Annotated in this window: 51 protein-coding genes and 2 pseudogenes (2 of these 53 running past the window's edge); 1 reads left to right on the top strand and 52 read right to left on the bottom strand. The window is 59.8% G+C overall.

Going from position 1 to position 57,671, the window contains the following annotated elements:
- Together flhF and flhA are read right to left on the bottom strand one after the other, a co-directional pair.
- Positions 1-1,263 carry the 5' portion of a flagellar biosynthesis protein FlhF gene (flhF, locus tag AB4N91_RS05185; RefSeq protein WP_460112156.1) on the bottom strand. 78 nt of this gene lie to the left of the window's left edge, so the window shows 1,263 of its 1,341 coding nt (coding positions 1-1,263); its start codon is at positions 1,261-1,263; its stop codon lies off the left edge, out of view.
- An 11-nt stretch (positions 1,264-1,274) separates the two neighbouring features.
- A complete protein-coding gene (gene flhA / locus AB4N91_RS05180; RefSeq protein WP_010456941.1) occupies positions 1,275-3,404 on the bottom strand; it encodes a flagellar biosynthesis protein FlhA in 2,130 nt (709 codons plus the stop codon).
- A 231-nt stretch (positions 3,405-3,635) separates the two neighbouring features.
- On the opposite strand from flhA, the gene AB4N91_RS05175 reads away from it, so the two are divergent.
- A complete protein-coding gene (locus tag AB4N91_RS05175; protein WP_145305770.1) occupies positions 3,636-4,982 on the top strand; it encodes a YncE family protein in 1,347 nt (448 codons plus the stop codon).
- 139 nt (positions 4,983-5,121) lie between these two features.
- Here the strand turns inward: AB4N91_RS05175 and AB4N91_RS05170 are convergent, their stop codons facing one another.
- From AB4N91_RS05170 to flgG, 50 genes and pseudogenes are all read right to left on the bottom strand, one after another.
- Positions 5,122-5,784, bottom strand: coding sequence for a hypothetical protein (locus AB4N91_RS05170; protein WP_460112155.1), 663 nt, complete (start codon positions 5,782-5,784; stop codon positions 5,122-5,124).
- A gap of 175 nt (positions 5,785-5,959) precedes the next feature.
- Positions 5,960-7,099, bottom strand: coding sequence for a flagellar biosynthesis protein FlhB (gene flhB, locus AB4N91_RS05165; protein WP_083375988.1), 1,140 nt, complete (start codon positions 7,097-7,099; stop codon positions 5,960-5,962).
- A 3-nt stretch (positions 7,100-7,102) separates the two neighbouring features.
- Positions 7,103-7,888 carry a flagellar biosynthetic protein FliR gene (fliR, locus tag AB4N91_RS05160; RefSeq protein ID WP_077748632.1) on the bottom strand — a complete coding sequence of 262 codons (786 nt, stop codon included), beginning with the start codon at positions 7,886-7,888 and terminating at the stop codon, positions 7,103-7,105.
- Positions 7,889-7,891: 3 nt separating this feature from the next.
- Positions 7,892-8,161: a flagellar biosynthesis protein FliQ gene (gene fliQ, locus AB4N91_RS05155; protein ID WP_010456946.1), complete on the bottom strand. Its 270-nt coding sequence runs from the start codon at positions 8,159-8,161 to the stop codon at positions 7,892-7,894.
- Positions 8,158-8,916, bottom strand: coding sequence for a flagellar type III secretion system pore protein FliP (gene fliP / locus AB4N91_RS05150; protein ID WP_010456947.1), 759 nt, complete (start codon positions 8,914-8,916; stop codon positions 8,158-8,160). Before fliP ends, fliQ begins: the two co-directional genes overlap by 4 nt.
- The gene (fliO, locus tag AB4N91_RS05145; RefSeq protein ID WP_010456948.1) at positions 8,916-9,356 is read right to left on the bottom strand and encodes a flagellar biosynthetic protein FliO; all 441 of its coding nucleotides are present in this window, start codon (positions 9,354-9,356) and stop codon (positions 8,916-8,918) included. The genes fliP and fliO overlap by 1 nt, the downstream gene beginning before the upstream one ends.
- Complete coding sequence (gene fliN / locus AB4N91_RS05140; RefSeq protein ID WP_042933032.1) at positions 9,357-9,815, bottom strand: flagellar motor switch protein FliN; 459 nt, start codon at positions 9,813-9,815, stop codon at positions 9,357-9,359.
- 65 nt (positions 9,816-9,880) lie between these two features.
- Entirely contained in the window at positions 9,881-10,849 is a 969-nt protein-coding gene (gene fliM / locus AB4N91_RS05135; RefSeq protein ID WP_010456950.1) for a flagellar motor switch protein FliM, read from the bottom strand.
- A gap of 9 nt (positions 10,850-10,858) precedes the next feature.
- On the bottom strand, positions 10,859-11,356 hold the full coding sequence (fliL, locus tag AB4N91_RS05130) for a flagellar basal body-associated protein FliL (protein ID WP_010456951.1): 498 nt from the start codon (positions 11,354-11,356) through the stop codon (positions 10,859-10,861).
- Between the two features lie 209 nt (positions 11,357-11,565).
- On the bottom strand, positions 11,566-12,942 hold the full coding sequence (locus tag AB4N91_RS05125; RefSeq protein ID WP_460112154.1) for a flagellar hook-length control protein FliK: 1,377 nt from the start codon (positions 12,940-12,942) through the stop codon (positions 11,566-11,568).
- Positions 12,943-13,047: 105 nt separating this feature from the next.
- The gene (locus AB4N91_RS05120) at positions 13,048-13,395 is read right to left on the bottom strand and encodes an Hpt domain-containing protein (RefSeq protein ID WP_010456953.1); all 348 of its coding nucleotides are present in this window, start codon (positions 13,393-13,395) and stop codon (positions 13,048-13,050) included.
- Positions 13,396-13,425: 30 nt separating this feature from the next.
- Complete coding sequence (locus AB4N91_RS05115; RefSeq protein WP_010456954.1) at positions 13,426-15,132, bottom strand: ATP-binding SpoIIE family protein phosphatase; 1,707 nt, start codon at positions 15,130-15,132, stop codon at positions 13,426-13,428.
- Between the two features lie 5 nt (positions 15,133-15,137).
- Positions 15,138-15,443, bottom strand: coding sequence for an STAS domain-containing protein (locus AB4N91_RS05110; RefSeq protein ID WP_010456955.1), 306 nt, complete (start codon positions 15,441-15,443; stop codon positions 15,138-15,140).
- 211 nt (positions 15,444-15,654) lie between these two features.
- Positions 15,655-16,104: a flagellar export protein FliJ gene (gene fliJ, locus AB4N91_RS05105; RefSeq protein WP_010456956.1), complete on the bottom strand. Its 450-nt coding sequence runs from the start codon at positions 16,102-16,104 to the stop codon at positions 15,655-15,657.
- Positions 16,105-16,110: 6 nt separating this feature from the next.
- Entirely contained in the window at positions 16,111-17,469 is a 1,359-nt protein-coding gene (gene fliI / locus AB4N91_RS05100) for a flagellar protein export ATPase FliI (protein WP_077748627.1), read from the bottom strand.
- Positions 17,459-18,259 carry a flagellar assembly protein FliH gene (fliH, locus tag AB4N91_RS05095; RefSeq protein WP_010456958.1) on the bottom strand — a complete coding sequence of 267 codons (801 nt, stop codon included), beginning with the start codon at positions 18,257-18,259 and terminating at the stop codon, positions 17,459-17,461. The genes fliI and fliH overlap by 11 nt, the downstream gene beginning before the upstream one ends.
- 7 nt (positions 18,260-18,266) lie before the next feature.
- Positions 18,267-19,286, bottom strand: a complete 1,020-nt coding sequence (gene fliG / locus AB4N91_RS05090) for a flagellar motor switch protein FliG (protein ID WP_007894195.1) — start codon at positions 19,284-19,286, stop codon at positions 18,267-18,269.
- Entirely contained in the window at positions 19,279-21,066 is a 1,788-nt protein-coding gene (gene fliF, locus AB4N91_RS05085) for a flagellar basal-body MS-ring/collar protein FliF (RefSeq protein ID WP_010456960.1), read from the bottom strand. The genes fliG and fliF overlap by 8 nt, the downstream gene beginning before the upstream one ends.
- Positions 21,067-21,080: 14 nt before the next feature.
- Positions 21,081-21,410 (bottom strand): flagellar hook-basal body complex protein FliE, encoded by a 330-nt coding sequence (gene fliE / locus AB4N91_RS05080; protein ID WP_010456962.1) that lies wholly within the window; start codon positions 21,408-21,410, stop codon positions 21,081-21,083.
- Between the two features lie 130 nt (positions 21,411-21,540).
- Positions 21,541-22,921 (bottom strand): annotated as a pseudogene (locus AB4N91_RS05075) (sigma-54-dependent transcriptional regulator).
- A 5-nt stretch (positions 22,922-22,926) separates the two neighbouring features.
- A complete protein-coding gene (locus AB4N91_RS05070; protein ID WP_172962161.1) occupies positions 22,927-24,132 on the bottom strand; it encodes a sensor histidine kinase in 1,206 nt (401 codons plus the stop codon).
- Between the two features lie 128 nt (positions 24,133-24,260).
- Positions 24,261-25,736, bottom strand: a complete 1,476-nt coding sequence (locus tag AB4N91_RS05065; RefSeq protein WP_010456968.1) for a sigma-54 dependent transcriptional regulator — start codon at positions 25,734-25,736, stop codon at positions 24,261-24,263.
- A gap of 173 nt (positions 25,737-25,909) precedes the next feature.
- Complete coding sequence (locus AB4N91_RS05060) at positions 25,910-26,206, bottom strand: flagellar protein FliT (protein ID WP_077748624.1); 297 nt, start codon at positions 26,204-26,206, stop codon at positions 25,910-25,912.
- A gap of 10 nt (positions 26,207-26,216) precedes the next feature.
- A complete protein-coding gene (gene fliS, locus AB4N91_RS05055) occupies positions 26,217-26,612 on the bottom strand; it encodes a flagellar export chaperone FliS (RefSeq protein ID WP_010456972.1) in 396 nt (131 codons plus the stop codon).
- Between the two features lie 128 nt (positions 26,613-26,740).
- A complete protein-coding gene (gene fliD, locus AB4N91_RS05050; protein ID WP_145309650.1) occupies positions 26,741-28,168 on the bottom strand; it encodes a flagellar filament capping protein FliD in 1,428 nt (475 codons plus the stop codon).
- Positions 28,169-28,250: 82 nt separating this feature from the next.
- A complete protein-coding gene (locus AB4N91_RS05045; protein ID WP_010456977.1) occupies positions 28,251-28,616 on the bottom strand; it encodes a flagellar protein FlaG in 366 nt (121 codons plus the stop codon).
- 73 nt (positions 28,617-28,689) lie between these two features.
- Positions 28,690-29,541 carry a flagellin domain-containing protein gene (locus AB4N91_RS05040; RefSeq protein ID WP_008072599.1) on the bottom strand — a complete coding sequence of 284 codons (852 nt, stop codon included), beginning with the start codon at positions 29,539-29,541 and terminating at the stop codon, positions 28,690-28,692.
- Between the two features lie 253 nt (positions 29,542-29,794).
- Positions 29,795-30,085: pseudogene (locus AB4N91_RS05035) on the bottom strand (hypothetical protein).
- A gap of 18 nt (positions 30,086-30,103) precedes the next feature.
- A complete protein-coding gene (locus AB4N91_RS05030; RefSeq protein WP_083375983.1) occupies positions 30,104-30,373 on the bottom strand; it encodes a hypothetical protein in 270 nt (89 codons plus the stop codon).
- The gene (locus AB4N91_RS05025; protein ID WP_083375982.1) at positions 30,370-31,662 is read right to left on the bottom strand and encodes a motility associated factor glycosyltransferase family protein; all 1,293 of its coding nucleotides are present in this window, start codon (positions 31,660-31,662) and stop codon (positions 30,370-30,372) included. Before AB4N91_RS05025 ends, AB4N91_RS05030 begins: the two co-directional genes overlap by 4 nt.
- A 96-nt stretch (positions 31,663-31,758) precedes the next feature.
- Entirely contained in the window at positions 31,759-32,685 is a 927-nt protein-coding gene (locus AB4N91_RS05020; RefSeq protein ID WP_010456985.1) for a ketoacyl-ACP synthase III, read from the bottom strand.
- 228 nt (positions 32,686-32,913) lie between these two features.
- Positions 32,914-33,966 carry a pseudaminic acid synthase gene (gene pseI, locus AB4N91_RS05015; RefSeq protein ID WP_083375981.1) on the bottom strand — a complete coding sequence of 351 codons (1,053 nt, stop codon included), beginning with the start codon at positions 33,964-33,966 and terminating at the stop codon, positions 32,914-32,916.
- Positions 33,959-35,464, bottom strand: a complete 1,506-nt coding sequence (pseG, locus tag AB4N91_RS05010) for a UDP-2,4-diacetamido-2,4,6-trideoxy-beta-L-altropyranose hydrolase (RefSeq protein ID WP_102593843.1) — start codon at positions 35,462-35,464, stop codon at positions 33,959-33,961. Before pseG ends, pseI begins: the two co-directional genes overlap by 8 nt.
- Positions 35,461-36,156, bottom strand: a complete 696-nt coding sequence (pseF, locus tag AB4N91_RS05005; protein WP_010456991.1) for a pseudaminic acid cytidylyltransferase — start codon at positions 36,154-36,156, stop codon at positions 35,461-35,463. Before pseF ends, pseG begins: the two co-directional genes overlap by 4 nt.
- A 37-nt stretch (positions 36,157-36,193) precedes the next feature.
- Positions 36,194-37,363 carry a UDP-4-amino-4,6-dideoxy-N-acetyl-beta-L-altrosamine transaminase gene (gene pseC, locus AB4N91_RS05000; RefSeq protein ID WP_154501395.1) on the bottom strand — a complete coding sequence of 390 codons (1,170 nt, stop codon included), beginning with the start codon at positions 37,361-37,363 and terminating at the stop codon, positions 36,194-36,196.
- A 103-nt stretch (positions 37,364-37,466) separates the two neighbouring features.
- Positions 37,467-40,400: a TIGR00180 family glycosyltransferase gene (locus AB4N91_RS04995; protein ID WP_102593845.1), complete on the bottom strand. Its 2,934-nt coding sequence runs from the start codon at positions 40,398-40,400 to the stop codon at positions 37,467-37,469.
- Positions 40,401-40,451: 51 nt separating this feature from the next.
- Complete coding sequence (locus AB4N91_RS04990) at positions 40,452-41,189, bottom strand: cephalosporin hydroxylase family protein (protein WP_010456998.1); 738 nt, start codon at positions 41,187-41,189, stop codon at positions 40,452-40,454.
- A gap of 17 nt (positions 41,190-41,206) precedes the next feature.
- Entirely contained in the window at positions 41,207-42,277 is a 1,071-nt protein-coding gene (locus tag AB4N91_RS04985) for a class I SAM-dependent methyltransferase (protein ID WP_102593846.1), read from the bottom strand.
- Positions 42,267-43,124, bottom strand: a complete 858-nt coding sequence (locus tag AB4N91_RS04980; protein WP_010457003.1) for an NAD-dependent epimerase/dehydratase family protein — start codon at positions 43,122-43,124, stop codon at positions 42,267-42,269. Before AB4N91_RS04980 ends, AB4N91_RS04985 begins: the two co-directional genes overlap by 11 nt.
- On the bottom strand, positions 43,121-44,347 hold the full coding sequence (locus AB4N91_RS04975) for a methyltransferase domain-containing protein (RefSeq protein WP_460112153.1): 1,227 nt from the start codon (positions 44,345-44,347) through the stop codon (positions 43,121-43,123). Before AB4N91_RS04975 ends, AB4N91_RS04980 begins: the two co-directional genes overlap by 4 nt.
- Complete coding sequence (locus AB4N91_RS04970; RefSeq protein ID WP_010457005.1) at positions 44,344-44,904, bottom strand: dTDP-4-dehydrorhamnose 3,5-epimerase family protein; 561 nt, start codon at positions 44,902-44,904, stop codon at positions 44,344-44,346. Before AB4N91_RS04970 ends, AB4N91_RS04975 begins: the two co-directional genes overlap by 4 nt.
- A complete protein-coding gene (rfbG, locus tag AB4N91_RS04965) occupies positions 44,901-45,983 on the bottom strand; it encodes a CDP-glucose 4,6-dehydratase (protein ID WP_077748613.1) in 1,083 nt (360 codons plus the stop codon). Before rfbG ends, AB4N91_RS04970 begins: the two co-directional genes overlap by 4 nt.
- Positions 45,965-46,738 carry a glucose-1-phosphate cytidylyltransferase gene (rfbF, locus tag AB4N91_RS04960; RefSeq protein WP_008072576.1) on the bottom strand — a complete coding sequence of 258 codons (774 nt, stop codon included), beginning with the start codon at positions 46,736-46,738 and terminating at the stop codon, positions 45,965-45,967. The genes rfbG and rfbF overlap by 19 nt, the downstream gene beginning before the upstream one ends.
- A 263-nt stretch (positions 46,739-47,001) precedes the next feature.
- A complete protein-coding gene (locus tag AB4N91_RS04955) occupies positions 47,002-50,574 on the bottom strand; it encodes a glycosyltransferase (RefSeq protein ID WP_460112152.1) in 3,573 nt (1,190 codons plus the stop codon).
- 95 nt (positions 50,575-50,669) lie between these two features.
- Positions 50,670-52,235, bottom strand: coding sequence for a flagellar hook-associated protein 3 (locus AB4N91_RS04950; RefSeq protein ID WP_010457009.1), 1,566 nt, complete (start codon positions 52,233-52,235; stop codon positions 50,670-50,672).
- 13 nt (positions 52,236-52,248) lie between these two features.
- Positions 52,249-54,309 (bottom strand): flagellar hook-associated protein FlgK, encoded by a 2,061-nt coding sequence (flgK, locus tag AB4N91_RS04945; protein WP_010457010.1) that lies wholly within the window; start codon positions 54,307-54,309, stop codon positions 52,249-52,251.
- Positions 54,310-54,332: 23 nt separating this feature from the next.
- Positions 54,333-55,628, bottom strand: a complete 1,296-nt coding sequence (gene flgJ / locus AB4N91_RS04940; protein ID WP_077748611.1) for a flagellar assembly peptidoglycan hydrolase FlgJ — start codon at positions 55,626-55,628, stop codon at positions 54,333-54,335.
- An 11-nt stretch (positions 55,629-55,639) separates the two neighbouring features.
- Positions 55,640-56,728, bottom strand: a complete 1,089-nt coding sequence (locus AB4N91_RS04935) for a flagellar basal body P-ring protein FlgI (protein ID WP_010457013.1) — start codon at positions 56,726-56,728, stop codon at positions 55,640-55,642.
- A gap of 27 nt (positions 56,729-56,755) precedes the next feature.
- Positions 56,756-57,451, bottom strand: a complete 696-nt coding sequence (gene flgH / locus AB4N91_RS04930) for a flagellar basal body L-ring protein FlgH (RefSeq protein ID WP_010457015.1) — start codon at positions 57,449-57,451, stop codon at positions 56,756-56,758.
- A gap of 51 nt (positions 57,452-57,502) precedes the next feature.
- Positions 57,503-57,671, bottom strand: partial view of a flagellar basal-body rod protein FlgG gene (flgG, locus tag AB4N91_RS04925; protein WP_010457017.1) — the 3' end only. 617 nt of this gene lie beyond the right edge of the window; only the last 169 of its 786 coding nucleotides appear in the window; its start codon lies beyond the right edge, outside the window — the gene reads right to left on this strand; its stop codon occupies positions 57,503-57,505.

Here is a 57,671-nt window from a genome sequence, read left to right as displayed (position 1 = left end):
CATTTGCACGCTGACGGCACGACTGACCAACTGATGACGACGCGGCAGATGCAAATCATCCGGAATACGCGGGCCATCGGTCAGGTAAGCCACCGGCAATTCATGACTGATCGCCAGGCTCAACACCTCGCCCAGACTTGCCGTTTCATCCAGTTTAGTCAGGATGCAGCCAGCGAGCCCGCAGCGCTTGTAACTATGATAAGCGGCCGTTAGAACCTGTTTCTGGCTGGTGGTTGCCAGAACCAGATAATTTTTTGACTTGATGCCCCGTCCGGCCAGGCTTTCGAGCTGCATACGCAGGGCTGGATCGCTGGCCTGGAGGCCGGCGGTATCGATCAACACCACGCGCTTGCGCAGCAAGGGGTCCAGCGCCTGCACCAGAGATTGGCCCGGATCGACGTGGGTTACCGACACGTTGAGAATCCGGCCCAGGGTCTTCAATTGTTCCTGAGCACCGATACGGTAGCTGTCCATGCTCACCAGCGCGATGTTTTGCGCGCCGTATTTGAGCACGTAGCGGGCCGCGAGCTTGGCCAGGGTGGTGGTCTTGCCCATGCCGGCAGGGCCGACCATGGCAATCACGCCGCCCTCTTCCAGTGGTTCGACTTCCGGTGTGGCAATCATCCGTGCCAGGTGCGCCAGTAACATGCGCCAGGCCTGACGGGGTTCGTCAATGTCGGTAATCATCGCCAGCAAGTCGCGGGACAACGGGCCGGACAGGCCGATGCGTTGCAAGCGACGCCAAAGATTGGCCTGGGCTGGACGGCTGCCTTGCAGCTGATTCCAGGCCAGGGAGCCGAGTTGTACTTCCATCAATTCGCGCAGGCTGTTGAGTTCGAAACGCATCGAATCGAACGCCCGCGGATCGACGCCGCCAGCGGCAGGTGCCGGGGCTGGTGCCGAGCGACGAGGTTCGGCATACGTCGGCTCGATCAGCGGCTCGGCGGCGGTCAACGGCAGGCCGGCGAACAATTGGCGATTGGTGGTCTTGTCGCCTTCGCCTTCGGTTTCGCCTTCGCCACGCAGGCTCAATTCGGCCTGAGCGGTAACGATCCGCGACTGGGTCTTGCGCAGCTCATCCTCGAGTTCCATGTTCGGAACACGCGGGGCCAGCGCCGACAATTTGTAATCCAGGGCAGCCGTCAGCTCGACACCACCGGCGATCCGGCGATTACCAATAATGGCGGCATCAGCGCCCAGCTCATCACGAACCAGTTTCATGGCCTGACGCATATCGGCGGCGAAAAAACGCTTAACTTGCATAAACCACTACCTCAGCCGTTGGGCCCTACTGTCGCAACGATGGTCACTTGCTTGTTGTCAGGAATTTCCTGGTAAGCCAACACATGCAAACCCGGCACTGCCAGTCGGCCGAATCGCGACAGCATCGCGCGAACCGGACCGGCTACCAGCAGAATCACCGGTTGACCTTGCATTTCCTGACGCTGCGCCGCATCGATCAACGAACGTTGCAGTTTCTCAGCCATGCTTGGCTCCAGCAGAACACCCTCTTCCGAGCCTTGTCCTGCCTTCTGAAGACTATTGAGCAATATCTGTTCCAACCTTGGCTCCAGCGTGATAACTGGTAGCTCGGAGTCAGTCCCTACAATGCTTTGGACGATTGCGCGGGATACGCCGACGCGCACCGCGGCCACCAAAGCGGCAGTATCTTGACTCTTGGCAGCATTGTTGGCGATGGCCTCGGCGATGCTGCGAATGTCCCGCACCGGCACCTGTTCGGCCAACAACGCTTGAAGCACCTTGAGCAACTGCGACAGCGAGACCACACCCGGCACCAGCTCTTCGGCCAGCTTCGGCGAGCTTTTGGCCAGCAATTGCATGAGTTGCTGGACTTCTTCGTGACCGATCAGTTCGCTGGAGTGCTTGTACAGAATCTGGTTCAAGTGCGTCGCCACGACCGTACTGGCGTCCACCACGGTGTAACCCAGCGATTGCGCCTGGGCACGCTGGCTGATTTCGATCCAGACCGCTTCCAGGCCAAAAGCCGGATCTTTGGCGGTTATGCCGTTGAGCGTGCCGTAGACCTGCCCCGGGTTGATCGCCAGTTCGCGATCCGGGTAAATCTCGGCTTCTGCCAGGATCACGCCCATCAGGGTCAGGCGGTAAGCACTCGGGGCCAGGTCGAGGTTGTCACGAATGTGCACAGTCGGCATCAGGAAGCCCAGGTCCTGGGACAGCTTCTTGCGCACGCCCTTGATCCGCGCCAACAACTGACCACCCTGATTGCGATCCACCAGCGGAATCAGGCGATAGCCGACTTCCAGCCCGATCATGTCGATCGGTGTCACGTCGTCCCAACCCAGCTCCTTGGTTTCCATCGCGCGAGCTGGCGATGGCAGCAGCTCCTGTTGACGCTTGACCTCTTGCAGGGCCTGAACCTTGACCACGTTCTGCTTCTTCCAGAACAGGTACGCGCCGCCCGCAGCCAGGGCCGCCATGCTGAGAAAGGAGAAGTGCGGCATGCCGGGCACCAGGCCCATCACTGCCATCAAACCCGCCGCCACGGCCAACGCTTTCGGCGAGGCGAACATCTGGCGATTGATCTGTTTGCCCATGTCTTCCGAACCGGAAGCACGGGTCACCATGATTGCCGCCGCTGTCGACAACAGCAGTGATGGCAATTGCGCCACCAAACCGTCACCGATGGTCAACAAGGCGTAAACCCGGCCGGCATCACCAAAGGTCATGCCGTGCTGGAAGATACCGACCGCCATGCCGCCGATCAGGTTGATGAACAGAATCAGCAGGCCGGCGATGGCGTCACCGCGCACGAATTTGCTGGCACCGTCCATCGAACCGTAGAACTCGGCTTCCTGGGCGACTTCCATCCGGCGCAGTTTGGCCTGGTTCTGGTCGATCAGGCCGGCGTTCAAGTCGGCGTCGATTGCCATTTGTTTGCCGGGCATCGCATCGAGGGTGAAACGTGCGCTCACCTCGGAAATCCGCCCGGCGCCCTTGGTCACCACGACGAAGTTGATGATCATCAAGATCGCGAAAACTACGATACCAACCACGTAGTTACCGCCGATCACCACCTCGCCGAAGGCCTGGATCACCTTACCGGCGGAAGCATGACCGTCCTGTCCGTGGAGCATCACCACTCGGGTGGAGGCCACGTTCAGCGCCAGTCGCAACAACGTTGCCACCAGCAGAATGGTTGGGAACACTGCAAAATCCAGCGGCCGCAACGCGTAGACGCAAACCAGCAAGACGACAATCGACAACGCGATGTTGAACGTGAAAAACACGTCCAGCAGGAACGGCGGGATCGGCAACATCATCATTGCCAACATGACCAGCAGCAACAACGGCACACCCAGGTTGCCCCGACTTAAGTCGGCAACGTTTGTGCGTGCGGTGCTGAGTAACTGAGAGCGATCCACCGGTTTTCCCCGTTCCTTTAAAGCAAACTTTTGACGCCTGAAGCAGGCGCAGAGCGGCTACTGCAAGAAGCCTTCCAACTTTTGCCGGAGCGGGGAATACGTAGTGGATTGCAGGCGCAACCTTTGTGACCACTGATCCAAAAAGCATTCGTACCTGTTAGTTCTGACAGTAGCCGTGTGCCGCGCATTGACCTTCAATGAAAGACCAATCGCAGCGACAGGAATTGCCCCATGAACAGCACACGCACGCCACTGACTGCACCGTCGGTGAAAGTTAATCTCGACACTCTCGACTGGAAAGACACCGGAATCAGGCTTGCCTCCCGCGAAGACTTCTTTCCCTACAATGGGGTGAACGTAACCATTGCCGACCCGTGTTTAGCCTCAGACAACGAACTGGAGCTACTGCTCGACGACAAAGTCATTGCTCGACACATCATCACAACTGCGGATGCGGGGTCGCCTTTGACGATCCATGTGAAGCCCGAGGACCTCACCGAAGGCCGACATGAACTGAGCTATCGAGTAAAAATCAACAACCAGCCATTTCAAACATGCGAGCAACGCGCAGAGATTCACGTTGCACTCAGGTCTCTGACAGACCTGCGCCTGGAAAAGGTGACCTCCCGTCACCACGGCCCATTTGCGCAGATCCAGATAAGCTACCCGCACGCTGCCCCCCTGGCGACGCGGGCGAACGACAATATACAGATGGTCCAGGGCATCCACGGCCTCACCCTCAACCGGGATGCTTCACGGCTGTATTTCGTTCAATCCCCGGATGGCAGCGTCAGTTATGTCCGCGCAATGGATACCCGTACTCAGACAATCGTTCATAGCTACTCACCTGAAACGGGAGGCGAAACGTTAGGTGGCCTAAGCCCGAACGGTGACCATGCTTACGTCAACAGTCGTTACTCGAATTACATTTGGGAGATCGACACTAAAACTCACGACATCAAGAAAGGCGCCGACCTCGAATCCGGCTCACCTTATATGGTGGTGAGTTCAAGCGGCGAACGTCTCTATGCCTGTAACACACTGGGAATCAATGGGTACTTGAAAGCAATCGATACAAGCACTCAGTCCGTTGTCCTGTCGCTGCCGATCAATCCGTGGCCTTTTGGCCTCGCTATCAATTCCAGCGGTTCGCGTGTGTACCTTGCCCACGGGGGCGACGCGGAGTCGGACTCCGATCCAACCGCTATTGACGTCATTGACACTGAAAAATTAAAAACTGTCGCAAGAATACCGATCACTGGATCTGCCTACTCGATGGCCCTGAACCAGGACAGTACTCGCCTTTATGTGGCCGATATCAGTGCTAGCGAAATTGCGGTAATTGATACGGCTACCAACAAAATCATCAATGTTGCCTGGAGCGAAAAATCGCCGAGACATGTGTCGGTGAGCGCCGACGGTAAGCACCTCTATGTCGTTACGTTTACCTCCGCGTTCATCTGGGTTCTGGATGCTGTAAGCCTGGAGGTTATCCAGAAAATCGATACAGGAAAGAACAACCTGAGAGAGGTGCTTGCGCGGCCTGACAACGGCATCTTTGTGCTTTATTTCTATTAGAACGCCAGGATAAAAGCCTACTCACCTGCAGTTTTCCAACTGCAGGTCTCCCTTCGCAACTTTTGCGCAGGGAGGTTCGAAACAGAAGGGCTCACGTCAGCGGTCGTCAGGCACAAAAACATCACACACCAGCGCTCAATCATCCCGCCGTCAGAATCTGCGCCTCACGGATGGCACCGAAATCAAGCGTTCTGCCAACCATGTACCGTGTACCTTTATTCATCTGCAATCCCTCCGCCTCCACCAACTCCTCCAAGGCATAGCCAAGTATGACGACTGTCCCCGGCGCAAGGGAATCACCCGCCATGTTGTGCCCCAGCAACAGGTCTAATGCCCATTGAAATTTAATGACCGGCAAATCACTCACCAGAATCGGGCGTTTTTTCGAATGGCGATAATCTACTGTGGCGACCACTTGCAGTTGCCCATCGACAAATGAGAATTCAGGTTTGTGAGGGCGTCGCTGCAAGACCCCGGCGGACCACTGATCGTTGTAGTTTTCTGGGTCAGTAAAAAGGCGGCACAACTCCTCTGTACTACCGATTTTTCCGGCCGAATCTTCTAAATATTTGAAGCTGTCATGGCTGGCGAACCCTTCCAACGAGGGCCTGATGGCATTTTTTGGAAAGTTTAAATATCCAGGTATATGAGCATTGGCCATCTGCACAAAACACGCGAAATCCAGCGACATTCTGAATGTGACCGAATAACCGATAGCGCTTTCTGTCGGCTTATCCTTCAGAACACCCGAAACAAACTTCAACTCCATACCCTGCAGTTTTCGATAGAGACGCTCGGTCATGATTATTCCCTCTAGAACAGACGCAAACACCAATCCTTGGCGCTCCAGTCGAATGATCAGAACACCACTGCAAGGACGTTGATCGGGAGAATTCCCACGGGTATGACAGCGCAAGCGGGTGCTGACCGTCTACTGTCAGAACTAACAGGGTTGCAGAGTTTTCAGATGAACGGGATCAGGAATCACGCCGCAGATCCGGTGGGATCGGCAAGTTGTCCTTGAGCGGATCCGGGCGCTTGCCCTTGCCCGCGCGGTACTGGCGGATCTGGTAGACGTAGGCCAGCACCTGAGCGACCGCCAGGTACAACCCACCGGGAATTTCCTGCTCCAGTTCCGTGGAGTAGTAGATCGAACGCGCCAGGGCCGGCGATTCGAGCAGCAGCACATTATTGGCTACAGCGATCTCACGAATTTTCAAGGCCAGAAAGTCACTGCCCTTGGCCAGCAGCACCGGCGCGCTGCCCTTGTCGGGATCGTACTTGAGGGCGACGGCGTAGTGAGTCGGGTTGGTAATCACCACGTCGGCCTCAGGGATGGCCGCCATCATCCGCCGCTGCGACATCTCGCGCTGCAACTGGCGAATGCGCTGTTTGACCTCCGGCCGCCCTTCCTGATCCTTGTGTTCGTCACGCACTTCCTGCTTGGTCATCAGCAGTTTCTTGTGGCTTTCCCACAGCTGCACCGGCACGTCGACGGCAGCGATGATGATCAGCCCGCAAGCCATCCACAAAGTGCTCCAGCCGACCACTTGCAGGCTGTGAATGATCGCCATGTCCAACGGCTCATGAGCAATGCGCATCAGGTCGTCGATGTCGGCAGACAACACCGCCAGCGCCACGAACAGCACGATGAAAAACTTCGCCAGGGCCTTGAGCAGTTCGACCAGCGCCTTGGCCGAGAACATTCGCTTGAGCCCCGCACCGGGGTTCATGCGACTGAATTTCGGTGCCAGGGAGCCTGCCGCGAACAGCCAACCACCGAGGGAAATCGGGCCGATCAACGCGGCCAGCAACAAGGTGATCATCACCGGCTGAATCGCCAGCAGGGCGATCTGCCCCGAGTGCAGCAGGAAGGCGCCCATGTTGCGCTGATCCAGAATCACCTCCCGCGACAGCGTGAAGTTCATGCGCATCAGCTCCATCATGTCCTGCGCCAGGGCTCCACCGAAAATCAGCAGCCCGCCAGCGCCGGCGAGCATGACAGCCAGGGTGTTGAGCTCCTTGGAGCGCGCAATCTCGCCCTTTTCCCGGGAGTCCTTTTTACGTTTCTCCGTGGGGTCTTCTGTTTTGTCCTGACCGCTTTCGCTCTCAGCCATGACTCAGCGCGCCCGTGCCAGTTCGCGTAACAACTGCAAGGCCTCGGAGGCCAGCGGTTGATACTGATTGATGATGTCCGCCAACCCGACCCAGACGATGAACAGCCCGAGCACCAGGGTCAGCGGGAAACCGATGGAAAAAATGTTCAGTTGCGGCGCGGCCCGGGTCATTACGCCGAACGCAATGTTGACCACCAGCAACGCGGTGATCGCCGGCAGTACCAGCAACAGTGCAGCACCCAGAACCCAGCCCAGCTTACCGGCCAGCTCCCAGAAATGATTGACCATCAAGCCACTGCCCACCGGCATCGTGGTGAAGCTTTCGGTCAGGACTTCGAAGACCACCAGATGGCCATTCATGGACAGGAACAACAGCGTCACCAGCATGGTGAAGAACTGCCCGATCACCGCCACCGAGACGCCGTTGGTGGGGTCGATCATCGACGCGAAGCCCATGCCCATCTGAATGGAGACGATCTGCCCCGCCACCACGAACGCCTGGAAGAACAGCTGCAAGGAGAAACCCAGCAACGCACCGATGAGGATCTGCTCGGCGATTAGCAGCAGCGCACTCAGATCCAGCGCATTGATCGGCGGCATCGGCGGAAGGCCCGGCGCAATCACCACTGTGATCGCCAGGGCGAAATACAGGCGCACGCGAGTGGGCACCAGGGTTGTGCCGAACACCGGCATGACCATCAGCAAGGCGCCGATGCGAAACAGCGGCAACATGAACGTCGCCACCCAGGTACTGATCTGGGTATCGGTCAGCTGCAGCAGCGACGGCATGGTTTAGCCGATGACCTGAGGAATATTGCCGTACAGCTGCAGGATGTATTCCATGAACGTCTGCACCAGCCACGGGCCGGCGACGATCAGCGTGACCAGCATGACCAGCAAGCGCGGCAGGAAGCTCAGGGTTTGTTCGTTGATCTGCGTGGCGGCCTGGAACATTGCCACCAGCAGGCCCACCAGCAGACTCGGAATCACCAGCACAGCCACCATCATGGTGGTCAGCCACAGCGCTTCGCGAAAAATGTCTACCGCCACTTCCGGCGTCATGGCGACACACCGCCGAAGCTGCTTGCCAGGGTGCCGATGATCAACGCCCAGCCATCCACCAGCACGAACAGCATGATCTTGAACGGCAGGGAAATGATCAGCGGCGAGAGCATCATCATCCCCATGGCCATCAGCACACTGGCCACGACCAGGTCGATGATCAGGAACGGAATGAAGATCATGAAGCCGATCTGGAACGCGGTTTTAAGCTCGGAGGTGACGAAGGCCGGCACCAGAATGGTCAGCGGTGCCTGATCCGGCGAAGCGATGTCGGTGCGCTTGGACAGGCGCATGAACAGCTCGAGATCGCTGCTGCGCGTCTGCGCCAGCATGAAGTCCTTGATCGGCACCTGGGCCTTGGCCACGGCATCCTGAGCGGTGAGTTTCTCCGCCAGGTACGGTTGCAAGGCGTCCTGATTCACCCGGTCAAACACCGGTGCCATGATAAACAGGGTCAGGAACAGCGCCATGCCGGTGAGGATCTGGTTCGACGGCGTCTGCTGCAGGCCCAGGGCCTGACGCAGGATCGAGAACACAATGATGATCCGGGTGAAACTGGTCATCAGCATGACGAACGCCGGGATGAAACTCAGCGCGGTCATGATCAGCAATATTTGCAGGCTGACCGAGTATTCCTGAGCGCCATTGGCGTTGGTACCCAGGGTGATCGCCGGGATCGACAACGGATCGGCGGCGAACGCCAGCGGCGCGACCAGCATCAGGGCCAGCGTCAAGACGATGCGTAACGCACCCATTACTTCTTATCCTTCTGATCCTTGCCGAGTATCTTCAACAGATGCTGGGCAAACTCCGGGGTCGCTTTCTCGGTGGTGGTCGGCACTTCAATCGGCTCTTTAAGCACATGCAGTGCAGTGATCGTGCCGGGGCTCAGGCCAAGCAAGATCTGCTCATTGCCGACTTGCACCAGCATCAAACGGTCGCGGGGGCCCAAGGCACGGGAACCGACAATCTCGATCACCTGCCCCTTACCGGCCGGCCCGGCCTGCTGGACCCGGCGCAGCAGCCAGGCGAGGAAGAAGATCAACCCCAGCACCAACAGCAAGCCGAACACCAACTGCGTCAGTTGCCCGGCCACACCGCTACTGACTGCCGGCGCGGCCGCCGCCGTCGCAACCGGCTCGGCGGCCAGAACGCTGAACGGCAACGCCAATAAAAACCCCAGTACCCTCTTCACTTAGCGCAGCTTCTTGATACGTTCGCTTGGGCTGATCACGTCGGTCAGGCGGATGCCAAACTTCTCGTTGACCACAACCACTTCGCCGTGGGCGATCAGGGTGCCGTTGACCAGCACGTCCAGCGGCTCACCGGCCAGTCGGTCCAGCTCGATCACCGAACCCTGGTTGAGTTGCAGCAGGTTGCGGATGTTGATGTCGGTGCTGCCCACTTCCATGGAAATCGACACCGGAATGTCGAGGATCACGTCGAGGTTCGGACCGTCCAGGGTGACCGGGTCGTGGTTCTTCGGCACGCTGCCGAACTCTTCCATCGGCAGACGGTTAGACGACGAGCTGCCGACGTCGGCGGCCAGCAACGCGTCGATATCGGCCTGGCCGGCATCACCGGTTTCTTCCAGGGCGGCAGCCCATTCGTCAGCCAGTGCCTGGTCGTCCTGGGCGTTCATATCGTCGTTCATCATTTGTCCTCGGCGGGCAACTGCTCAATCAAGAGCAGCCAATTAATAGGGGGTTGGAGCGCCAATCAGCGGCGCTCGATCGGCTCGATCACCTGCAACGCGAGGTTGCCTTTATGTGAGCCCATCTTGACCTTGAAGGCCGGCACGCCGTTGGCGCGCATGATCATCTCTTCCGGCATCTCGACCGGGATCACGTCACCCGGCTGCATGTGCAGGATGTCGCGCAAACGCAACTGGCGACGGGCAACCGTGGCACCGATCGGCACGTCGACGTCCAGCACGTCCTGGCGCAGGGCGTTGACCCAGCGCTCGTCCTGATCGTCCAGATCCGACTGGAAGCCGGCGTCGAGCATTTCGCGCACAGGCTCGATCATCGAGTACGGCATGGTCACGTGCAGGTCGCCGCCGCCCCCATCGAGTTCGATGTGGAAAGTGGACACCACCACCGCTTCGCTCGGGCCGACGATATTGGCCATGGCCGGGTTCACTTCCGAGTTGATGTACTCGAAGTTCACTTCCATGATCGCCTGCCAGGCTTCCTTCAAATCGACGAAGGCCTGCTCCAGCACCATGCGCACCACACGCAGCTCGGTGGGGGTGAATTCACGCCCTTCGATCTTCGCGTGACGGCCGTCGCCGCCGAAGAAGTTGTCCACCAGCTTGAACACCAGTTTGGCGTCGAGGATGAACAGCGCGGTGCCGCGCAACGGCTTGATCTTGACCAGGTTGAGGCTGGTCGGCACGTACAGCGAGTGCACGTATTCGCCGAACTTCATCACCTGCACACCACCGACGGCAACGTCCGCCGAGCGGCGCAGCATGTTGAACATGCTGATGCGGGTGTAGCGGGCGAAACGCTCGTTGATCATTTCCAGGGTCGGCATGCGTCCACGGACGATGCGATCCTGGCTGGTCAGGTCGTAGCTTTTGACGCTGCCGGGTTCGGCAGCGTTATCGGTCTGTACCAGACCATCGTCGACGCCATGCAACAGCGCATCGATCTCATCCTGGGACAGCAGGTCCTGCACGGCCATGTCGTGTTCCTACTGCAGTACGAAATTAGTAAAAAGCAGCTGTTCGATAACCACTTTGCCGAGTTCTTTCTGCGCCACTTCCTGGACGCTGGCCGTGGCCTTCTGACGCAACATCTCCTGGCCAACCGGGGTCGCCAGCGTGGCGAAGTCCTGGCCGGAGAACAGCATGACCAGGTTGTTGCGGATCACCGGCATGTGCACTTTGAGCGCTTCCAGATCAACCTGATTGCGGCCTTGCAGGGTGATGCTCACCTGCATGTAGCGCTGGCGACCGTTCACGTTGTAGTTGGCCACGAAAGCCGGGGCCATGGGCTCGAAAATCGCTGGCTGCTTGCCGACCACAGCGGGTTCGGCGGCGACAGGCTTGCTCTGGGCACTGTGCATGAAGAACCAGGTCGCCCCCACGGACATGCCGACCGCCAGCAACAGGGCCACCACGATCGCAATGATCAGCTTGACCTTGCCTTTGGTTGCGGGTTCTTTTACTACTGCGTCGCTCTTCGCCATGCCAATAATCCGTCACTATTCGGGTTTTCACAGTCGCACGGCAAGGCAAGAGCAAGTGTTATGCCAGAAGTGTCGAGGAGGTATGGGAGACAGCGAAAGGCAATCAATTGTAGGAGCGAGGCTGCCCGCGAAACAGGCGCCGCGGTTTATCAGCCATACCGCGTCATCATTCTTCGCGGGCAAGCCTCGCTCCTACAGGAGAGATGTGATCAGGCGTAGTAGTCGACGGCGCTGGAGCCGATCACGCTGGTAGCGGTTGCCGCCACTTCGGCGACGGCGGTTGCGACCTCGTCATCCATGGAGTCAAGACGACCTCCATTGGCGCTGGTCCGACCGCCCTGCCCCTGCTGAGCCTGATCCTGGCCCTGGCCTTGCCAGCCACGAGACTGGTCGGACACATTGACGTCGACCTGGCCCATGCCCTGTTGCGCGAACATGTCACGCAGGCGTTGCATCTGACTGTCCAGCGCTTCACGAACGCTTGGATGGGCGCTCATGAAGGTAACCTGGGTCTGCTGGTCGGGAACCATGTTCACCCGGATATCGAGACGCCCCAGTTCAGCCGGTTGCAACTGGATGTCGGCCGCCTTGAGGTTGGCGCTGGAAAGGTACATGACGCGGTTGACCACTTCCTCGGTCCAGCCGCTCTGATGCATGGCGATCGGTTGGTTGACCGGCAAGGCATTGGCGGTTTTCGAGGTGGCCGCCTGGGTCAGTGCCGCCAGACGGTTGGCGAAGTCATCGACACGGGTATCGCTGCTGGCGGACGTCAAATCCTTGAGCCCGCTATCAATCAGACCGCTGAAGGCTTTCTCGCCGCCCTGACTGGTGCTGTCCTTGTCGCCTTGCACATCGAGCATGCTGGCCATGCCGGCGGCAAAGTTCTGCGCCGCCGTCAGCTCACCGTCAGCCTGGGTCTGGGCAGCCGTGGCTTTGGACTGGGCCTGGCTGCTGGCGGATACGTGGCCGCTCTGCTCCATGGCCATGCGCACGGCGGGCAATGCGTCGAGCGGATCAGCTTCGGGATCAAAATCGCCGTCAGTGGCCGTCTCCACTGGCACAGACGCGGCAACAACGGCGGCGGCAACCGGCGCTTCAGCCTGCGGCTGTGCGGTCGTGACAACTGGCGCAGCTGTTTGCGCGGCCGGTACGGTTACCGACGGCTGTACTGCCTGCATCAACGCAGGATCAAGGGCCGGGTCGAGGCTCGGATCGACAGGCGCCGTATCGGCGACCGGCGTTTCAGCCGTCTCGGGTTGGTTGTCGCTGGCAGCTGTGTCATCGGTCGGCGCCGGTTTATCGGCGGGCAAGGAATTGCCGCTATCGGCAACCGCCCGTTCCGGGGCGGCAGGCTTGTCAGTGCTGACATCCGGTTTGCCGTGGGTTTTCGAGGCATTTTCGGTAGCCGGTTTAGCCGATTTATCGGCGACCACAGAAGGCTTGTTCCGGGCTTGATCGGCGTAAACATCAGCGAAGCTGGACGCCTTGCCCCCTGGCTCAGCGGCCAGCGCCGGGGTATTGGCGGAGGCGACTTGAGTCTTGGCCGTCGCGGCGGCCTGAAGAAGCGAATGGGGGGTAACGGGCATAAAACGGTCTCCGCTGCACTGGGATCGTAGGTACAGTTGAGTGAGTTGATTGCAAAGGTCGAGCCAGTTCGGCTCGACAAAGGTTAAAAGCGCCGGACGGTTGCGTCAGTCCGCTAGAGAGCGCTGTCGCTCCGCCTCATACAGCGGTCGGACAATGGCGAATTCGCCGTCGATTTCCCCGACCAGTTTTTCAATACCGGCGAGGCTTTTTTGCTTGGCGCGTTGCTCAAGCTCATTGCACAGCTCAGCGAGACGAACGGCCCCCATATTGCTGCTGCTGCCCTTGAAACTATGGGCGGTGCTCATGAGTTGCGCGGCATCTTCAGCCTCTCGCAACACGCACAAGCGCTTTTCGGAATCGGCAATGAAGGTATCCAGCAACATCGGATAATCACCCTCCATGACTTCTTGCAGCGCGCTCAGCACGGCACGGTCCAGATGTGTGTCAGCCACTTGCTCACTCCTTGATCAAGAATGGGTGAATTATGCCAGAGCCTCCCAGAAAAACTCCACGCGAGCACTACGACCATCGTCGGACCAGCTCGCGCTACGGCTCAATTGGCGGATCAGACTGACGCCGCGCCCCGACAGACGGCCACCGTCGACGGGACGCTCCATTACCCGCGCCACATCGAAACCTTTGCCACTGTCTTCGACCCGCACAATCAGGCTGCCGCCCTTGCCCGTCGGCACGATCTGCAAATGCACCCGCACAAAGCCGTCCTGCAACGCCTCCAGCCGCTCATTGCGCGTTTGATAATAGCGCGCAAAACCCGAAGCATCGCGCTTGAGGCTTGAATCCAGCCCCAGCACGCCGTGCTCAAGGGCGTTGGAATACAGTTCTGCCAACACGCTGTGGAGCGCCCCACTCTGAGCCCGCAGACCATGGACCTCAAGCAACAATTGCAACAGGTACGGCAGCGGATTGAAACGTTTGAGTGTCGCGGCGCGAAACTCGAAACTCACCGACCAGTCCAGCGGACACGACTGGCCGCTGTCGGAATACACCGGCGCCGGAGGGCTCAATTGCTCGGCCTCCAGCAGACTGATCTCGACCATGCTCACATCATCGCGGGCCTCGCCACGAAAATCCCGCAGTGCTTGCTCGATGTCCTCGAACAGCGCGTCTGGCTGACGATTGGCCGCAAACACCTGATGCAAGCGCTCTACACCGAACAACTGATCGTTGGCATCGCAGGTATCGATGACCCCGTCGGAGAGTAGAAACACCCGATCACCAACGGCCATCGGAAACACTTCGGTGCGGTCATTGAAGGTTTGCGGGCTCAGTATGCCCAACGGCAAATGCCGCGCCGTCAACGGCGTGCGCTCACCGCTGACGATGTTGTGCAGATAACCGTCCGGCATCCCGCCGTTCCAGACTTCCACCGAGCGCCGCTGAAAGCTCAGGCACAGCAAGGTGGCGCAGCAGAACATGTCCACCGGCAGAATGCGCTTGAGCTTGGCGTTCATCTCACGCAGGGTTTCAGCCAGGCCATACCCTTTGGCAGTCATGCCATAGAAGACTTCAGCCAAGGGCATGGCGCCCACCGCGGCCGGCAGCCCGTGACCGGTGAAATCACCCAGTAGCACATGCATGTCGCCGGCCGGGGTGAACGCCGCCAGCAGCAGATCGCCGTTGAACAGCGCATAAGGCGATTGCAAGTAGCGGATGTTTGGCGCACTCAGGCAGCCCGAATGCGCCACCTTGTCGAATACGGCCTTGGCCACCCGCTGCTCGTTGAGCAAGTAGTCATGATGTTTGGCGATCAGGTCACGCTGCTGTAGCACCGTGGCCTGCAACCGGCGCAAGCGATCCATGGCCTTGATCTTGGCGGCAAGGATCACCTGGTTGTAGGGCTTTGCCAGAAAGTCGTCACCACCGGCCTCCAGACACCGGGCCAGGGCCTCGCTTTCGGTCAGCGAGGTCAGGAAGATGATCGGCACCAGGGTTTCCCCGGCCAACGCCTTGATCTGTCTGGCCGCTTCGAAACCGTCCATGACCGGCATCATCGCGTCCATCAGAACCAGGTGCGGCCGCTGCTGGCGAAACGCTTCGACGGCTTCGGCACCGTTGGCGGCCGTCAATACCTGGTGGCCCTGACGACGGACAATGCTCGACAGCAGCATGCGATCGGCCGCGCTGTCTTCGGCGATGAGGATGGTCAGCGGTTCAAGCGACGGCTGCATGGCGGTCAAGTGATGTCGAACAGCTTGTCGAAATTGGAGATGGCGAGGATCTTGCGCACATCTGAATTGCTGTTAACGACGCGAATATCGGAACTGTCGCCACCGGCGTGATCACGGAGCAGAAGCAGCATCCCCAGCGCCGAGCTATCGAGATACGTGGCCTTCCTTAAGTCCACCACAACAGATTCCGGTTTTTTTTCGAGTTTCTCGTAAGACTCGCGAAACTCCTGATGCCGACCAAAATCGAATCGTCCCTCGATCGAAATCGTCAGCTTTTTCCCATCCGGAGATACATCTGTAACAACTGACATTTATCGGCTTCCTTGTCATGGGTAAACGTACGTGTACAAGGTTTAGCACTTGGCGGAGATGGGAGCAAGGCGGGAAGTTGTCACGCCTGTCAGACCGCCTTCGCGGGCAAGCCTCGCTCCTACGGGTTATGCGTCCACATTTCTCGCAAACGACACATAACCTGTAGGAGCGAGGCTTGCCCGCGAAGAACGGTCACGCGATCCCACTGATTCAATACGGATCATGCCGCGGCAACCGCTGGGACAATTCGTCCAGCAGCTTCTGCTCGCGCTTGTCTTCGAGCTTGCGCGCCTCGTCCATGTAGCGTTGTACAAGTTTGCGCAAACCTTCGACCCGGGCAAACGCCTGCTGCCAGGACTCGCGCGCCTTGTTCAGGTTGTTCTGGTGCCAGTTCAGGCTTTGGCGCTGCTGATCGATGGCGGTGCCCAATTGCGCAAGAAATCCCTGATAGCCAAGCAACCACTGGCCGGAAACGCCAGTGCTACCGCGCACAATCCATTGCTCCTGGTATTCGAGGCGGAAGTTTTCGAGGTCGGCGAGCTTGCTTTCCGCCACACGAACCTGGCCCTGGAAGTGCCCGAGGCGCATGACCGCGGTTTTTTCGGCCTTTTCGGCCATTTCCACCACGGGTGCCAGGCGTGCCGCGCGGCTCAGGGCCATGGCCGGTTAGCCGCCCGCTGCCGGAGCGAAGATCGAGGCGAGGTGGTTTTCGCTGGCGCCCATGCCGATGTTGTCGTTCAAGCCCTGACGCAGATAAGTGGTCATGGCGGGCTGCAGGGAAATCGCGACGTCGGTTTCACGATCACCGCCCGGCACGTAGGCACCGACGCTGATCAAGTCGCGGCTCTGCTGATAGCGCGACCAGTATTGTTTGAACATCTGCGCCCGCGCCATGTGCTCGGGGCTGACCACCGACGGCATGACCCGGCTGATGGAGGCTTCGATATCGATGGCCGGGTAATGACCTTCTTCGGCCAGGCGCCGGGACAGCACGATGTGCCCGTCGAGCACGCCTCGCGCCGAGTCGGCAATCGGGTCCTGCTGGTCATCGCCTTCGGACAACACGGTGTAGAACGCGGTGATCGAACCGCCGCCCTTCTCGGCGTTACCGGCCCGCTCCACCAGTTTCGGCAACTTGGCGAACACCGACGGCGGATAGCCTTTGGTTGCGGGCGGCTCGCCAATGGCCAGGGCGATTTCCCGCTGGGCCTGGGCGAAACGGGTCAGCGAGTCCATGAGCAACAGGACGTTCTTGCCCTTGTCGCGGAAATACTCGGCGATGCGCGTGCAGTACATCGCGGCGCGCAGACGCATCAGCGGTGCATCGTCCGCCGGCGAGGCGACGACCACCGAACGCTTGAGCCCTTCTTCACCGAGGATGTGCTCGATGAATTCTTTAACTTCACGACCACGCTCACCGATCAGCCCGACCACGATAATGTCGGCCTCGGTAAAGCGGGTCATCATGCCCAGCAGCACGGATTTACCGACGCCGGTACCGGCGAACAGACCGAGACGCTGACCGCGACCGACCGTCAACAAACCGTTGATGGTGCGAATGCCCACATCGAGCGGTTCACTGATCGGTTCACGCTTGAGCGGGTTAATGGTCGGGCCGTCCATCGGCACCCAGTCTTCGGCTTTCATGCCGCCCTTGCCATCCAGCGCACGGCCGGCGCCGTCCAGCACCCGCCCGAGCATGCTCATGCCCATCGGCAAGCGGCCAGTGTCTGCCATAGGCACCACACGGGCACCGGGCGCAATGCCGGCGACGCTGCCGACCGGCATCAGGAACACCTTGCTGCCGGAGAAACCCATGACTTCGGCTTCGACCTGCACCGGTTGATAACTGTCGTCGTTGATGACCATGCAGCGGCTGCCCATTGCTGCGCGCAAACCTTCGGCTTCGAGGGTCAGGCCCACCATGCGCAGCAGACGGCCTTCGAGGATCGGCGCCCCCGCCAGCGTAGTGACCTCGGCGTAACTGCCCAGGCGCTTGGCGAAGCTGGTGCGATCAAGGCGCATCAGGTTCGTCCAGCGTCGGCTCGACCGCAGGTTTTTCGTCGACCGGCAGTTCCAGGCTCAGATCCGGAGCGGCCGGGTGCAAGGCCTGGTCATGCAACTGATCGAACAGCTTGGCCATGACTTGGGCGACGCGGGTTTCAACGGTGGCGTCAATGCGACTGTGTTCGGTCTCGACCCGGCAACCGCCGGGCAGCAGGGATTCGTCTTCGACGATGCGCCAGGTTTCTTCATGGCGCTCGCGCAGGGCTTTGACCTGTTCGAAGTCCTGCGGATTGATGTGCAGCCGCACGTTACCCACGCCCAGCGGCAAGAGCTTGAGGGCTTCGCGCATGACGTGTTCGATTTGCGTCGAGTCGATGGCCAGTTCGCGCTGAATCACCTGTTTGGTGATGTGCTGCACGAGGTCGACCAGGGATTTCTCGATCTGGGTGTCCTGCTCGGCAATGGGCTCGAACAGGTTGGCCATCAGCTGTTCCAGGCCGGCAACCTTCGGCGCCAGGACGGCTTCAGCTTCCTGACGGACCTTGAGTGTGGTGCTGTGGAAGCCTTCTTTCTCGCCGATGGCGAAGCCTTCGTTGTAAGCCTCCTGACGGATGCTTTCGAGTTCTTCGAGGGTCAGTGGCTGGACTTCATCCAGCGGCACCTCTTCCATTTCCGGCGGTTCGGGCTCGGGTTCCGGCTCGGGCTCCGGCACAAACGGATCGAAACTGGGCAACGCCCAGACATCGAAACCGGCGACGGCCTTGCCTCGGATCAGGTCGGTCTGGGACTCATCATGTTTGGACGACATAGTGACCTTAGATCATCTCTTCGCCGCCCTTCCCGCCGAGAACGATTTCTCCGGCTTCGGCCATACGGCGGGCAATGGTGAGGATTTCTTTCTGCGCGGTTTCCACGTCGCTGACGCGCACCGGGCCCTTGGCCTCGAGGTCGTCGCGCAACAGTTCGGCCGCTCGTTTGGACATGTTCTTGAAGATCTTTTCCTTGACGCCTTCGTCCGAACCCTTGAGGGCCAGCACCAGCACGTCGGAGGACACTTCGCGCAGCAACGCCTGAATCCCGCGGTCGTCGACATCGGACAGGTTGTTGAACACGAACATGAGGTCTTCGATCTGACCGGACAGGTCTTCGTCGACTTCGCGGATCGAGTCCATCAGCTGGCCTTCGATCGAGCTGTCGAGGAAGTTCATGATGTCGGCCGCACGCTTGATGCCACCCAGGGTGGTGCGCGAGGCATTCGAGTTGCCGGAGAACTGCTTCTCGAGAATCTGGTTGAGTTCTTTCAGGGCCGCTGGCTGCACGGTGTTCAGCGAGGAAACCCGCAGAATGATGTCCAGACGCACCTTGTGGTCGAAGTTGCCAAGCACTTCACCAGCCTGATCCGGGTCGAGGTAGGCCACGACGATCGCCTGGATCTGCGGGTGCTCGTAACGGATCACATCGGCGACGGCGCGCGGTTCCATCCACTTCAAGCTGTCGAGGCCGCTGGTGTTGCCGCCCAGCAGGATGCGGTCGATCAGGCCGTTGGCCTTGTCTTCGCCCAGTGCCTGGGTGAGCATTTTGCGCACGTAGTCGTCGGAGCCGACGCCCAGGCTGGTCTGGTCGCCGACGATGTCGACGAACTCGCTCATGACCTGTTCGACCTGCTCGCGATGGACGTTGCCCATCTGCGCCATGGCCACGCCGACGCGCTGGACCTCTTTGGGCCCCATGTGGCGCAACACTTGGGCAGCATCGGTCGAACCCAGGGACAGCAGCAGAATCGCGGCTTTGTCGACCTTGGTCAGTTTGGCGGCAACGGCTCGGTTATCACTCATCTGCGTTAATCCACTCTTTCACGACCTGGGCCACGCGACCCGGATCTTCTGCCACCAGACTCTTGATTGCATTCAACTGTGCGTCATAGCCTTCGCTCGGGCTCGGCAGCAGGATGCTTTGCGGACCACCGAGGCTGACGCGGTCGTTGCCCAGTTCGCCGTCCAGGCCGCCCATGCCACCGAGTTCCACGTCGCTGCCAATTCCGGCCAGTTGCTTGCCTTTGCCGCCACCGGTGATGTTGTTGAGCACCGGACGCAGCACACCGAACACCAGCACCAGGATGAACAAGACACCCAGCACTTGCTTGACGATGTCCCAGAACCAAGGCTGGGAGTAGAACGGAATATCGGCAATCACTTCACCGCGCTCGGCGGAGAATGGCATGTTGATCACGCTGACGCTGTCACCACGGCTCGCGTCGAAACCGACGGCGTCCTGCACCAGGCGAGTGAAGCGCGCCAATTCATCGGCACTCCACGGCGCACGGGTGGTCTCGCCATTGGCGGCGTTGATCTTGACCTGATCATCCACCACCACCGACACCGACAGGCGATTCAAACGGCCCTGCTGTTGTTTGGTGTGGCTGATCGAACGGTCGAGTTCGAAGTTCTTGGTGGATTGTTGACGCTTGTCCGCCGGATACGGTGCCAGCATCGGCTGACCGGTGGCCGGGTCCATGATTTGCTGACCGTTGGCATCGATCAACGGCTGGCCTGGCTGAACCATGCCGGCTGCCGCGGTGCTGCCACCGGTGGTCTGCGGCGCGGAAGCTGGCGATGGCGGCTGGTTGCTCAGGGCACCCGGCACACCTTGCGGGCCATTGCTGGCAGTGCGTTGTTCGTTGACCGACTGCTCGCTGCGCAACGCCGGCTGATCCGGGTTGAACTGCTCGGAGGTCGACTCGACAGCGCTGAAGTCCACGTCGGCCGAGACTTCGGCTTTGTAGCGGTCGTTGCCCAGCACCGGTTGCAGGATATTGTGCACGCGCTGGGTCAGCATGCTTTCCATGCGACGGCTGTAGTCAAATTGCTTACCGGCCATGGTCAGTTCGGAATTTTCCGCCTGATCCGACAGCAGGTTGCCCTTCTGGTCGACCACGGTGATCTGGGATTTGCTGAGTTCGGGAACGCTGGTCGCGACCAGATTGATGATCGCCACCACCTGACCCGGCTCCAGCGAGCGGCCGGAATACAGTTCAACCAGCACCGAAGCGCTTGGCTTGCGTTCGTCACGCACGAACACCGAGCTTTTCGGAATCGCCAGGTGCACGCGAGCGCCCTTGACGTTGTTCAGGCTGGAAATGGTCCGCGCCAGTTCGCCTTCGAGGCCGCGACGATAACGGGTCGCTTCCATGAACTGGCTGGTCCCCAGGCCCTGGTCCTTGTCGAGGATTTCAAAACCGATGTTGCCATCGCTGGGAGTGACACCAGCGCCCGCGAGCTTGAGCCGTGCACGGGACAGGTCATCGGCCTTGACCAGCAAGGCACCGGAGTTGGGTTCAACGGTGTAGGGAATATCGGCGGCGGCCAGGGTATCCATGACCTGCTTGGCGTCCATACCGGCGAGGCTGCCGTACAGAGGCCGGTAGTCCGGCTGCTGCGACCACAGCACCACGGCAAAACCAATCGCCACGCTCGCAGCCAGGCCGACCAACAGGCCCACCTGACGCAACATGGTCATCTCGGAGAGGTTTTCCAGGAAGGACAACCCGAACAGCGGCGGTTTGCCGTCTACTGGGGTGGCCTTGGCCGGAACGTTATCGGCGACTGCTTCTGCCATGACTCAATTCGTCCTTAAACCGGCATCTGCATGATGTCTTGGTATGCCTGAACCAGCTTGTTTCGCACTTGGGTCAACGCTTGAAAAGACACGCTGGCCTTCTGCGAGGAAATCATGACATCCGTCAGGTCGACGCCACTTTTGCCGATCTCGAAGGCACTGGCCAACTGACTGGACGCTTGCTGGGTGTCGTTCACTTTATTGACAGCCTGACCGAGCATGTCGGAAAAGCTGCTGCCACCCAGTTCAGGGACTGCGGCAGTCGATTTAGGCGCAGACATGGCATCCATTTGCATGGAGCGCATGTCCAGCATCAACCGATTAAATTCAATACCTTGGCTCATGGTCTACTCTCGTTGGCGACCCGCAATTTTTTGACACTCACTCGGCGGGTAGTGAGGTGTTAGCAACAAGGGTGCCAGCTCCGTGGCTGCTCTGAACAAAAGCGTTTCCCGGGCTTTGTTGGCGAACGAATCAAGTCGCGAACAAATAAGCTTCCCACATCCATCCCGGCATCGCGCATCTGCGCCAGCTTGTAGCGCAAGGTGCGTGGGCTGATGCCCAATCGCTCAGCCGCTTCTTTGCGACGGCCGCGCTCGGAACGCAAGGTGTCGATGATCATCTGGAATTCACGGCGACGCAGGTCATCACCCAACGCCCCGGCCGATTCAGCCTCGACCTCCACGACCCGCACCGGCGCCAACGCCGGCAACGGCGCACAAGCCACCGGTCCGGACAGGCAGAAATCCTGGGGCTGGATCAAACCACCCTGCTGCAGAATCAAGGCGCGCTGGATCGCGTTATCCAGTTCACGCACGTTGCCCGGCCACGGATAACCGATCAGGCACGCCTGTGCCTCGGGCGACAGTTTCGCAGCGGCATGCTTCATTTTATTGACGTGTTTGGCCAGCAGACGCTCGGCCAGCGGCAGGATGTCGGCAGTACGCTCGCGCAGCGGACGCCAGGCCAGCGGAAATACCGACAATCGATAGAAGAGGTCTTCACGGAACCGCCCCGCCGACACCTCACCGGACAGGTCACGGTTGGTGGTCGCCACGACCCGTATATCCAGGGAGATCGGCTTGCGTGCGCCGACCCGTTCGACTTCACGCTCCTGCAACACCCGCAGCAATTTGGCCTGGAGCCCGAGGGGCATTTCAGAAATTTCGTCGAGCAGGATCGTTCCGCCATCGGCCTGCTCGAACTTGCCGGCCTGCGCCGCGATGGCGCCGGTGAATGAACCTTTTTCGTGACCGAACAAAGTGGCTTCGAGCATGTTGTCGGGGATCGCCGCGCAGTTGATCGCAATGAACGGCTGACTGGCGCGATGGGAATGCTGATGGATATAACGCGCCAACACTTCTTTACCGGTCCCGGACTCGCCGGAGATCAATACCGTCGAATCGCTGCGCGCGACCCGCGCGGCCAGTTCCAGCAATTGCACACTGGCCGGCTCGAAGGCGATCGGCCCTTCGCCCTCGGTCGCACCGAGCGTGCCCAGTGCGTGCCGTGCCACGAGGTCGAGCAAGGCTTTGGGCTCGAACGGTTTGACCAGATAATCCGCCGCGCCCTGGCGCATCGCATCGACGGCCCGCTCGACCGCACCATGAGCGGTCATCAGCAACACCGGCAATTGCGGCTGACGCGCTCGCAGCAAACCGAGCAATTGATGGCCGTCCATGCCCGGCATATTGACGTCGCTGATCACCAGGCTGAAGGCCTCATTGCCGACCGTCGCGAGCGCCTCTTCCGCCGAACCGACGGCCGTGTAATCGTGCCCCGCGAGCAGCAGCGTATCGGCCAGTGCTTCGCGTAGCGCGCGGTCGTCCTCGACCAGTAAAACCTTGATTGCCATGTCCTTCACTCCGCTCCCTGAGCGTTAGGCTGTTCACCGGAAAAAAGCGGCAGGATGACCTGCGCGCAGGTGCCGCGACCCGGCCGCGAGCGCAACTGCAATTCTCCCTGATGAGCACGGGCCACAGCCTTGACCACGGTCAGGCCCAGGCCAGTCCCGGTGGTTTTAGTGGTGAAAAACGGCTCACCCAAGCGCGCCAGTACTTTGCCGTCGATGCCGCTGCCGCTGTCACTGATGCACACCCGCAGGTTGTTTCCCCTGGCATAGAAATGCACTTTCAAGCGGACATTACCGGCACTGGCCTGAACGGCGTTCTCGATCAGATTAAGGATTGCGCCGACCAAGGTGTCGCGGTTGCACAGCAGTTCACCGGCATGACTGTCGCACTGCCAGCGAATCGGCAAATCCTGAACATGAGTCAGTGCCGCCGATTGCAGCGACTGCATCAATTGCTTGGGCGTGACGCGGTCGGTCAACGGCAGCTCGCCCCGCGCGAACACCAACATGTCGCGAACCTGATGTTCCAGCTCATGCAACCGCTCTTTCAGGCGCCCGGCAAAACGTTGCTGCGTGGCGACCGGCAATTCCTGCTCAGTCAAATGACTGGCGTAGAGCAACGCGGCGGACAACGGCGTCCGAATCTGATGGGCCAGCGAGGCGACCATTCGGCCGAGAGACGACAGGCGCTCGTGGCGAGCCAGCTGATCTTGCAGATGACGGGTTTCGGTCAGGTCGTTGAGCAACACCAACTGCCCGGGCTCGGCATCCAGCGAACGAGTGGCGATCGACAGACGTCGACCGTCCTTCAGAGAGATTTCGTGACCGTCGTCTTCGCGAGGAGCAAAGCAACGGGCAATGACATGGCGCCAGAGCTCGCCTTCGAGGGGCAGGCCGAGCAACTCGCAGGCCGCCGGGTTGGCTTCACGCACAATGCCCTGGGCATCGATGACGATGACGCCGCCAGGCAACAGATCGAGGAGGTTTTGCAGACGGTTGGCCAGGCGTTCCTTTTCCGCCAGCTCTTGCATGCGCTGAGCGCTGACCACCGCCAGCTCACCCTTGAGCTCGGTGACCCGGGCTTCCAGCATGCTGTAGGAATCAGTCAGCTGGCTCGACATCTGGTTGAACAGCGAGAACGCCTGCTCAAGGCCAAGCCGGCTTGCCTGCTCTACGGACGACGGTTGCCCCGAAGCATCAGGGACAGGAGACATCTGGGCGGCTTGGGGCATCGTGCTCTCTCGCTAGGCTGACCGTCAGTTAAACGGAACGTTGCGAGGGATGTAGCAATACCCGTGCCTAAAAAAAACCGCCTACAAATGAACGACTTGAAAAACAGGCGTCAATCATCCGCCTGTTCATCACCGTCGCGACGGCTCATGCCGTACTTGCGCATCTTCTCCACCAGCGTGGTACGACGAATACGCAGGCGTTCTGCGGCACGCGCCACGATCCCATTGGCATCATCCAGCGCCTGCTGAATCAAGCCCTGTTCCAGACCACCGAGGTAGTCTTTGAGGTCCAGGCCTTCCGGCGGCAGCATGGCGTTGGCGGTGAAGTCCGGGGTATGACCGTTGATGGCCACCCGCTCTTCAAGATCGCTGCGCAGGCTGTCGACCAGTTGCTCGTCTTCATCATCGACGTAGCGGAATTTCTTCGGCAGTTCGACCACGCCGATCACCCCGTAGGGGTGCATGATCGCCATGCGTTCCACCAGGTTGGCGAGTTCGCGAACGTTGCCCGGCCAACCGTGACGGCACAGCGACATGATCGCCGCCGAGTTGAAGCGGATCGAACCACGCTTCTCGTGCTCCATGCGCGAGATCAACTCGTTCATCAGCAACGGGATGTCTTCGACACGTTCGCGCAGCGGCGCCATCTCGATCGGGAACACGTTCAGGCGGTAGTACAAGTCTTCGCGGAACGTGCCGATCTCGATCATGCTTTCGAGATTCTTGTGAGTCGCCGCAATGATGCGCACGTCGACACTCTGGGTCTTGTTGCTGCCCACGCGCTCGAAGGTGCGTTCCTGCAACACGCGCAGTAACTTGACCTGCATCGGCAACGGCATGTCGCCAATTTCGTCGAGGAACAGGGTGCCGCCATTGGCCAACTCAAAACGCCCGGCGCGGCTGGTGATCGCCCCGGTGAAAGCGCCTTTCTCGTGGCCGAACAATTCGCTTTCCAGCAACTCGGCCGGGATCGCCCCGCAGTTGACCGGAACGAACGGCGCGTCACGACGCTTGGAGTGGTAGTGCAGGTTGCGCGCGACCACTTCCTTGCCGGTGCCGGACTCGCCAAGGATCAGCACACTGGCGTCGGTATCGGCCACTTGCTGCATCATCTGACGGACGTGCTGAATCGCCCGGCTGGTGCCGACAAGGCTACGGAAAAGGTTGGGTTCGCGATGACGACCGCGCTCGCGGGCCTGGTCGTACATCTCGCGATAGACCTGCGCACGGTGCAGCGAGTCGAGCAATTTGCTGTAGCTGGGTGGCATTTCGAGGGTCGAAAGCACTCGGCGACGCTGGTCTTCAGGCAAGTCAATGGAAGAATTATCGCCCATTAACAAAACCGGAAGGAACTCATCCCAGGTTGCGAGTGTCTTTAACAGGCCCGGAAGTGCGCCAGGAGCATTGACCGTCCCGATGAGGACACAGATCACTTCACGACTTGAGGACAAAGAGCCGACAGCCTGCTGCCAGTCATGGCTACCGCAGGGTAAATTTTCTTCGCCAAGAAAATTTAAAATCACCGCCAAATCGCGGCGGCGGACGCTATCGTCGTCAATCAGCAGAATTTTGGTTTCACGCCACATGCAATAGCAACTTCCCTAGTCAACTCAATGCCCAAAATGAGGGGGCAAGCTAGACGCTTGCAGACACGTTATGCCTGTAGACGACTGAAATCTGGTACCAGCCACTAGTTAAGTCAAAAAACCGTGCACAGTCAAATTTATGGCGCACTATGTTTGGATTAACTGAGGGTTAATTAACCAAACAGATGGTAAACCTTTGCCGCGCTCTGTGCTTGATGGATCTGCGACATCTCGTCGACTATCGCCTGGCGCTCCCCTGTCGCCGCCTCCAGAAGCTGTTTATACACGCCCAGCAACTCCTCAAGGTTGTCGCGCAACGCGACCTCATCCACCGAAGCTTCACTCAAGACGTCTTCCATGCAGCAACGGCAAGCCAGGTCCAATTCACTAATGGCTTCCCAGTTGCGCTCGGCCAATGCACCGACGAGGGCATCGCGGGTTAGTTCGATTCGCTGCAAGACAAGACTCATGGTGATCTCCTTAAAACTGCGGACCCGGCGCGGCAATGGCATCCCAACCGTCTTTGACCGTGCGAAGCAGGTCGGCGACTTCGTCGAGGATTTTTGGATCGGTCTTGATATTGGCTTCAGCCAGACGCTTCATCATGTAGGTATAGAGATTATCCAGCTCGCCTACCGATTCAGCCTGATTTTCCAGATCCAGACCTTCACGCAGACCGCCGATGATGCCGATGGCCTTGCCGATCAGAACGCCCTTGTTCGGAATGTCTTTGCGTTCCATCGCGCCCCTGGCTTGGGCTATGCGATCCAGTCCGCCTTCCATAAGCATCTGAACCAGACGATGCGGGCTGGCTTCGGAAGTCTGCGCCTGAGCGCCAATCTTCTGGTATTGGCGAAGGGCTAACATTGGATTCATGTTGTACCTCATCAGAAATCTGTGGTTCGTATAACCAGTGTATCGACGACGCGTCAAAAAACTTTAGATCCAAAAACAAAAAGCCCGGAGCGCTCTAAAACGCTGCCGGGCTTTTGGCGGTTCGGGTGTTACGAGTTCTTCTGCTGCGCTGTCATCGCCTCAAACATCGAGGTGATGTTACTGGCTGTCGCTTTCAGCTTGCCAACCAGAGTATCCATGTCGTTGTACTTTTTGGTCAGCACCGCCGTCAGGGTCTCGATTCGGCGATCCAGGGCCGCCTGGTCATTGGACAGCTTTTTCTTGGTTGAATCCAGACTCTTGGCGCGCGCGTCCAGGATAGAGTCGACTGCTTTGCCATTGACGGTTTTACCTTCGGTGTAAGGCTTGATCGCGTTGTTCATACGCTCAATCAGACCGTTGGTACCCGTGAACAGTGTCTGAACCTCACCGCCCAGCTTCTTGTCGTTCATTGCAGTGTTGAACTTGGTGCTGTCAAAGTCCAGTGCGCCGGTCTTCTGGTTGGTGGTGATACCCAACTGGGAAAGCACAGTCAGCTTGTCGCCGGCACCGGTCTGTGACAGCGGGCCCCGCAAGGAATCCAGAATCGAACGTGGCAGCGGGTCACCGGTCAGCGCCGCGGAAACGGTCAGCTTGCCATCGTCGTCCAGGGACGGCTTGGTCAAGGAGGTCACTGCGTTGGCCACAGCGTTGTACGCGTCGACAAACTTCTGGATAGAAGCTTTCAGGCCATCGTTGTTGCCTGCGACGGTTATGGTGGTGGTGTCCTGGGACAGCAAGGTCATCGACAACCCGGAAACGTTGCTCACGGTGTTTGAAGGACCGCTCATGGGCAAGCCATCAACGCTGTAGAGCGCGTCCACGGGCAATTCACCGATGGCTCCGGAAGAAGTCGCCGTCGGCGTTGCCGCCATTTTCACCGTACCGTCCATCTCCAGGCCGGCAATACCGCTGACCTTGAGCTCGGACCCGGCACCCGTGGTGCTGGAACCCATCACCAGACGCGAGCCAAAACTGTCTGTCACGATGTTGGCGCTGAGGCCACTGGACTGGTACTGAGTGTTGATCGCGTCGCGAACCGATTGCAGGGTGGCGCCCGCCGCAACGTTAACGGTGTAGGATTTGCTGCCCTGATTGATCGTCAGGGTGCCTGACCCGACCGGGCTGGTTGCACCACCGGCGAAGGCGGCACTGGCCACTTTCGAGCTGGTTGCCAACTTAGTGACGGCAATGGTGTAAGTACCGGCGACCGCTGAGTTATTAGCGGTGGCGGTGACAACTTTAGCGTTGCCAGTGGTTGCTGCAAAACCGGTGAACTGAGGGGACGTCGCGCTGCCCAGATCCTTGAGCGCAGTCTGGAACGTGGCCAGCAGCGATTTCAAGGTACCGATCCCGGAAATGCTCGCCGAGTTGGTAGCGGTCCCACGGTCGATCTGACCTTGCTTGGCCGCTTTGTCAGCGTTCACCAAGGCTTTGACGATAGCACCAGTATCAAGGCCGGAACCTAAACCTGTGCCCGGTAGAATTGGACTTGCCATGTGAAACTCCCTTCAGTGTGTCGCCGGCCTTTTGACCACTACAACGCCCAAAAGAACATAGCAACAAAATTCGTGCCAGTTGTCAGGCCTTAGCGCTGAACAACAGGCTGCTTGCATCATTCAAACTATTGGCCAGTTTCAAGACCTCTTCGTTGGGGATCTGACGGATCACCTCACCAGAGTCGCTGGCAATCACTTTTACCACAACCTTGCCTGAAGGCTCGTCAATCGAGAACTCCAGATTACGCTTGACCGACTGAACGAACTTTTCGATTTCCTGAACGGCCATCTTCAGTTTTTCCTGCTCGGTTAAGCCGCTTTTACCTTCATCCTTGACAGCAACCACTGACGCAGCGACCGCTTGAGGCTTTTCCGCAGGCTTCTCGGCAACAGCCGTCGCCTTTGGGGCCGCAGGATAAGACAAGTTCAGCTTCACGCTCATATCCATGTCCATCACCTCTTAAACCAAAAAAGCGAGAGAGCGCGACATGCACACTCCCCCGCCAAAACTCACTCAGCTATTACTGAAGCAGTTTCAGTACAGCGGATGGCAGTTGGTTGGCCTGAGCCAGAACTGCGGTGGAAGCTTGTTGCAGAGTTTGTTGCTTGGTCAGCTGTGCAGTTTCAGCAGCGAAGTCGGTATCTTGTACGCGACCCAGTGCAGCACTGGCGTTTTCGTTGATGTTTTGCAGGTTGGAAATGGTGCTGGACAGACGGTTTTGTGCAGCACCGAGGTCAGCACGGCTGGAGTTGATCTTGGCCAGAGCGGCGTCGATTTTGGTCAGCGCGTTGTTCATCGAAGCTTCGGCGGTTGCCGAGTTGTTACCAGTGATCTGAACGGTAGCCGAGTCAACCGACAGGGTAGCTGCGTCGAAGCCGCTGTCCAGGGTCAGGGTGATCTGGTTGGTAGCGCCAGTGTTGGAACCAACCTGGAAGGTCATGGTGCCAGCGGTGCCGTCGATCAGGTTCTTGCCGTTCAGGTTGGTCGACTTGGCGATACGAGTCAGTTCGTCCGACATCGAAGCGAATTCTTTGTTCAGAGCAGCGCGGTCAGCGGTGCCGTTCGAGTCGTTTCGGGATTGAACAGCCAGTTCACGCATACGCTGCAGAATGTTGGTCGATTCTTGCATCGCGCCTTCAGCGGTCTGAGCGATCGAGATACCGTCGTTGGCGTTTTTGATAGCCATGGTCTGACCGCGGATCTGCGAAGTCATACGGGTAGCGATTTGCAGGCCGGCGGCGTCATCTTTAGCGCTGTTGATTTTCAGGCCGGAAGACAGGCGAGTCATCGATGTCGACAGAGCGTCGGAAGCGCGGTTCAGGTTTTTCTGAACGTTCAACGATGTGACGTTGGTGTTTACTGTTAAAGCCATGACGAATTCCTCGTTGGTTGGGTACTGCGGCTTCCGGCCCTGGCAACCGCCGGGTATGGCCTAGAGAACCTTCGTAATAGTTATCGTCGCCAATGCAACTTGCTTTAGGGGATTTTCAAAATTATTTGCCATCACGTTGCCACCCCCCGTAAATCAAGGGGTTGGCGATGATCCGGCAGCGAAAAAATGACGCCAGGGAAATGTCGGCGACAGGTTGGCGAGGACTCGCCGGCACCGACAGAAGGGATATTGCTTAAACAGACAGGCTTTCGGTCAGCAACTCGACCAGTTCATATTCCAGGTAATCGGCCAATGCGAGCCAGTTCTGCGCTTCCTGACACGCGAACATTTTGCTGAGCAAAAATGCCCATTGCTGTTGCGATGCCTGCGGCGTGGAATCAAATGCCGAATGCACTTCACCGACCAGCTAGATCATTACCAGGCTGGCTTCGACATCACGCCCCAGACGGAACAAGGCTGCACAGTGCTGCGCATCGGCAACGAAGGTTTCAAGCGCGCTCGGTTGGCGAGGACTCGCCGGCACCGACAGAAGGGATATTGCTTAAACAGACAGGCTTTCGGTCAGCAACTCGACCAGTTCATATTCCAGGTAATCGGCCAATGCGAGCCAGTTCTGCGCTTCCTGACACGCGAACATTTTGCTGAGCAAAAATGCCCATTGCTGTTGCGATGCCTGCGGCGTGGAATCAAATGCCGAATGCACTTCACCGACCAGCTCGATCATTACCAGGCTGGCTTCGACATCACGCCCCAGACGGAACAAGGCTGCACAGTGCTGCGCATCGGCAACGAAGGTTTCAAGCGCGCTCATGACGCAAACTCCGGATGAAAAACCGTACCGGCGATCATCGCCCCTGCCCGACTGCTGTTATGGAAACGCACCTGTGGGTGGCCCGCAATAAAACGCTCCAGCTCACACAGATAGCTGCGGAAGTTGAGTTGAGTCTTGATGCGCTGGCCGTGGCCATCCAGCACCCAGTGCTTGGCAGCCCCCATCTGCGGCCCCAGATCACCATCGCTCCACCCTGCGTGGGTCTTGTCACCCGGGAAGGCAAAGTCGGCGCCGAACAGCGTGATTTGCACAGCGCCCATCTTCACCGCCAGGTCGACCGCCGGGTGAATCACGCTACCGCCAACATACAGCTCGCCCCTGGGCAATTGCCGACGCAGCTGCTGGTAGATCGGGCTCGCGGAATAACCGGCATAACGCGGCCCCTGCCAGGCCTGGATCACTGCCGGATCAAGCATGGGCATGTACACCAGCGTGATGTCGGCCGTGCCTTCAGACGGCAGGTGCCGCTGCGAAATGCGCTGGTCGATGCTGACGACAATGTCAGGACGAATACCGTGCTTGAGCAGCGGACGATAGGCTGTGTCGACGCAGATGAACAACGGTCGCTCGGCTTCATTGCGAATGGCGCGCAAGGTCGCAAAGTGCTGTTCCAGGCTTGGCCCGGTGGCGATGACAAACACCTCCCGCCCCGGCTGTGAACCGAACAACTCGGCCACGTCGCGATCGCCCAGCAACCATTTGAGACTGACCTGCAAGCGCTCCACGATTTCAGGCGACTGCGGATCGAACTCACGATTGTTGAAGGTCAGATGGGTTTCACTGATCAGGCGATCACGGATCTTTGCGCTGAAATCGTCGGCCAGTACCAGCTCGGAGGGCAAGGCAAAAAACGGCAGCTGGATTTCTCCCAGATCGCCGGCATACAACAGCTCGACCCTGGGATCGCTGAGCCACGGCTGTTGATCGAGCAGTTGCAGCACCAGGGCAAACACGGCGCCGTTGAGGATGTGCACGTACAAATGCTCAAGACCGGCGCGTTGCAGCAACTCCATTTGCAGATCGCCGAGCCCGGTGCCGTAGACGTGCGCCACCGGACTGTCGAGCGGCAAACTGTCGGCCTGAAGCACGGCCTCGCGACTGCGATCATGGCGGCTGGTCAGCTGAATGCCATTGATGCTCAGCGTCGAGCCCAGGCCTTCCACCAGATCAGCCTGTAGCAGGCTCGTGTCTTCGACCAGCAAGCGCACAGCCAACGCCGGCCAGCGTTGCTGGATGACGTCGACGTTGTGCTCAAAGAACTCGCTCATGGCGCCTCGCATTGTGTTCGGGCAAAAAAATAGCGCTCAAGATTACACCTTGAGCGCTTTTTTTGTGTCTGGCTTTCTTTGACTAAGACGCCTTGTTCAAGGGCGGTAGAGGATCGCCGAGCCCCAGGACAGGCCAACGCCGAAACCGCTGAGCGCAACGCGCTTCCAGTCGGAGTCCAGCACGTGTTTTTCCAACAGCAGCGGAATGCTCGACGACACGGTGTTGCCGGTCTCGACCATGTCCTTGATGAACTTCTCCGGCTCACCTTCGAAGCGGCGCGCCACGGCGTCGACAATCGCGGCGCTGCCTTGGTGAATGCAGAAGGCGTCGATGTCATCAGCGGTCAGTTGCGAGTCAGCCAGCAGCTCATGCAAGTGCGCCGGGACTTTGAGCAGTGCAAAGTTGAACACCTGGCGACCGTTCATGTAGAACACGCCGTCGGTGACTTTCAAGTGCGGCGCACCGGAACCGTCGGTGCCGAACTTGGCTTTGCCCAGCTGCCAGGGCGCGTTTTCGCCCATCCAGGTCGCGGTGGCGGCGTCGCCGAAGAGCATGGTGGTGTTGCGGTCTTCCGGGTCGACGATCTTCGAATAAGGGTCGGCGGTGATCAGCAAGCCATTCTTCAGGCCAGCGGCTTCCATGAAGCCCTTGATCGCGTAGATGCCGTAGACGTAGCCGGAGCAGCCCAGGGAAATATCGAACGCCGCCACGGTAGTCGGCAGGCCCAGCTTGTCCTGAACGATGGCGGCCGTGTGTGGCAAACCTTCTTCGTCGCCGTTCTGGGTGACGACGATCAGCACATCGACGGATTCACGCTTCAAGTCAGGGTTGTTGGCGAACAGCGCGTTGGCTGCTTCGACACACAGGTCCGACGTTTCCTGCCCGGCGTCTTTACGCGGCAGGAAGGCCGAACCGATTTTGCCCAGGATGAACTCTTCATCCTTTTCGAATTTTGCACCTTGTGCGTAATTGTCCACGCCGGCTACAGGAACGTAGCTCGCAATGCTTTTTATGCCAATCATTACGGCTTCCCAATAATAAACAGCCCAATACCACCGCTCGTAATGATTCGAGGGGCGCCGACAAACAGTGAAAAACGTCGCCCCATGGAGGCGACAACGGGAAGAATAAAAGGCTATCACTGGGCCAAACAGAGACCAGGCGCCACCTCCCCGATTTATACAATACAGTGAAGATGCGCGTTATGACTCGCAGGTCACGCTATTTTGCCGAAACAGACCGACAAGGCGTTATTCGACCAACGACCAGTCCAGCGCGGTTCCACGCTGGATGGCGTGGCGGGCGCGGCGGCCCAGAAGGGTTTCAGCGTGTTTGGGCGCCAGCCCCAGGCCAGGACGGATGGCACGCAGATTGGCGACGGTAAACGGCTCTCCGGCCGCCATATCTTGCGTGACATAGAGCGAGCGTCGGTACACCAGGGACTTGCGCTCGGCCTCGGTCACGCCGTAATGCACCTTGCCCATAGCCTGCCAGGCACGCTCGGTTTCGATCACCAGGCTTTCCAGTTCGGCCGGCTCCAGGGAGAAACTGGCGTCCACCCCTCCGGCCGCACGGTCGAGGGTGAAGTGCTTTTCGATCACAGTCGCTCCCAGCGCCACGGCGGCCACAGACACGCCGACGCCCATGGAGTGATCGGACAGGCCGACCTCGCAGCCAAACAATTCACGCAAATGTGGAATCGTGCGCACATTGCTATTGGCCGGTGTTGCCGGGTACGTGCTGGTGCATTTGAGCAGCACCAGGTCCTTGCATCCCGCCTCACGGGCAGCGCGCACGGTTTCGTCGAGCTCGGCGATGCTGGCCATGCCGGTGGAGATAATCAATGGCTTGCCGGTGGCCGCGACCCGACGAATCAGCGGCAGGTCGGTGTTTTCAAAACTGGCGATCTTGTACGCCGGCACATCGAGGCTTTCGAGGAAATCGACGGCGCTGTCATCAAACGGCGTGGAGAACGCCAGCATGCCCAGTTCATTGGCCCGGGCGAAAATCGGCGCGTGCCATTCCCACGGCGTATGCGCTTTCTCGTACAACGCATATAACGAGGTTCCGGCCCACAGACTCTTTGGGTCCTTGATGAAGAACTCACCTTCGGCCAGGTCCAGGGTCATGGTGTCCGCGGTGTAGGTTTGCAGCTTCAAGGCATGCGCGCCGGCTTTGGCCGCCGCTTCGACGATTTGCAGCGCCATGTCCAGCGACTGGTTATGGTTGCCGCTCATCTCGGCGATGATGAACGGCGGCGCGTCGGCACCGATGGAGCGGTTGCCGATCTTGAAGCTAGTCATTGCTGCGTTCCTTTAATACGCGCGTGAACGCGCAAGCACTCTGAGTAAAACCGGCTTCGCGAAACACCTTCAGCGAAGGCTGGTTGTCCGGCAACACCTGGGCGGTGATGGCCGTCAGTTGCGGCCAGTGGGCCGTCACGAACGTCTCGCCGCGGACCAGCAGCGCCCTGCCCCAGCCCAGGCCGATGCGATCTTCAAACAGATAAATCGAGACTTCGGCTTCAAAACCGCGCACGTCGTAACGCAACACCCCCACCGGACCGTCATCGGTTTCGGCGATCAATAGCAAGCGCCGCGCATTATTCAAACTGGCGGCCAGCCAATGTTGATGCGACGACCATTCAATCGCCCCGGCGTCCAGCGACCAGCGCCGAACCGCCTCGGCGTTGCGTCCGTGGAACAGAAGCCGTGCATCGTCTGCGGTCGCGAGACGGATCTGCAACACCGCACCGGCCAACGCTGCCGCCACCCGCTGCGCCCCCCGACCATCCACCAATTGCCGCGAATGATCGGCCAGGCTCTGGCGTATCCCCTGATTGCCCGCGACAAAACCGATGGCCTGGCGCAGTTGCTCGATGCTCACCTGCTCACGAGGGCCCAGGTAGACATGGGCACCCGAGGCGGCCATGACCTCGCCATTGGCCTGCTGATTGTTCGAGACCGCAATGCAAATCGTCGGCAGCCCCATGGCCGCCCGCTCCCAACTTGTCCCGCCACCGGCACCGACAAACAGGTCGGCCTCGGTCATCAACCGGTAGAAGTCACTGACAAAACTGTGCAAGCGCCAGTTCGGCCGAGTCGCCGCCATGGCCTGCATATCGTCCCAGGCCGGGTTGTCGGCTCCGGCAACGAAATCGACTTCCAGCGCATCAAAATCCGCCATGGCCAGCATCGCGTGATGAGTCTGCATCGCCGCATCGAAGCCGCCGAAATTCACCAACACCCGCTGGGCCTGCGGTTTGATCGGGATCGCCGGGCAACGGAACTCATCGCGCAGCATCGCGAAACGTGGGCCGAACAACGTATGGCAGCCAGGCGTGAGCAGTGAGTCATAGGCCGCTGGTGTGCCCGACAGGTTCTGGTTGAGCAGCAGGTCGACGGCGTACTGGCGAGTGGCAAGATCATCCACCGCAGCGATCCGTAGCGCCCAGCGCCGGGCCGCCGTTTGCCAGTGATGGTCGAGGCCGTAGTGATCGACGATGATCCAGTCGAACGGCGGATGGTTTTCCAATGCCTGCGCCAACGCGTCGATGTCCGCCTGCCACGGCAGCATGGATTCGATGCCTTGCTGCGGGTCTTCATCGGGATAACGCCCCGGCAGCGCGAAGGTTTCAAAACCTTCGGCCGCCAGACTGTCCAACCGATGGCCCGGCAGCAGGCGACAGCCAAAGGCAACATGTGAACCCTGCTTGCGCAAGGTTCTGGCCAGGGGCAACAAGCGAGCGATATGCCCGCTGCCAATGGTCGGCGATGCGTCGGAGCGAATCAGCACCCTCATTGCAGTTCGCCTCCAGCCTTCAACGCGGCGTAAAGGTATTCAGCGCGTTTCCAGTCTTCGAGGGTATCGATGTCCTGCACCAGATGCCGCGGCAGAATCACCGGCAGGCTCGCCGGGGAAAACAATACATCGCCGCGCAACCAGGCCTCGCTGCGCCCCCAGTAGAACTGCCCCGCATCTTGAAAGGCTTCGGCCAGGTCCTGCGAGCGGGTGTTGCGAAATTCCGGGTACAACGACGTCAACGCGCCGTGTTCGTCGAGGGTCAAGGCACGCTGCACGGGAAAGCCGAAACCGGCCACGGAAAACGCGAAGGATTTATCCGGGTTCTGCTCCAGCAATTCAAAGCCCTGACGCAGAAACCGTGCCTGCAAGAGGGGTGCGGTCGCGTAGATACAACAGGCATAGTCGAACGCCGCAAGCTCATTCAAGGCATGCACCATCACCGCCGCCGTGCCGGTGAAATCGTCGGCCAACGACGCCGGACGCATGAACGGCACCTGAGCACCGTGCACCCGCGCGACCTCGGCGATGTCTTCATCGTCGGTGCTGACGACCACCTGATCGAACAGCTGCGAATCCAGCGCCGTACAGATCGAGCGGACGATCATCGGCACGCCGTCGAACGGTTTGAGGTTCTTGCGCGGGATTCGCTTGCTGCCGCCCCGGGCCGGAATGATGGCTACGCAGCTCACAATCAGCCCCCCGCCGCCCGACGATACATCATGATGTTCAACCCAGAATTCGCCTCAAATGCCCCACCACTTCATCCTGCTCCTCATCCGTCAGATCCGGGTACAACGGCAAGCTGATGGCTTCGGAAAAATAACGTTCGGCCTCAGGGAAGTCGCCGTCCTTGAAACCCTGCTCACGGTAATACGGCTGCAAATGCACTGGAATGTAATGCAGGTTCACCCCCAGCCCGGCAGCCCGTAACGCTTCGAACACCTGAGTCTGGCTGAGTTTGATCTGTTCCAGCTGCAACCGGACAACGTACAGGTGCCAGGCCGATTCGGCACCTGACTGAACGGCCGGCAATGTCACCGCAATACCCGCCAGCAGTGTTTCATAACGCGCGGCCAATTGACGACGTCGGGCGACAAACGCATCAAGCCGCGCCATTTGCGACAGGCCCAAGGCGGCATGCAGGTCGGTCATGCGGTAATTGAAGCCAAGCTCCAATTGCTGGTAGTACCACAACCCTGTGTCCGGCACGCTCATCTGAGCCGGATCACCGGTAATACCGTGACTGCGCAAACGGCGCAAACGGTCGGCGAATTCCGGGCGATTGGTCAGCACCATGCCACCTTCGGCGCTGGTGATGATCTTCACCGGGTGAAAGCTGAAAATTGTCATCGCCGCGTATTGGCCACACCCCACCGGCCGCCCCAGATACGAAGCGCCCACCGCATGGGAAGCATCCTCGATCAAGGTGAAGCCATAGCGTTCGGACAACTGCGAGATCGCGCGCATATCGCAACTCTGCCCCGCGAACGCGACCGCCACCACCACTTTGGGCAACTTCCCGGCCGCTTCGGCGATCTCCAGTTTCTCTGCGAGTAACCGTGCATCCAGGTTCAAGGTGTGCGGGTCGATGTCGACGAAATCGACGTCGGCGCCGCAGTATCGACCGCAGTTGGCCGAAGCGACAAACGTGTTGGGACTGGTCCAGAGGTAATCGCCCGGACCAAGCCCTGCGACCCGACAGGCAATGTGCAACGCCGCCGTGGCATTGCACACGGCTACCGCATATTCAGCCTGGCAGTGTTCGGCCAGGGTTTTTTCAAAGCGCTCGATCGTCGGCCCCTGAGTCAGCCAGGGCGAGTTGAGTACCTCAATGACAGCGTCGATGTCTGACTGATCAATGTTTTGTCGGCCGTAGGGAATCCGGTACGGCATCATGACCGTGACTCAACACAATGCCCAACCAGCAGGCGGCCACAAGCGTCCTTGAACTTCATTTTGCCGTTGCACATGTGCTGAGTCCTTTTGCTGATCAGGTAGCTTATGCGAGCAACTGCGTCCAATTCACGCTGGAAGCATCGCCGAGGGTAAAGCCCTTGCCGGTCAAGGCCAGGTTCTGGTTGTAGGCTGAATCCTGTTCGAAGCGTGCTTGCCACTTGTCGCGCAGAGCGGCGCGAGCCTGGGTTGCCTCAGGCAGCACGCCCGGATGCAACAGTTGCGCTTGTGGTGTCCAGACAGTCAGGTAACCGGCATCGGCGACTTTCAGGCACAGGTCGATATCGCCAAACACTTCGTCGAAATGCTCCTCGTCCAGACCACCTACCGCTTCGAACACGTCCTTGCGAATCATCAGACAGGCACCGGACACTGCCGAGTAGTTCTGCTCGACCTGATGGCCGTTCATGTAGCCCTTGGCGTCCTTACGTTCATCGACAAAGACCGAGCCGATATCGCCATTCAAACCCAGGACCAGACCGGCCTGAGTGGTGACGCCACGAATGTCCATCAGTTTGGCGCCAACGATGCCGACTTCCGGACGCTGGGCCTGGTTGAGCATGGCGTCGAGCCAATTGGCATTGACCACTTCGGATTCTGCCGACAGCAATACCAGGTAGTTCCCCTTGGCCTCGCCACAGGCAAAATTGTTCAGCGCCGAGGCGCTCAGGCGCTGACCGCTGCGCAGTACACGAAGGCGATCGCCCTTGCCTTCGAGGCTGCTCAGCCAGGTTGCGAGTTCTTCGGATTGGCTGTGGTTGTCAGCAATCAGCACTTCGTGACGCTGATAACGGGTACGTTGCAGCACACTGACCAGCGCCCGTTGCAGCGACTCAAGGTTGTCCTGGCTCTGGAGGATGATCGACACCAGCGGCCGTTCAGCGTGTTGATAGTCGATCTGGTACGTCAGCGGCAGTGCCGAGCTGACCTGAGCGCGATAACCGCGCGCCGCCAGCGAGCGGGTCAGCACCTGACGTTCCTGAGCGCTGGATTCTTCTACCGGGGCATTGCAAATCAGCAAGGGTTCGGCCAGATGCGCCAGCCCTGCCAGGCCACCGTCCTCGATCAGGCGCAGCAACAGATCGAACTCCAGAGCCTGGGGGTACTCGGTCGAGAAACCTTTGGCCTGAGCCAACACATCACGCTGGATCAACCAGTGCCGCGCCATCAACGACGGCACGGTTTGCAGCAGGTCGAGGTTGACCCCGGGACGGAATACATCCGCCAGAGCGCCGTTGGCCTGACGCTGAAGCTCATCCATCGCCACCGCACGCACACCCTCGGCACCGGCCAGCTCAAGGCTGGCGCGCAGCAAACCGCTGGCAGTGAACTGATCTCCGGCCTCGGCCAGCAACAGCCAATCGGCGGTGGACTGGGCGACGATCTGGTTGATGCGCTCCACATAATTGATTGTGCTGACTTTGACGAAGTGCACGGTGTCGCGCACGGTCGTGGTCGCCGGTAAATCACCGGTGGTGAACACCACCAGGTTGAACGCCCTGCAGTGACCAGCGACCAAGCTATCGAAGGTCGCCTGCAACTTGACCATGTCGGCGTCCAGATCCAGCAACAGAATGCCGAACTGAGGACCGCCATTGTGCCTGGCCAACTGTGCGGCGATCGCCTTGAGCTGCGCGGCATCCGGGTTACGCGCTTCGAGCCAGTTCAGCAACCGGCCGGACGGCATGTTCTCGAACAATCGACGGTCTTGCTGACCCGGTAAAGCGTTCAGTCGCTCGGCCCAGGCTTGCAGCTTGAGGCCTTCTTCCGGCTCTTCGCTGTCCTTCAACGACTCCGCCAGGCGCTTGACCACCGCCCGGTTGAACACGTTCAGGCTCAAGGCCTCCCACAACCGGCTACGCACAGTGCGGTCAGTGTCATTGGGGTGAATTTGCATCAACTCATGCTGCTTGAGCAGGATGCCTTCCAGTTCCTGAAGTTGCAGGCGTCCGGCAGGCATGGCATGCAGCAGGAATTCGAACTCGGTCAGCAGGTCGAACACCGGTTTGTTGTAGAACGGCATTTCGACGAATTGCTCGGGGCCGAACGAACGAATCGGCTCTTCCCCCGCCTCGCGCCAGGCCGAGCGAATAATCATGGTGCCTTTGAGCGAGCGACCTTCGATCAGGCAATCGGCCATGGCGGTAAAACTGTCCAGGGCGATCTGCTTGGCCTGGACCGCCCCCTTGGCGCTGAGTGGCGTCGGGATCGAGGCCAGGAATTCGGCAAACTGCTCGCGCTCGGCAACGCTTTTGGCGTCTTTGAAGGTCAGCACCGTCAACACGTTGGTGTTGTGGTCCGAGGCGCCATAGTTCATTTCCCGCACGGCGAACGGAATCGGCAGGATCCGTGCCTTCGCACAGGCCAGCAGGTAGAAGGTGTGGCCGATTTCCTGCCATTCGAAACCGGTGCCCGGTGGCAGCAGGCTGTACCACTGTTGCAGCAGATCGGTACGGGTGACCGCATAGAACGGCGGCAGGAAATTATCCATGAACCGCACGACACGGTCTTCAGCCTGCTCCGAGTTGTAATCCTCATGAACCTTGCGATCGCGGCGGAAGTAGTTCACTTCAGTGGCGCGGGTCAGGTACATGATCCCGTAGCCATGGCACACGCCGTAGTCGGGGTTGGCTTCGAGAAACTCCACCGACTCGGTCAGTGCGCGGTGCAGCAGGAAGTCGTCATCGGCAGCAAACACCATGTAAGGCGTGGTGACCTGATTGACGCCGTAGGTGAGTTTTTCCTGCAGCCCCTTGTAGGTGTATTGCGGCAAGTGGCGATAGTCGACCGACGGGAAGTCCCGGGCCATGTTCTCGTCACCCTCAGCAGAGGAGTCCAGAACCAGAACCGTGCAGGGATAGCTGCTGTAGTACTGCAAAGTGCGCCGCAGGAACGCGTTCCGGTTGTGAGAAATCACCACCACCGTAAACCGCTCGTTCAGCGGTGCAACGTTGTTTTGAGCACTGTTTTGAACCTGCATCTTCCTATCCCCACAACCGGCCAATCGCCAAGAACCTGAAACCACTTTTGATTAACGAACGCGACGCAGATAGCCGTCTGGCGCCACGGTGATCAGCAGTTTGTTTTGCATCTGCTGGTCGATCTCGAAGTCCTTGTTTTCTTCCAGGTACTTCCACACTGCGGTTTTCGGGTTATCGCCCGGGCCCCAAGGACGATCCGGGAAGAAGTCCGCCGGCATGTCTTCAACCACGGTGTCCATCACCACGCAGTAGCTGTCCACCGAGACCAACGGCGCGTAAAGACGCAGTTCTTCGAGCACGTGATCGTGAGTGTGGTTAGAGTCCAGCACCAGAATGACTTTCTTGCCTTCGGCCGCGGCGCGCACTTGTGCAGCGATTGCAGGATCAATGCTCGAACCTTCGATCATCTTGATGCGCTTGCTCATCGGGTGGCTTTCGATGGCTTCGCGGTTGTGCGGACGGATGTCGAGGTCAATACCCAGCACTTCGCCGTGGCCTTGCAGCTCAAGCAACGATGCGTAGTAGATGATCGAACCGCCGTGGGCGATGCCGCACTCGATGACCAGATCCGGCTTGACCTGCCAGATGATCTCTTGCATGGCCATCATGTCTTGCGGCAGCTGGATGATCGGACGGCCCATCCACGAGAAGTGGTAGCTGTATTTGTGCTTGGCCGATTCGTTGAAGAAGTCCCGGGCCAGGCCGGTGAGTTTCTGGTCATCACCTTGCTGGGCGATCTGTTCCCGGCATTCGGCTTCGAAGGCTTTATTGATGCTGTTGTCGGTCATTTCAAAATTCTCAATGGTCACTGGAACGAAGCGCTGTCGACGGCGTGATAGACGTAGCGTCCATCGGTCATCCGCTTGATTTCTTCGAGGTAGTTGGAGTTCATCACAAACAGGTTGGCGCCTTCGGGTAACGCATCCATGGCTTCTTGTGGCGAGGACACCCGCACGCCACTCAGGGGCAGATACCGACCCTGTTTGGTCGGGTTGATATCCACCACACGATCCACCGCCACGCCGGCCCGTTGCAGGAACAGCGAATAGATCACGCCTTTGGACGACGCGCCCCAGATCGCCGAACCTTGCTCGGGCGCGGCCTGAATGATCTGCACGGCTCGGTCGAGGCTGGTGGTGAAATCTTCGGGCAGCGTCAGGCGCGACACCGGTTGATCCGGGGTCAGGCGCAACGTCGACAGGTCGGCGACGATGTACAGGTATTGGCCACCGAACAGGTGACCGGCCTCGTGGACGGTGCCGAACATCCGGCGCAGGTCGTCGAGGCGGAAATAATTGACGTGCTCGTAGAACAGGTCGAACCAGGCACGATGCTCGAGGATCCAGTCGAAGCACGGCACTTCGATGTAGATCTGCCCGCCCTGATTGGCGTCGGCCATTTCGGCGAGGAAACTCACCGGGTCCTGAATGTGCTCCAGCACATGGCGCAGAACAATGGCGTCCGCCGCCAGCCCCAGGCCGCGGGTGAACGGCGCCTTGATCACGTCAGCGTTGTTGCCTTCGTAGGCCGGGTCAATGCCGGTGATGGCGTAGCCCAGGCTTTTCAGCAGCTCGAGAAAGTAGCCTTTGCCGCAGCCGACTTCGATCAGTTCCTGACCCTTGAAGTGACGGGCAATGATGCCTTCGACATCGCTCAAGTGCTTCTGGAACTGACCCGAGTGCGCCTGTTCGTTCTGGTAGTCAGCGTCGTAGCTGAGCTTGTCGGCATCGAAGGCCTGGTTGAAGATCAACCCGCTCTTTTCGTCCTGCACCAAGACCATGTCGGCGCACGCCGACGCTTTCGCCGACGCAGGGTCGGCAAAGGTGCGGTTCTGCAACACCGGCAGGTCGGCGACCCGATACAACTCATGCCTCATGCTCTGCTCCCAGTAGCTGTTGCAAACGGTCCGCCACGCCCCAGAACGCCATCGGTTCGTGGGTCGGGTATGGGTAGTGACCGAGGTTCAGGCGGATCGCCGCGCCACGCTCGCGCAGGCGCTGCTCGACCAGCGCCCGAACCGAAACCGGTTGGCCGCTGGAACAATTGATCACGCCGTCGAATTCACGCTGTTGCACGATGGCGGCGAGGTAGCCGGCGGCCGTGTCGATGGCCAGGTAATCGCGCAGCTGCTCGCCGGCCGACATGTTGAAACTGGCATCGCCGGCATCGATGGCCCGGTCCAGCGCCGCCAGCAAACTGTTCGGGTTTTGCCCCTCGCCGTGCAGGTAAAACAGCCGCGCCCATTGCAGCTTGAACGGTTGAACCCGCTGCAGATTTTCGAGGAACAGGCGCAAGGTGTTCTTCGCAAGGCCGTAAGGATTACTCGGCAGAGGCGCGGTCTGCTCGCTGAGCGGTCCGCTCTGCAAGCCATATTCAAAACAGGTGCCGGTGACCAGCACTTGCGAGACGCCCGCCTCCACCGCGCCCTTGATGAACCGATAGTCGGCCATCAGGTTGTGCTCGAAGTGAAACAGCGCCTGATAGTTCGGCAACCCTGGCCAGGCCAGGTGCGCCAAGGCATCGATGCCATCGGTCAGCGCGGCAATGTCGAGGTCGGCGGCGTGAATATCCGCCGCAACGAATTCCACGGCCTTGATCCACGGCAAGTTCGCGGCGGTCTCGGCGTTACGCGCTACGGCGCGGACTTCGCAGCCACGGGCGAGCAAGGCCTCGACCAGATGCCTGCCGACGAACCCGGTCGCCCCGGTGACCAGGACTTTCACAGGACGGTCAACTCAGGCACGGCGATGACAAAGCGGCCGTCCCACTCGCGCACCTGGGCCAGTTGCTGACTGACTTCGTGCAGCAAGTTCCACGGCAGCACCAGGACGTAATCCGGCTTTTCCAGATCGATCTGCGCGGGCGAAACAATCGGAATGCGACTGCCCGGCAGGTACTTGCCCTGTTTGTGAGGATTGGCGTCGGCCACCCAGGCCAGCAGGTCCGGCTTGACCCCGGCGTAGTTGAGCAAGGTGTTGCCCTTGGCCGCCGCGCCGTAACCGACCACGCGCTTGCCATCGGCCTTGGCCTGCAACAGGAAACGCAGCAGTTCGTGCTTGATGCGTTCGGCAGCGGGCGCGAGGGTCGCGTAGTACTCGGGCGTTTTCACCCCGGCGGCGAGTTCGGCTTGCAGCTGCTGAGCCACCGCTGGCTGCACCTCGCGGCGCACACCATCGGCGCGCTGGACAAAGACCCGCAGCGATCCGCCATGGGTCGACAGCTGGCTGACGTCGAACATTTCCAGACCGTTGCGCGCGCACAGGGTCTGGACAGCGGTCAGCGACAGATAGGAATAGTGCTCGTGATACAGCGTATCGAACTGCTGCCCGGCCATCAGGGTCAGCAACTGCGGAAACTCGAACGTCGCCACGCCGGTCGGCTTGAGCAATGTCGCGAAACCGCCGAGGAAATCATTGATGTCGGGCACGTGGGCCAGCACGTTATTGGCCGCCATCAGGTCGGCAGACCAACCGTCGGCGATCAGTTGTGATGCCGTGTCGCGGCCGAAGAACAGCTCTCGGATCTCCAGACCTTTTTCCCGCGCCGCTTGTGCGGTGCTGCGGGTCGGCTCGACGCCCAGGCATGGGATGCCGCGCCCGGCCACGTACTGCAACAGGTAACCGTCGTTGGCCGCAATTTCCACCACGCGGCTGTCGGCGGTGAGGCCGAAACGCTCGACCATTTCGGCGACGTATTTGTCGGCATGGGCCAGCCAGGTGCTGGAGAACGAACTGAAATACGCATACTCGGCGTCGAACAGGCTGTCGGCGCTGGTGTAATCCTCGGTCTGCACCAGCCAGCATTGCTGACACACCGCCACTTTCAGCGGTACCCATTGCTCGGCTTGTTCCAGCTGATCGGCGCGCACATACGCGTTGGACGGCGGCGAGGTGCCGAGATCGATCAGCGGCAAGGCCAGAGAAGTCCCGCAACCACGGCAGTTCATACACGTACTCCAGCGAAGTGTTCATCAAGCAAAGGATGGCTGGAATCCCGTGCCGACAGATTATTGACAGGCAACGGCCAGGCAATCGCCAGCCGTGGATCGTTCACGCTCAAACCACCCTCGTGCACCGGCGTGTAATCCGCGCTGTGCAGGTAGAGCAATTCAGCGTCGTCGGTCAGGGTCTGGAAGCCATGGGCGAACCCGGCAGGGATCAACAGGCTGCGACCGTCGCCGGCCCGCAGGTGTTCGGCGTGCCAGTGCAGAAAGGTGTCGGAGTCGGGGCGAAGATCCACCGCGACGTCCCAGACTTCACCGCGCAGGCAAGTGATCATTTTGGCTTCCGGCGCGCTGGCGTTCTGGTAATGCAGACCGCGCACACTGCCGCGTTCGCGGGTGCAGGAATGGTTGATCTGGCGGATATGAAACGGCTCACCGAATGCACTCAGGCTGCCTTCACAAAACAGCCGCGCAAAGTGCCCGCGCTCATCTTCGAAGCGTTTGTGCTGCACGCTGAACAGTCCGGCGAGCGGCAATGGCTGCAACAGAAACTCGCTCACAGCGCGCCTCGGTACAGGTTCAACTGGCTCAGCGTGATGGCGCGCATGTCGTCACCGTTCCGCCACGCCAAATGCCAGTCGAGGGTTTGGGTCAGGCACTGCTGCAACGACCAGCGGGGCTGCCAGGCCAACTGTTGACGGGCACGGCTGCTGTCCAGGCGCAGCAGACCGGCCTCATGCAAATCACTTGGTTCGATGCGCAGGCCACGGGCTTGCGGCCAGCGGCTGGCGAGCAGTTCGACAACTTCGCCGACGCTGCACATATCAGCTTCGCTTGGGCCGAAGTTCCAGGCACCGGCAAATGCCGGGCCTTTTTCATAGAGCCCGGCGGCCAGTTGCAGGTAACCGGCCAACGGCTCCAGCGCGTGCTGCCACGGGCGTACGGCTTGTGGGTAACGCAGGGTCACCGGTTCGTCGGCGGACCAGGCCTTGAGCACATCGGGAATCAAACGCTCCGGCGCAAAATCACCACCGCCCAGCACATTGCCGGCACGCGCCGTGGCCAGGGCCAGACCGTGTTCGGCATGTTTGTCGGCCGGGAAGAACGACGCCGCGTAAGACTGCGCCAGCAACTCGCAGCAGGCTTTGCTGCTGCTGTAGGGATCGTGTCCGCCGAGGGCTTCGTTTTCGCGGTACGGCCACAGCCATTCCTGATTGGCGTAGACCTTGTCGGTCGTCACCAGCACACAGGCGCGCACGCCGCCGACCTGGCGGATCGCTTCGAGCAAATTGAGGGTGCCCATGACGTTGCTGGAGTATGTCCCCAGCGGGTCGCGATAACCCTCGCGCACCAGCGGCTGGGCTGCCAGGTGCAGGACGATTTCCGGTTGGGTTTCGGCGATCAGCTCCAGCAGCGCGCCGAGGTCACGCAGGTCGCCGCGCTGATCGTTGATGCCTTCGTGCACCCGCGCCAGCTCGAACAGGCTCGGCTCGGTCGACGGGTCCAGCGAAAAACCGCTGACCTCGGCCCCCAGGCTTTGCAGCCACAACGTCAGCCAACTGCCTTTGAAACCGGTATGGCCGGTCAGCAGGACCCGCTTGCCGCGCCAGAACTCCGGACTCAGTCCCATTGTTTCCATGGGGCCTCCCCGCTCTGCCACAACGCTTCGAGGTGGTTCTTGTCACGCAGGGTGTCCATCGGATGCCAGAAACCTTCGTGCTCGAAGGCCTTCAACTGTTCATCCTGGGCCAGACGGGCCAAGGGCTCGGCTTCCCAGGTGGTCTCGTCACCGCCGATGTACGACAGCACTTTCGGTGAAAGCACAAAGAAGCCGCCATTGATCCAGCCACCGTCGCCACGGGGCTTCTCGGTGAAACCGAGCACCTGATCGCCGTGACGCTCCAGGGCACCGTAACGGCCCGGCGGTTGTACGGCAGTGACGGTCGCCAGGCGACCGTGGGCGCTGTGGTAGTCCACCAGTTGACGGATATTGATATCGGAGACGCCGTCGCCGTAGGTAAAGCAGAAGGCTTCTTCATCCTTGAGGTAACGGCCGGCGCGCAGCAAGCGGCCACCGGTCATGGTTTCTTCACCGGTGTCGATGAGGGTGACGCTCCACGGCTCGCTGTAGTTCTGGTGCACGTCCATGCGGTTGTTGCGCATGTCGAAAGTGACGTCGGAAGTGTGCAAAAAGTAGTTGGCGAAGAAGTCCTTGATCGCATAGCCCTTGTAGCCAAGGCAGATCACGAAGTCATGAATTCCGTGGGCGGAGTACTGTTTCATGATGTGCCAAAGAATTGGCTTGCCGCCGATCTCGATCATTGGCTTTGGCTTGAGGTGCGACTCTTCGCTGATCCGCGTACCGAGACCACCTGCCAGAATTACTGCCTTCATCGCTGTCCTCTTGCTCTTCGCGCGGCCTGGGCACCCTCGCGAGGGTGGGCGGACCGTCAGATGCACATCATTTACCCGCAGCCATTGAGCCGTTCACACCCATTGGGGTGAAGGTTTTATGGCGATATACGGGGGACTTGCAGGAAGTGAGCCAATTGCGCAGGACAAAAAAAATCGCAGCCTTGGGCCGCTACAGGTGTCAATACATCCCTGTAGCGGCCCAAGGCTGCGATCTTTTGATCGTTTAGAGGGTAATCACGGAATCAGTCAGGCAACCAACCCCACAACCAGTGATTGAGGTTGTCGCCCCGCAGCATGAAATCGCGGTGAACCGCTTCACGCAATTCATCGCCCATACGGTAGCTGGCGTCCGGGTCGGCCAGGTGCATGCGGATCGCCTGCAGCCATTCGTCCGTGCTGTTGCTATAGACCCTGGTACACGGCAGATGGCCGCGATAGGCCTCGGTGTCGGTGCAGATCACCGGGTATCCACAGGCGCCGTACTCCAGCAAGCGCAGGTTGCTTTTGCAGTCGTTGAAGATATGGAATTCCAGCGGTGCCAGCGCCAGGTCGAGGTTCAGGCTGGCCAGTTTGAACGGGTAGCTCTGCAAGCCGATGGTGGAGTGAAACTCGTGGACATACGGACGCAAGGCATCAGGGCACATGCCGAAGAACACCCACTCGACTTGGTCCGCCAGTTCGCGCACAACCTCGGCAATGATCTCCAGGTCACCGGTGTGGCTGGTGCCGCCTCCCCAACCGACTCGCGGCTTGCTGGAGGTGCGCCGATGGCTGGTCAGCGTCGCCCATGGGGCCGGCGATAGCATGTTCGGTACTACGCGGATTTCGCTATGCATGCTCGACAAGGCATCGGCCAGCGGCTGAGTGGTGACCACTACGCGATCGCACAGGCCAATGCCTTCGCGCAACAGCTGCTCGGTATTGACCGGTTTGTTGCGGGCGTGGGTGTTTTTCTTCGGCGCACTGACGATGTAGTCGTCGAGTTCGAAAATTCGTAGCGCACTGGAGTACTTTTTCATCCGCAGAATGTCACCCGCAGCGCCTTCGCTGTAACGCCCTTGCAGAATGATCGTGTCTGGTGACAGACGCTCGATCTCCACGGTCGACGGCGACTCATAGGCCACCCGCGCGATCACCCGACCGGCTGCTTCGAGCTCAGCCAGTGGCGCGGTTACCCGGTAATGGCCAACGGCGGTGCTGTTAACCGGCAGACCGAGAATCAACGGCAAGGCACGGGTGCAGAACGGGTTCCAGTTATTGCGCAGTGACGGCTCCAGACTGAAGCTGGAAATCCCAAGGCTCAGCGCCGGGCTGTAGGCCGGATCCTTGGCGATCTTCGGCAGCCATTTGCGATAGAAATCCTCCTGTTCACGCTCGCGCAGTGCCAGTGTCGAAAGCCCTGCCGGCGACACATCTTGCTGCACCCATACCACGCTGGCGTAAGGCGTCCAGACCACCAGATAACCATCGTTGCCTGCCCGCAAACACAAGTCGACGTCGCTGAGGCCCTGGGTGAAGGTCACCTCATCGAACTGCGAGAGTTCATCAAACACTTGCTTGCGCACCATCAGGCAGAGATTGCTCACCGCACTCCAATTCTGGGTTACGTGTAATCGCTGCATGTAGCCGCGAGAACCGGCCGCTTCGCCATAAAATGGCGAACCGACCGGCCCGGCCAGGCCAAGAATCAACCCGGCACTGACGATCGAGCCCTCGGGGCTGAGGATACGAGCACCGACCACACCCACTTCGGGGCGCTGGGCGTGATTGAGCATTTCATCCAGCCAGTCGCTGTCGCAGATCACTGTCTGCGCGCTGAGCAGCAGCAAATATTCGCCATGCGCCAGGCTCGCGGCAAAGTTACGGATCGCCGCGTCGTTGGCATCACCGGCGTAACGCAATACTCGCAGCATTGCGGCGCCCAGCTGCGCCATCGCCTCCAGCCAGTCGAGCATCGCCGGGTCGTCCGTGCCGCTGTCGACGATCAGGATTTCGTATTGGCTGTAAGCCGTGCGCTCGATCAGACCTTCGATGCACCGCTGCAACGCGTACAGCGAATCGCCGGTCTGGATGATGATCGACACCAAAGGGCGCGCCCCATGGAGGTAGTCGATTCGGTTGATCAACGGCAACTCTTCCTGCCGGATCGAGTGCGCCACACCAATACGATCCAGGTGTGCGCTGACCATCCCGGCATTGTTCTCGATCACCTCCGGCAACGACAGCCAGGCGGCGAAAGACTGACTCGACTCAATCTGGATTTCGGCGATGTGCTCAATGGTTTGCGGCCCGGCCTCTTCCACCAGACGCCATAACAAATCGTGCGGCGCCAGCTCACCGTGAGCCGAATCGAAGCCGCCCAGCGTCATGAAGCGCTGCCGCTCGAAGGCCAGGGTTCGGCCGACGTAGGGATAAGCACGCATCAGATCGAGATTGAAATCGGGTTTGAACACCGGGTCGATCGACTCGCCATCGACCAGCGCGCCCTCATCGCTGTAGGCACAGAGAATGCCCACCGAACCCGCAATGCGTTCAGCCAGGATCAGCAGGGCCGACTCGCGCAAAGTGTCGCCAGCATGCAGCAGATAAAACCAGTGAGCGCCTTCCAGCTGCGGCACCACCGCGTTGAGTTGTTGCGCCCAATTCGCCTGGAACGGCAACTGCACCACACGATCGTCTGTCGCGCACAAGGCATCAGAAAGCACCACCACCGCCTGCGGCGTGTAAAGCTGTCGGCTGATGCTTTGCAACGTAGTGTTCAGCGCTGCACTGTCAGCGCCGCTGTCGATCACAATCGGCACGATCTGCGGACGGAACGCCCAGCTGTCGAGGCGTTGCGGCATGAGCTGCTGCTCGACATCGGAGAACCTGCGGATCGCCAGCCATTCGCGATAGAAATCGGCGTAGCTTTCGCTCTCCCCGCCCACCCGACCATTCACCACTGTGTTGCGGTTGCCCAAAATGCGCACCACGCACAATTCTTCCCAGGCGTGGGGCTGGTCGGTGATTTTAGTCAGCTCGATGTGGCGCACCCAACCCGATGCCGGTGCCGATTCACCGCTGCGTGCCGCGAGCATCTGCGAAAGCCAGCTCCACTCCACCGCTGCGGCCTTGACCATTTCCGGGGTTTTGCTCAGACGCTCCGGGTACAAACGTTCGGTACTCAGCACAGTGCTCAGCGACACCAGATTGCCGCGACGCATCAAGCACACGAACAAGGCGAAATCGAGCATGGCGACGAAACCGGCGCCTTCCTGAATCAGCGCCGGCAACAGCTCCAGTACATCGACGCGACGCATCAGGGTCGAACTGAAGTTGCCGAGGAAATTCTTCGGCGTACCTTCGAAGATCGCCAGCATGTCATCGCCCTTGAGCAAGGCGTCGTTCGGTGAGAACCGGCAATTGTCGACCCGTGGCGGCAGGATGAAATTGCCGGCGTCGCTGAGCATCCGCAGGGCAAAGACCACATTCACGTCCGCGTGGTCGATCAACACCTGCGCCTGCAAGGCTACGCTGGGTGAAAACAGACGGTCGTCATCACACAGCACTTTGATGAATTCGCCACGGGCTTCTTCGACGCAACGCAATACGTTCTTCTGCAAGCCCAGACGCTGCGGATTACGCAAGTAGCGAACCGGGTGAGCCGGCTCGATGAAGGCCTCGACAATGTCGCGGATATCGTCGCCGGACGAATCGTCACAAATGACGATCTCGATGTGCTCGTAGGTCTGGGCGAGCGCACTTTCCAATGCCTGACTGAAGAAGCGCGGGTTGAAGGCTGGGATGACGATACTGACGAGGGGGCGTTGATTCACGGCAGGAAACTCTCGAGCGGCGGGCCTCTACCCTTTCAGGCAGAGGCCCCGGAACCGCTTACAAAAAGACGGTTGGCAGCTCGGCAGGCGCTGGCTCAGACCTTGTTGAACAGGCCCAACTGAGCGATCTTGCTGAAGGCCAGTTGCGAGGCCTGCAACATGGTTTGTTGCAAGGTCAGACGGGTCATCACTTCAGCCGGATCGGAATCGCGGATTGACGATTGGGTCTGGGCATTGGCCAGCGTCAGGCTCTGGTTGGTATCGTTCTGGGTCTCCAGAGCAGCACCGCGACCACCCACCGAACTCAAGGCGCTGGACAGCTGATCGGTGCCGCTGGCCAGGTTGGCAATACCGGAAGCCAGTGACGCTTGCAGCTTTTGAGTAGCGATCGGGTCACCATTGGTTGGTGTATTCAGAGCGGTTTTCAGTTGGCTCACGGTGTCCAGGATGTTCTGGGTTTCGTGAGTGTTGACCGCGATGCTGAACTGATCGTTGGCAGCCGGCGCACCGCTCAACGTGAAACTCACACCCGATGCAGTGGCGACGCTGCCGGCCATGGTTCCGCTAGACACAGGCTTACTGCTGGCCGTCAAAGGCGCCGCATACAGGTCGAAGGCGGTGGCGCTGGTGAACTTGAGGATCGCCGAACCGGTAGGGAAACTGGCGTGGTAATCCACCGGGTTGGTGATGCTGCTGGTGGTGACCTGCGCCGCCGAAGCGTTGCCCGGGCTGCCGGTTGCACTGAAGGTGTCCGGCTTGGCCGCCAGGGTAAACGTGTGGCCAGGCAGCACGGTCGCCGCCGTATCGCCGGCACTCAGGTTGATGTTCAGGGTCAGCTCGACGCCACGGAAAGTGACGGCCTGGCCGTTCTTGCTGGCAGGGTCGAACGCACCGCCCTGACTGGCTTCGGCAGTCACGTCATTACCGCCCGAGTCGGTGATTTTCAGCTGGGTGCCGCTGACGAAGTCCACGGTATACGGCTCGCCGCTGCGGAATTTGGCGTTGTAGGTGACGTTCGACGACACCTGGCCGTTGGACAGGGTCACGCGGCCGTCATCCACGACCGGCGCGGTCCGGGTGACCTCGCTACGGCTGGTGTTGATCGCCTGCTGGAACGCTTCCCAACCGGTGCTGTTGGTGGCCATCGACATGGTGTCGCCGATCGCCAGGTCAAGCGTCACCTGGTCGCCGTTGTAGCTGTAGGTGCCATCGTTGTTACGCGTGAACGGAATTGTATCGCCCTTGGAACCGGCGAAGATGTATTTGCCGTTCTCGTCCTTGCTATTCATCAGGCTCAGCAACTGCTCTTCGATCTGCCCCAACTCCGATGCGTTGGCCTGGCGATCGGCATCGGTGTAACCGGCGTTGCCGGCGCCCACAGCCAATTCCTTGGCGCGCTGCAGCACGCTATTGATGCTGGTCATCACCGCTTCGGTCGTGCCCAGGGTCGCCTTGATGGTCGTGGTATTGGCCTTGTACTGATCAAGCATCGAGGCCTGTTGACCCAATTGCAGCAGACGCGAGGCGCCAACCGGATCATCGGCGGCGGTGTTGACGCGAACCAGGCTGCTGGCCTCTTCGCTGCTTTTGACTACGTTGGCGAAATTTTTCTGGTAGTTCGCAGCAGAGGACTCGTAAAACTGGGCGGTAGAAATGCGCATGGGCTACGACTCCTTAAAGACTGTTGATCAGTGTGCTGAAGATTTCCTGCGCAGCCTTGATGATCTGCGAAGACGCGGTGTAGTACTGCTGATATTTGACCAGGTTGCCGGTTTCCTCATCGAGGTCGACACCCGACAGCGAATCGCGAGCGCCCTTGGCGTTGGCCAGGATAGCGGTGGTCGCGGCACTGTCGAGCTTGCCTTGCGCGGCCTTGGCGCCGACGCCTTCGACCAGTTTGCCGTAGGCGTCGGTCAGGGAAATGCCTTTACTGGCCGAACCGGTATCCACGGTCTGCTTGGTCTGCAAGCCGGCCAGTGCGGTACCGTTACGGTTGTCCAGCGTACCCGGTTGACTGAGCGTGACGTTAATTGCACTGCCTTGACCTGGCGAACCGGCCACGGTCATATCAAAGGTCGCCGTACGCTGCACGGCGGGTGGCCCCGGATCCATGATCGCGGCGCCGCTGGCGTCGACCAGTGGAATGCTCAGGCTGAGCGTATTGTTCTGGCCCGGCACAATGGTGCCGCTGCTGAGTGCATTGCCTTTGGCATCGAGCAATTGGTAAGTCTGGGTGGTGCCACCGCCGGCACCGAAAACCACTTTGACCGGAGTCGAATTCTGCAGCCCGTTCTGAATGGCCAGAGTGGTCGCCGAGTCATAAATATCAAACTGCGTAGTCAGGGTCGGTTGACCACTGGCCGGGATCGTCAAGGTGCCGCTACCGCCCGGTGCGATGGACGCGCTCAACGGTGCCGCGATGGCCAGACGCTTGCTGTCGGTCATCTCGGTCTTGATGTTCGCCGCCGCGTTGCGGGTCGGCGTGATCTTGAACGTGTCGCCCGCCGCGGCGGTGCCGCCGGAAAGCTTCAGCGAGAAACCGTCGATTACCGGCGGCGGCGTGGTCAGGGTGCTGAAAGCGCCCATGGACGTGCCATCTGGCAGACGCGACACGGTGTAGTTGGTGCCGCTGGTGAAGGTGACCTTGTAGTCGTTGATGGTCAGCTTGCCGCTGTCTTCGATACTCACATCAAAGTTACCCGAGCCGGCACTGTTGCCGACGGTGGCAACACTGCGGCTGGCCATCTGCGCGGCACTGTTGATGCTGTTGAACAGGTTCGAGCCGAACGCACCGTTTTTGTCGATGCCCTGAGCCTGGAGGCTGTTCATCTGATCGGCGACAACCAGCGCCACGCGGCCCAGTTCGTTCATCGCCGGGTCCAGTACGGTGCTGCGATAGCGCAGCAAACCACCCATTTCACCACCGGTCATCACCGACGTGATGTCAACGGTGCTACCGGCGCGATTGAGCTGAATGCCCATGCGCGAAGGGTCGTTCAGGCTTGACGCCACGGACAGGGTGCTGGCGGTGCCGCCGATGACCAGCGGCTGGCCGCTGCCCAGATAAACGTCAAGGTTACCGTCGCGTTCGATGACCTGCGCACCGGTGAAGGTGGAGAGCTGACGCACGGTTTCGTTACGCGCATCGAGCAGCTCGTTCGGCATGCCGCCGGATTTGGAAATCTCGGAAATCTTCTGGTTCAACTGCGCCACGGTGGCGGCCAGTTTGTTGACCTGATCGGCCATGTTCGCCAGGTTGCCGTTGACGTTGGCGTTCTGCTGCGTCAACTGGCTGGAGATCGAGTTGAAACGATTGCTCAAGGCCTGGGCATCGCTGAGCAGCAGCTGGCGCGACGCGTCATCACCCGGCTTGGCGTTGACGTTCTGCACCGAGGCGAAGAACTTGGTCAGGGCGCCGTTGAGGCCGGTGCCGCTGTCCGAGAGCAAGGCGTCGAGCGGGCTGATCTGCCCGGCATACGCAGCCGCATCGCTGTTGAGCGAGGTGGTGGTCTGCAGTTGTGCATCGAGGTAGCTGTTGTAGACGCGACGCACATCGGCCAGGGTCGTACCGGTGCCGATGTAGACATTGCCGAACTGATTCGAGGCTTTGGTGCCCTGCACGGTTTGCTGGCGTGAATAACCGGCGGTGTCGGCGTTGGCAATGTTATTGCCGGTAGTCATCAACGAGGATTGGCTAGCAGCCAGACCCGACATCCCGATATTGAGCAAACTCATGGTTCAGACCTTATGCCTTGTGCCTATAGAGGCGTAGTAGAAGCGCCCGCCGCAGCGTAGTTTTGGTAACTCGTCATCTGCTTGGCTATCTGCGAAATCTTGCTTGCGTAGGCCGGGTCTGTCGCATACCCGGCTTTCTGCAGCTCGCGTACAAACTGTTCTGGGTTATCGGCAGACTTCAGAACATCTTGATAGCGATTATTGGTTTGCAGCAAAGTCACCAGGTCATGGAAGCTGTCTTTGTACGAATCGTAGGAGCGGAACTCTGCCGTCTCCTTGACCATCTCGCCATTCCTGAATTCGCTGGTGATCGCTCGCGCCGATTCACCCTTCCAACTGCTGCTGGCCTTGATGCCAAACAGGTTGTGACTGCTGCTGCCATCCTGGGCACGCATGACCGATTTGCCCCAACCGGTTTCCAGGGCCGCCTGGGCCACCAGGTAACGCGGATCGACGCCGATACGGTCGGCGGCTTCCTTGGCCATCGGCAGCATGGTGTTGACGAATTCGTCGGCGGAACTGAAGGCTTTCTTCGGTGGCGCCAGCGGAATCTGCGCCATCGCACGGCCGTAAACCTGCAGACGTCCGCTCGACTTGTTATCGGTTGGCGAGGGCAGCCAGTCGCCATTGAACAGCGGGCCGGCACCGGTCACGACCGGAGTCGCGGCGCGCTCAGGCAGCAAGGCTTTGTTCGGGGTTGTAGCGGCAGTCGTTGCCGAAGGCACCAGGCCGGCGAGCAAGCGATCGGCCAGTTTCGGCGGCAAGGCCAGACGGCGCTGATTGATCAGCGCCATGTCATTGTGATGCGTGCCCTCGCCTGTTGGCGCTTTCACCGAACGCGAGGCCCACAACGGACGCTGACCATTGAGCCGCGACAGCGGACCGTCGGTGGCCGCGGTGCCTGCGGCAACCGGTGTCGGCACGGCCGCTTTCGCCGCTTCCTGCTTGGCGGCGGACGCGGCTGCAGCCTCGCCCGGCGCCAGCGGTTTGTTCTTCGACATCTGGCGCATCAGCACGTCCGCCAGACCGATACCGCCGCCCTCGCGGGACATGGAAACGGCCAACTGCTGGTCGTACATTTCCTGGTATTGCTTGGCCGCTGGAGTGTTGAGCGGATTGTCCTTGCCCAGCGCATCGGTGGCCGAGCGCATCGACTTGAGCATTTCACCGAGGAACAGCGACTCGAACTCCTGCGCCACTTTGCGCATGTTCGCGTCACTGTCCTTGTCGCCGACCTTGAGCTGGTTCAAACGATTCAAGTCCGAATAGGACCCCGAATCGTTGCTGCTGACACCCAGACCGCCCTTGCGCATATCCATGGTCGCTGTCCTCAGATCACAATCAGGTCGGCTTGCAACGCGCCAGCCTGTTTCAATGCTTCGAGGATCGCCATCAAGTCACCCGGTGCCGCGCCGACCTGGTTCACCGCACGCACAATTTCGTCGAGGGTGGTGCCCGGGCCGAACTTGAACATCGGCTTGGCTTCTTGCTGAGCGTTGACCCGCGAGCGCGGCACAACGGCGGTCTGGCCATTGGACAGAGGGCCGGGCTGGCTGACAATCGGGTCTTCGGTGATGGTCACCGTCAGGCTGCCGTGAGTCACGGCGGCCGGTGAAACCTTGACGTTCTGGCCGATCACGATGGTGCCGGTGCGCGAGTTGATGATGACTTTCGCCACCGCCTGACCCGGATCGACTTCAAGGTTTTCGATGATCGACAGATAGTCGACGCGCTGACTTGGATCGAGCGGCGCGCTGACCCGAATCGAACCACCGTCGATGGCCTGGGCAACGCCAGGGCCGAGCATGTCGTTGATCTTGTCGACGATGCGCTTGGCGGTGGTGAAGTCCGAACGGTTGAGGTTCAGGGTCAGGCTGTTGCCCTGGTTGAAACCGCTTGGCACCGAACGCTCGACCGAGGCACCGCCCGGGATACGACCGGCCGACGGAACGTTGACGGTGATCTTCGAACCGTCGCGGCCTTCGGCATCAAAACCGCCGACCACCAGGTTGCCTTGGGCGATTGCATAGACGTTGCCGTCGATACCCTTGAGGGGTGTCAGCAGCAAGGTGCCGCCGCGCAGGCTCTTGGAGTTACCGATGGACGAAACGGTGATATCGACCTGCTGACCCGGCTTGGCGAACGCCGGCAGATCAGCACTGATCGACACGGCGGCGACGTTCTTCAACTGCACGTTGCCCGAACCCGGCGGCACCTTGATGCCGAACTGCGAGAGCATGTTGTTGAAGGTCTGCAGAGTGAACGGGGTTTGCGTCGTCTGGTCGCCGGTGCCGTTAAGCCCGACCACCAGGCCGTAGCCGATCAATTGGTTGGAACGAACGCCGGAAATACTGGCGATATCCTTCAGCCGCTCGGCTTGCGCGTTGAACGCAGCCGAGAGCATCAGGGCAGCCACCATCAGGTGTTTAAGATTCAACGTGGCCACCTAGAAAGGGAACAGCGGGCTGAGGAAGAAACGGTCGAACCAGCCTGGCTGACTCGCATCGGCAAACGCACCGGTGCCCGAGTAGGTGATGCGTGCATCGGCGACGCGGGTCGACGACACGGTGTTGTCGGTGGAGATGTCATCGGCGCGCACCATGCCGGCAATCCGCACCAGCTCATCGCCGGTGTTGAGCGTCAGCCACTTCTCTCCGCGCACGGCGATGATGCCGTTGGGCAGCACGTCGGCGACGGTCACGGTGATCGAGCCGGTCAGGCTGTTGCTCTGCCCGGACTTGCTGTCGCCCTTGGTCGCGCGATCACCTTCGTAGCCAACGTCCAGGCTCAGACTACCGCTGCCCACAGGGTCGCTGGTGCTCAGGCCACCGCCAAAGAACGAGCTCAGGCCGATGTCGGTCTTGCTGTTCTTGCCGATTTGCGAGTTGGCGTTCTTGCTGGCCTGGGTCCGCTCGTTCAGGGTGATGGTGATGATGTCACCGACCCGGAACGCCTTGCGGTCGCTGTACAGGTTCTGTTCAAAGCCGGCCTGATAGATCGAGCCGTTATTGGCGGCAGCCGGCAACGGCGTGCGCGGCAACACCGGGGCGTAGTAAGGGTCATTGGGCTTGGGTGGCGGAGCGACGCAGCCCGCGAGCACGACGACCCCACTCAGTGCCAGAACAGATACAAAGCGATTCATGACCCTACCTCACGGTGTTGCAGACGACCTCATGGCCGCCTCATAGACTGATTACAGATTCTGCGTTACGAACGAGAGCATCTGGTCGGCGGTGGAGATCACCTTGGAGTTCATCTCGTAAGCACGCTGAGTGGTGATCATGTTGACCATCTCTTCAACGGTGCTGACGTTGGACGTTTCCAGGGTGTTCTGCAGCGTGGTACCGAAACCGTTCAGGCCC

The organism is Pseudomonas sp. H3_D04, assembly GCF_054669175.1.
The sequence above is the reverse complement of the archived record's forward strand: the minus strand, read 5'-3'. Positions and strand labels throughout refer to the sequence as shown.

Bases quoted from the DNA above. Each gene is read 5' to 3' on its own strand.
- AB4N91_RS05175 (WP_145305770.1), top strand. From the start codon at position 3,636: ATGAACAGCACACGCACGCCACTGACTGCACCGTCGGTGAAAGTTAAT.
- fliF (WP_010456960.1), bottom strand. From the start codon at position 21,066: ATGGCAGAAGCAGTCGCCGATAACGTTCCGGCCAAGGCCACCCCAGTA.
- AB4N91_RS05025 (WP_083375982.1), bottom strand. From the start codon at position 31,662: ATGAGCGAGTTCTTTGAGCACAACGTCGACGTCATCCAGCAACGCTGG.
- AB4N91_RS05045 (WP_010456977.1), bottom strand. From the start codon at position 28,616: ATGGATATGAGCGTGAAGCTGAACTTGTCTTATCCTGCGGCCCCAAAG.
- flgJ (WP_077748611.1), bottom strand. From the start codon at position 55,628: ATGGATATGCGCAAGGGCGGTCTGGGTGTCAGCAGCAACGATTCGGGG.
- fliE (WP_010456962.1), bottom strand. From the start codon at position 21,410: ATGAGCCAAGGTATTGAATTTAATCGGTTGATGCTGGACATGCGCTCC.
- pseI (WP_083375981.1), bottom strand. From the start codon at position 33,966: ATGACTAGCTTCAAGATCGGCAACCGCTCCATCGGTGCCGACGCGCCG.
- flhB (WP_083375988.1), bottom strand. From the start codon at position 7,099: ATGGCTGAGAGCGAAAGCGGTCAGGACAAAACAGAAGACCCCACGGAG.
- AB4N91_RS05030 (WP_083375983.1), bottom strand. From the start codon at position 30,373: ATGAGCGCGCTTGAAACCTTCGTTGCCGATGCGCAGCACTGTGCAGCC.
- fliI (WP_077748627.1), bottom strand. From the start codon at position 17,469: ATGCGCCTTGATCGCACCAGCTTCGCCAAGCGCCTGGGCAGTTACGCC.
- AB4N91_RS05065 (WP_010456968.1), bottom strand. From the start codon at position 25,736: ATGTGGCGTGAAACCAAAATTCTGCTGATTGACGACGATAGCGTCCGC.
- fliH (WP_010456958.1), bottom strand. From the start codon at position 18,259: ATGTCGTCCAAACATGATGAGTCCCAGACCGACCTGATCCGAGGCAAG.
- AB4N91_RS05070 (WP_172962161.1), bottom strand. From the start codon at position 24,132: ATGTCTCCTGTCCCTGATGCTTCGGGGCAACCGTCGTCCGTAGAGCAG.
- fliJ (WP_010456956.1), bottom strand. From the start codon at position 16,104: ATGGCCCTGAGCCGCGCGGCACGCCTGGCACCCGTGGTGGAAATGGCC.
- pseG (WP_102593843.1), bottom strand. From the start codon at position 35,464: ATGAGGGTGCTGATTCGCTCCGACGCATCGCCGACCATTGGCAGCGGG.
- flgH (WP_010457015.1), bottom strand. From the start codon at position 57,451: ATGAATCGCTTTGTATCTGTTCTGGCACTGAGTGGGGTCGTCGTGCTC.
- AB4N91_RS05020 (WP_010456985.1), bottom strand. From the start codon at position 32,685: ATGATTGGCATAAAAAGCATTGCGAGCTACGTTCCTGTAGCCGGCGTG.
- AB4N91_RS05060 (WP_077748624.1), bottom strand. From the start codon at position 26,206: ATGAGTCTTGTCTTGCAGCGAATCGAACTAACCCGCGATGCCCTCGTC.
- AB4N91_RS05170 (WP_460112155.1), bottom strand. From the start codon at position 5,784: ATGACCGAGCGTCTCTATCGAAAACTGCAGGGTATGGAGTTGAAGTTT.
- fliQ (WP_010456946.1), bottom strand. From the start codon at position 8,161: ATGACGCCGGAAGTGGCGGTAGACATTTTTCGCGAAGCGCTGTGGCTG.
- AB4N91_RS04985 (WP_102593846.1), bottom strand. From the start codon at position 42,277: ATGAGGCATGAGTTGTATCGGGTCGCCGACCTGCCGGTGTTGCAGAAC.
- AB4N91_RS04950 (WP_010457009.1), bottom strand. From the start codon at position 52,235: ATGCGCATTTCTACCGCCCAGTTTTACGAGTCCTCTGCTGCGAACTAC.
- AB4N91_RS05040 (WP_008072599.1), bottom strand. From the start codon at position 29,541: ATGGCTTTAACAGTAAACACCAACGTCACATCGTTGAACGTTCAGAAA.
- fliR (WP_077748632.1), bottom strand. From the start codon at position 7,888: ATGCCGTCGCTGCTGCAGCTGACCGATACCCAGATCAGTACCTGGGTG.
- rfbG (WP_077748613.1), bottom strand. From the start codon at position 45,983: ATGGAAACAATGGGACTGAGTCCGGAGTTCTGGCGCGGCAAGCGGGTC.
- AB4N91_RS04975 (WP_460112153.1), bottom strand. From the start codon at position 44,347: ATGAACTGCCGTGGTTGCGGGACTTCTCTGGCCTTGCCGCTGATCGAT.
- fliP (WP_010456947.1), bottom strand. From the start codon at position 8,916: ATGGGTGCGTTACGCATCGTCTTGACGCTGGCCCTGATGCTGGTCGCG.
- fliN (WP_042933032.1), bottom strand. From the start codon at position 9,815: ATGAACGACGATATGAACGCCCAGGACGACCAGGCACTGGCTGACGAA.
- fliS (WP_010456972.1), bottom strand. From the start codon at position 26,612: ATGAATCCAATGTTAGCCCTTCGCCAATACCAGAAGATTGGCGCTCAG.
- AB4N91_RS05110 (WP_010456955.1), bottom strand. From the start codon at position 15,443: ATGTCAGTTGTTACAGATGTATCTCCGGATGGGAAAAAGCTGACGATT.
- AB4N91_RS05115 (WP_010456954.1), bottom strand. From the start codon at position 15,132: ATGCAGCCGTCGCTTGAACCGCTGACCATCCTCATCGCCGAAGACAGC.
- AB4N91_RS04995 (WP_102593845.1), bottom strand. From the start codon at position 40,400: ATGCAGGTTCAAAACAGTGCTCAAAACAACGTTGCACCGCTGAACGAG.
- AB4N91_RS05125 (WP_460112154.1), bottom strand. From the start codon at position 12,942: ATGCCCGTTACCCCCCATTCGCTTCTTCAGGCCGCCGCGACGGCCAAG.
- fliD (WP_145309650.1), bottom strand. From the start codon at position 28,168: ATGGCAAGTCCAATTCTACCGGGCACAGGTTTAGGTTCCGGCCTTGAT.
- fliL (WP_010456951.1), bottom strand. From the start codon at position 11,356: ATGGCGAAGAGCGACGCAGTAGTAAAAGAACCCGCAACCAAAGGCAAG.
- fliM (WP_010456950.1), bottom strand. From the start codon at position 10,849: ATGGCCGTGCAGGACCTGCTGTCCCAGGATGAGATCGATGCGCTGTTG.
- flgK (WP_010457010.1), bottom strand. From the start codon at position 54,309: ATGAGTTTGCTCAATATCGGGATGTCGGGTCTGGCTGCTAGCCAATCC.
- AB4N91_RS04990 (WP_010456998.1), bottom strand. From the start codon at position 41,189: ATGACCGACAACAGCATCAATAAAGCCTTCGAAGCCGAATGCCGGGAA.
- AB4N91_RS04935 (WP_010457013.1), bottom strand. From the start codon at position 56,728: ATGGTGGCTGCCCTGATGCTCTCGGCTGCGTTCAACGCGCAAGCCGAG.
- pseC (WP_154501395.1), bottom strand. From the start codon at position 37,363: ATGATGCCGTACCGGATTCCCTACGGCCGACAAAACATTGATCAGTCA.
- rfbF (WP_008072576.1), bottom strand. From the start codon at position 46,738: ATGAAGGCAGTAATTCTGGCAGGTGGTCTCGGTACGCGGATCAGCGAA.
- fliG (WP_007894195.1), bottom strand. From the start codon at position 19,286: ATGAGTGATAACCGAGCCGTTGCCGCCAAACTGACCAAGGTCGACAAA.